We start from the raw sequence: 54,608 nt of genomic DNA, 5'->3' as shown, positions 1-54,608 counted from the left end.
GCCGCTCCACGCCCTTGCCGCGCCGTTTCCACGCGAGGTCGGCGATGGTGCGGCCCAGCCGTACGGCGGCCGGTTCGGGGAGCTTCTTCACGGTGCTCCAGCCGAGGCCGTAGAGGGCGTCGGTGAGGCGCTCCTGGGCCCTCACGTCGCCGCTCCGCTCCCCTGGCTCTCCTGCCCGGCGGCCTGGGCCTCGGCCTCCGCGGACTCGCGGCGGACGGTGACGACACGCTGGATCAGCGTGACGAGGCTGCCGGCGGCGACGATCCACAGGGCGATCGGAAGCAGGTACTGGATGCCGGGCACACCGAACTTGTGCAGGCCGGCGAACCCGGCCGCGACCAGGGAGATCACCAGGCGCTCGGCGCGCTCGACCAGCCCGTTGACCGCGACCGGCAGGCCGATCGACTCGCCGCGCGCCTTGGTGTACGAGACGACCTGGCCGCTGGCCAGACAGAAGATCGACACGGCGCACAGTACGTTGTCGTCGCCCTGCCCGGCGTACCAGAGGGCGAAGCCGCCGAAGATGGCGCCGTCGGCCACCCGGTCGAGGGTGGAGTCCAGGAAGGCGCCCCAGCGGCTGGAGCGGCCGAGCTGGCGGGCCATGTTGCCGTCGACGAGGTCGGAGAAGACGAACAGCGTGATCACGACCGTGCCCCAGAAGAACTCGCCCCGGGGGTAGAAGACCAGCGCGCCCGCGACCACTCCGGCGGTGCCGAGGAGCGTGACCGTGTCGGGGCTCACGCCCCGGCGGATGAGAAACGCGGCGAACGGTGTGAGGACACGCGTGAAGAATGCACGCGCGTACTTGTTCAGCATGGCCTTCCCGACGGTCGGTGTGGCCGGGCGGCCCCTGGTGGCCCCCGGCTGGCCCATCGTAGCCACGCGCGCGGGTGCGTGACGCCCGGGCACCGGGCCCCGGTGCTCCCGGGCCCCTCCGGGGGCTCCGGGGACGGCGGCGCCCGCCGTACGCGATCACCCCGCGGTGAACGCGTACGGGGCCTGCGGGGTCCTTCGTATGGACGCGGCATGACGGGAGTGGAAAGCTCGAAGGACCGCGGGCGTCGCAGGAGCCGCCAGTGCACGCGGTGCCGCGTGTCCGCGCCCACAGTGACCTCACCGTCAACGGGAGGCAGGATCATGGGCGACAAGGCGCACACACACCCCGGAGCCGCCGGCAGGGCAATGGCGGCCGACCGACCCGCGTCCATACGGAATGTGGTGCTGGTCGGCCACTCCGGATCGGGCAAGACGACATTGGTGGAGGCTCTCGCGCTGACGGCGGGAGCGGTGAACCGGGCGGGCCGCGTCGAGGACGGCGGCTGCGTCTCGGACTACGACGAGATCGAGCACCGCCAGCAGCGCTCGGTGCAGCTGTCCCTGGTGCCCGTCGAGTGGGAGGGCGTCAAGATCAATGTGCTGGACACCCCCGGCTACGCGGACTTCGTCGGGGAGCTCAGGGCCGGTCTGCGGGCGGCGGACGCGGCCCTGTTCGTCGTCTCGGCCTCCGACGGCGTGGACGGCTCGACCCGCATGGTGTGGGAGGAGTGCGCGGCCGTCGGCATGCCGCGGGCCATCGTGATCACGCACCTGGAGTCGGCGCGCGCGGACTTCGAGGAGATGACGCGGGTGTGCGCCGAGGCGTTCGGCGCGGACGACCCGGACGCCGTGCTGCCGCTGTACCTGCCGCTGCGCGGACCCGAGGGCCCCGACGGGCACGCGCCCGTGACCGGCCTGGTGGGGCTGCTGACCCGCAAGCTGTTCGACTACTCGACCGGCGAGCGCAAGGAGTCCGAGCCGGGCGCGGACCAGCTGCCGGAGATGGAGGAGGCCCGCGACCGGCTCATCGAGGGGATCATCGCCGAGAGCGAGGACGAGACCCTCATGGACCGCTACCTCGCCGGTGAGCAGGTCGACCTCGACACGCTCGTCGGGGACCTGGAGCGGGCCGTCGCGCGCGGCTCCTTCTTCCCGGTGCTGGCCGCCGCGCCGGCGGCCGAGGGCGCGAAGCAGGGCATCGGCACCGTGGAGCTGCTCGACCTGGTCGTACGCGGCTTCCCGACACCGCTGGAGCGGGAGGCGCCCGGGGTCACCGCGGTCGACGGCGCACCGCGCGAGCTGAAGCCGTGCGATCCGGACGGACCGCTGGTCGCCGAGGTCGTGAAGACCTCTTCCGACCCCTACGTAGGCCGGGTCTCCCTGGTCCGCGTCTTCTCCGGCACCCTGCGTCCCGACGAGACGGTGCACGTCTCCGGGCACGGGCTCGCCGACCGGGGCCACGAGGACCACGACGTCGACGAGCGTGTCGGCGCGCTGTCGACGCCGTTCGGCAAGCAGCAGCGTCCCGTGAGCCACGCCGTCGCCGGCGACCTGGTCTCGGTGGCCAAGCTGTCCCGCGCCGAGACCGGCGACACGCTCTCCGCCAAGGACGACCCGCTGCTGATGGAGCCGTGGCGGATGCCCGACCCGCTGCTGCCGCTGGCCGTCCAGGCACACAGCAAGGCGGACGAGGACAAGCTGTCCCAGGGGCTGGCCCGGCTGGTCGCCGAGGATCCGACGATGCGCCTGGAGCACAACCAGGACACCCACCAGGTGGTGCTGTGGTGTCTGGGCGAGGCCCACGCCGACGTCGTCCTGGAGCGGCTGCGCAGCCGCTACGGCGTCCAGGTCGACGTGGTGCCGCACCGGGTCCGTCTGCGGGAGACGTTCGCCGGCCGGTCCGCCGGGCGCGGCCGGCACGTCAAGCAGTCGGGCGGGCACGGGCAGTACGCCATCTGCGAGATCGAGGTGGAGCCGCTGCCGGGCGGCTCCGGCATCGAGTTCGTCGACAAGGTGGTCGGCGGCGCGGTGCCCCGGCAGTTCATCCCCTCGGTGGAGAAGGGCGTACGGGCGCAGGCCGCCAAGGGGGTCGCCGCCGGGCATCCGCTGATCGACGTGCGGATCACGCTGCTCGACGGCAAGGCGCACTCGGTGGACTCCTCCGACGCCGCGTTCCAGACGGCGGGCGCCCTCGCGCTGCGGGAGGCCGCGGCCGAGGCGAGGATCCATCTGCTGGAGCCGGTGGCCGAGGTGGGCGTCCTGGTCGGCGACGACTACGTGGGCGCCGTGATGAGCGATCTGTCCGGGCGGCGCGGCCGGGTGCTGGGCACCGAGCAGGTGGCCGGCGGACGCACGCTGGTGCGCGCCGAGGTGCCCGAGATCGAGATCGGCCGGTACGCGGTCGACCTGCGGTCCCTCTCGCACGGCACGGCCCGCTTCGACCGCCGCTACGTGCGGCACGAGCCGATGCCGCCGCAGGTCGCCGAGCGGATCCGTCAACAGGAGCGCGAAGCCTCCTAGTCGACGCGCCCGGCGCACGACCGGGCGTCCGCGCAAGGGCACGGAACGCTTCGCTGCGAAAAGGTGGGCGGCTTCGGCCGTCCACCTCCGCGCGCACGCGGGTGCGGATACGCTGATGACCTGATCAACAGGTGTGCGGGGCAGGGAAGTCGGGAAGGCCGCAGGAGCAGACTCGGCGGCAGTGGGGGCGGCAGTGACGGACGGATTCGATTTCAGTCCCGGGGCGCAGGTGCCCCTCTCGGGCACGGCGGGGCAGACGGCGGCGACCTACGCCCTGGCCTCGGCGGCCTACCGGGACGACGAGCTGGTCAAGATCAAGGACGCCGACAACGAGTGGCACCAGTCCACGGTCACGCCTCCCCGCCCCTGGGCGAAGATCCTCCGTCCCAAGTTCGGCGAGGCGTTCTCGCGCGCGGTGATCGACCGCATGCTGGGCGCCGGACGCAAGCCGCTCATCCAGTCCTTCGGCATCGAACCGCAGGTGGTGGTCGAGCATTGCCTGGCGGCGCACCGCATCCGGCGGGAGCGCGACAACTGGCTGTCCGCCGTGACCGTGCTGTGCGGGGTCCTCTTCCTGCCCGGGTTCCTGGTGTGGCTGCTGGTGTTCACCCTGCGCACCACCGTCAGCCGGCGCGAGGACAAGCGGGCCGGCGCGATGGGCACGGCGCTGCTGACGGCCATGGGGGCGCTCGCGGTGCTGTTCCTGGTCAAGATGCCCTTCCACGGGTTCTGGGCCTGGTACGCGCGGGCGGCGGTCGTCATGCCGGTCATCGGCTGGTTCTGGGCCAAGCAGATCTGTGAGCGCACCGCGCGCGACCTCAGGGACCGCTGGTCGGCCCTGCTGACCGGTGGCGGCGTCGGGGCGAAGATCCCCGAGGCGGTCCCCGGCAGCCCCGGGGACGCGGCCGAGCAGGTGCGCAAGGAACTGGCCCGGCTCGGCGCCGAGCAGCGCTCCAACTCGGTCTTCTACGCCGGCCCCAAGGGCATACTCGGCATGGGCACCCGGTGGGGCAGCTGGCAGCTGGCCGAGGACCTGGTCTCCGCCGAGCCGGGCAAGGACTTCCACCCGTTCCGCAGCTGGGACGTGATCACCGCCATCCAGGGCGGTCTGGGGATGCTGGAGCGCACGCCCATCAACACCGGCGGCTTCACCAAGCCGTCGATCACGCACTGGATCGTCACACCGATCGGGGAGAACGCCAAGGAGGTCTCCCGGCCCAGCGGCACCGACGTGGACGCGTACACCGTCCGCACCCACGCCGTGCAGGACATCTGCAACAAGCAGCAGTTCGGCGGCGGCGACCGGCACTACCTCGGGGTGCAGTGGACGCTGTGGGACGGCCACCTGGTGATCACCATGCTCATCACCGTGACGGTGCTGCACGAGACCCTGCGCATCGAGGTCACCGGCCACGCCCTGGGCCCGGTCAACCCCCTGTTCAACGAGAAGCCCGCGGCCAAGGAGAAGGAGGTGCAGAAGGCGTTCCGGTTCTGGGAGACGCGCAAGGTGAAGCTGCCCCTGATCGAGACCGACGAGGTGGTACGGCTGGCCGCCCGCGCCCCCCTGACCTGGTACCCGCCGCTGCTGAACTGGCTCGGCGGCAGCCTCACCCTGCCCGAGCCGTTCGGTCTGCGGCACGCCTGGGCCGACCAGCCCTGGCGGCACCGCTTCATGGCCGACGACGCGCTGCGCGCCGCCACTCCGGTGCTGCGAGTGGTGCACGCGGCGGCGCTCAAGACGCTTCGGGACAACGGCGTGGACGTGGAGAAGTTCGGCAGCCGTTCGTCGGTCCTCAGCGGAGCCGTCCAGGACGCGTCGCCCAAGAAGGCCGACCTGTACGACGCGTAGGGTCCCGGGCTACGCCGGCCAGGCCTCGGCGAGCATCTTGCGGGTGTCGGCGAGCAGTTGGGGCAGCACCCGGGTGTGTCCGACCACCGGCATGAAGTTCGTGTCGCCGCCCCAGCGGGGCACGATGTGCTGGTGGAGGTGGGCGGCGATGCCGGCGCCGGCGACGGAGCCCTGGTTCATGCCGATGTTGAAGCCTTGCGCACCGGAGGCGGCGCGCAGGGCCCGCATCGCCTGCTTGGTCAGCTCCCCGAGCTCGGCGGTCTCGGCCGCGGTGAGGTCGGTGTAGTCGGCGACGTGCCGGTAGGGCACGGTCATCAGGTGGCCGCCGTTGTACGGGTAGAGGTTGAGCACCGCGTACACCTGCTCGCCGCGCTTGACGATCAGTCCGTCCTCGTCGGACTTGGCCGGGATGGCGCAGAAGGGGCAGCCGTCGCCGGACCCCGGGCCGGTCGGCTTGTTCTCGCCCTGGATGTAGGCCATCCGGTGGGGCGTCCACAGGCGCTGGAACGCGTCCTGCGTCCCCACTCCGATCTGCTGCTCCGGCTCACTCGTCATGCCAGTCAGCATATGGCTTCGGACCGGGGCGCAGGGCAAGGCCCCCGGTGAGAGGTGCTTCACCGGGGGCCGCCCGCTGCCGTCGTGCCCGTCGCTCAGACCTGGGCGCGCTCCTCGACGACCTTCGCGATCTTGGCGATGGCGTCGTCGAAGGGGATGCCGTTCTCCTGGGAGCCGTCGCGGTAGCGGAAGGAGACGGCGTTGTTGGCCATGTCCTCGTCGCCGGCGATGACCATGAAGGGCACCTTCTGCTTCTGGGCGTTCCTGATCTTCTTCTGCATGCGGTCCGAGGAGGAGTCGACCTCGACGCGCAGCCCCTTCTTGCGGGCCGCCGCCGTGAACTTCTCCAGGTACTCCACGTGCGCGTCGCCGATCGGGATGCCGATCGCCTGCACCGGCGCCAGCCACGCCGGGAACGCGCCCGCGTAGTGCTCCAGGAGCACCGCGAAGAACCGCTCGATGGAGCCGAACAGCGCGCGGTGGATCATGACCGGCCGCTGCTTGGAGCCGTCGGCCGCGGTGTACTCCAGGTTGAACCGCTCGGGCAGGTTGAAGTCGAGCTGGACGGTCGACATCTGCCAGGTGCGCCCGATCGCGTCCTTGACCTGGACGGAGATCTTCGGGCCGTAGAACGCGGCGCCGCCCGGGTCGGGGACCAGTTCGAGTCCCTGCTTCTCGCCGACCTGGCGCAGGGTCTCGGTGGCCTCCTCCCACACCTCGTCGGAGCCGACGAACTTCTCCGGGTCCTTGGTGGACAGCTCCAGGTAGAAGTCGGTCAGACCGTAGTCGCGCAGCAGGTTCAGCACGAAGGTGAGCGTCTTGTCGAGCTCCTCGGCCATCTGCTCACGGGTGCAGTAGATGTGCGCGTCGTCCTGGGTGAAGCCGCGCGAGCGGGTCAGGCCGTGCACGACGCCCGACTTCTCGTACCGGTACACGGTGCCGAACTCGAACAGGCGCAGCGGCAGTTCGCGGTAGGAGCGACCGCGCGCGTCGAAGATCAGGTTGTGCATCGGGCAGTTCATGGGCTTGAGGTAGTAGTCCACGCCCTCGTCGAGCTGCATGGGCGGGTACATGCCGTCGGCGTACCAGTCCAGGTGGCCCGAGGTCTCGAAGAGCTTCCCCTTCGTCGCGTGCGGGGTGTAGACGAACTCGTAGCCCTCCTCCTCGTGGCGGCGGCGCGAGTAGTCCTCCATGACGCGGCGGATCGTGCCGCCCTTGGGGTGGAAGACGGCGAGGCCGGAGCCGATCTGGTCGGAGATGGAGAACAGGTCCAGCTCGTTGCCCAGCTTGCGGTGGTCGCGCTTCTCGGCCTCGGCGAGGAAGTCGAGGTACTGCTTCAGCTCGTCCTTGGACGGCCAGGCGGTGCCGTAGATGCGCTGGAGCATCGGGTTCTTCTCGCTGCCGCGCCAGTAGGCGGCCGCGTTGCGCATCAGCTTGAACGCCGGGATGAGGCGGGTGGAGGGCAGGTGGGGACCGCGGCAGAGGTCCTTCCAGCACAGCTCGCCGGTCTTGGCGTCCAGGTTGTCGTAGATGGTCAGCTCGCCGGCGCCGACCTCGACGTCCGCGCCGTCGTCGTGGGAGGCGCTTCCCTTGAGGCCGATCAGCTCCAGCTTGTAGGGCTCGTCGGCCAGCTCGGCGCGGGCCTCGTCGTCGGTGACGACGCGGCGGGAGAACTTCTGCCCGCGCTTCTGGATCTCCTGCATCTTCTTCTCGACGGCCTTGAGATCCTCGGGCGTGAACGGCTTCTCGACGTCGAAGTCGTAGTAGAAGCCGTCGCGGACCGGCGGGCCGATGCCCAGCTTGGCCTCGGGGAAGATCTCCTGCACGGCCTGCGCCATGACGTGCGCGGTGGAGTGGCGCAGGATGCCCAGACCGTCCTCGGAGGAGATCTCGACGCCCTCGACGGTCTCGCCGTCCCGCGGCTCGTACGCCAGGTCCCTCAGCTCGCCGTCGACGCGGGCGGCGACGATCGAGCGCTCGCCGGCGAAGAGGTCGGCGGCCGTGGTGCCCGTCGTCACCGTGCGCTCTTCCCGCTCGGAATCGCGTTGGATGATCACACGGACGTCTGACACCGGTCTCTCCTGACTGCAGGTGGAATGCGGCGCCATACCGGGAGCGCGCGCATGACGGGATCGTACCGACCCGGGCCCGTCGATCGCGAAACGGTTACCGTCAGTCCCCGGGCGGGCACGCCCCGCCGAAGAAGTCCGGGTCCGCCGATTCCTCCCGCAGCCACTTCATCAGCCGCTCTCGTTCCTCCTCGTCCACCGGCACGGGCGCGACCTCGCAGGCGCCGGTGAGCCGGCGGAATCCGCCGCGGCTCTCCAGCCGCCCGAGAACCCGCACCGGCAGGCCGACCAGGTGAGCGTGCCCGGCGGTGCGGTAGTCCTCCTCGTCCAGGGCGACACGGACGTACGGCACCTCCGCGCCGGAGATCACCCGCAGCCGTACCGTGCCCTCGCCGTGCGGCTGCGGCCTTCGCATACGGACCACCGCGCCGGTGATCCGCGCGGGCACGGACGGTTCGGCGCGCAGATAGCGGGCGCCGGCCTCGCGCAGCACGGGCAGGTCGCCGGGCGAGAACTCGACCGCCCCGGCGGCGCAGTCCGCGGGGACGCCGGCGGCGGGCGCCCAGTCCACCGAGACGCGGGCGCCCTCGGTGCCGCGCACCAACGCGACCAGGGCCTCGGTGAGCTCTCGGCTGGCGCCCGCCCGGACGGCGCCGTCGAAGGCGTCCATGGCGCCGGTGGCCCGCCGGTAGTCGACGGCCTCCCGCACGGCGTAGAGGGCCTGGTGGAGGCGTACGGCGAGGGCGCGGCCGGGGGTGACGGGCACGAAGGCGGTCAGGCCGCTGCCGTCGGTGGCGGAGCCGACGAGGACGTGTTCCAGGGCCGCGGCGGCCGAGCGGCGGTGCCGGGCGCCGTGGTAGCCGGCCCGGGCGCGGGTGGCGAGCGCGGCGGCGAGCAGTGTCTGGCGGGCGGCGGAACGCAGCCGTTCCTGGACCGTCCAGGGCGCGGCGCCGGCCGGTCCGCCCGGCACGTCGCGCCACCAGTGGATCTCGTCGCTGGGCACGGTCAGCGCGACCAGCACCTCCCGGGCGGCGGGCGTGTGACTGCGGGCGAGGGCGTCGAGCGCCTCGCCGAGCAGGTCGTCGCTGTCGGGGAAGGCGCGGCTCTCGGGCACCAGCAGGCTGGTCGCGGCGGCGCCGGGGCCGGGCGGGGTCCAGCGGCCGTAGCGTCCGGCGGCGCCGCCGCGCCGCTGCCAGCCGTGCCGGCGCAGCAGCGCGCCGAGCACGGCCGGGTCGACGTCGGCGGGGAGCGGCGAGCGGTTCCAGGGCTGGTCGGCGGGGTGCGGCCGTGCGGGCCGCTGCGGGTCGCCGACGGACCGGTGCGCGCCTTCGCCCGGGGGACGGTGCGCCGGGTCGCCGAGGGGGCGGTGCGTCATGGTCTGCCTCCCGTCCCGACCCGCGTCATGATCTCGCACAGGGCCCGGTCGTCGAAGATGCGCGAGGTCGGTATCCGCACGGTGGTGCGGGTCCGGCCGGTGATCGGGTGGCCGGCGAGGTTGACCCAGTAGCAGCAGTGCCGGAGGTCGAGCCGGTCGTGCCCGGCCCGCAGCCACTGGTCCTGGGAGCGGGGCACGATCATCACGACGAGGATCTTGTGCACCGAGACCGGGGTGCGGGCGAGCTTCGCCAGGTGGGCGTTGTCCAGGGTGAAGGAGAAGAACCGGCCCGGGGGGTTCGGCGGCAGCTGGTAGGTGCATTTGAGCTGCACCTTGATGGTCACCTCGTCGTCGACGGTGTGTCCGGGGGCGCTGTGGCTGACGTGCCAGTCGATGCCGTTGTCCGGGAAGGGCTGGGACAGCGAGCAGCCGGCCGCCGCGGCGACCGCGTGCAGATAGCCCACCTGCAGGGTCTCCATGCAGGCGGTGGTGGCGAGTGTGCCGCGCAGGGTGCCCGCACGCTCGGGCAGCAGCCCGCCCCGCTCGGGCTGCGCTATCGCCATGGCCGACAGCCTTCCTGACCGGATGAGTGGAAAGAGTCAGTGGGGGACGTCCCCGCGGCGGGTCCGTGAACTGCAAAGACCCGTACTCCTGTTGTCTCCTTCCGGCGTACGGCGCAAACAGGGCGGGTATCACCGAACGGGCGGAAGACGGCGCGTCAGCTGCCCGAGGTGAGCGAGGAGTTGTGGTCGACATGACGTGCTGCTGGTACGAGGGGCCGCTGGCCGCCTTCGACACCGAGACCACGGGCGTCGACGTCGAGACCGACCGCATCGTGTCGGCCTCCGTCGTCGTCCAGGACGCCCCGGGTTCACGGCCGCGGGTGTCCCGCTGGCTGGTGAACCCGGGGGTTCCGGTGCCGCGGGAGGCGACGGCCGTGCACGGGCTGACGGAGGACCAGTTGCAGCGCAACGGGCGCTGGCCGGCCCCCGTGATGTACGAGATAGCCGAGGAGCTGGCGGAGCACGCGGCGCGGGGCCGCCCGCTGGTGGTGATGAACGCGCCGTTCGATCTGACGCTGCTGGACCGGGAGTTGCGCCGCCACCGGGCGTCCTCGCTGGAGCGCTGGTTCGAGGCGACGCCGCTGCGGGTGCTGGACCCGCGGGTCCTGGACAAGCACCTGGACCGCTACCGCAAGGGCCGGCGGACCCTGACCGATCTGTGCGCGCACTACGAGGTGACGCTGGCGGACGCGCACGACGCGGCGGCGGACGCGCTGGCCGCGCTGGAGGTCGTGCGCGCGCTCGGCCGGCGTTTCTCGACCCGGCTGGAGCGTCTGTCGCCCGCGGAGCTGCACACCCTGCAGACGGGGTGGCACGCGGCGCAGGCCCGCGGTCTGCAGGCGTGGTTCGCGCGCAGCGGCACGGAGGAGGTCGTGGATCCGTCCTGGCCGTTGCGGCCGGAGCTCCCGGCAGCGGCGTGAGCCGCCGCTCCGGTGGCGACCGGGCCCGGTGTGGGGCCCGGCGGCCCCGGCCGGTGGGGAGCGGGCGACAGAGCCCCCGCCGCACGCGGCGCGCGGGACATGACGAGAGCGGCGTGGTCCGCACTCCGTGCTGACCACGCCGCTCTCGCGGTGGTGGGCGATACTGGGATCGAACCAGTGACCTCTTCGGTGTGAACGAAGCGCTCTCCCGCTGAGCTAATCGCCCGGGAACGCACTGAACAATACAGGTCCCGGCGGCCTTCCTTCAAACCGCTTCGAGGTGGGCCGCCAGGCCCCGCCGTCCGGACCGCATCATCAGCCGGTGGTTCAGCCGGAAGACGGGCCGGCCGGGCACGGCGAACCGTCTGAGCAGCGGCTTGTCCACGTCGACGACCTGGTCGTAGCGGGCCAGCGTGCCCGCGTCGTGCGCGGTGAGCGTCCAGCGGGCCCAGCCCTCGATGTCACCGGAGACCACCGCCTCCAGGACGCCGGCCGCCGGGTCCCGGCGCGTCTCGCGCACGGTGAGGACCAGGTCGTACGGCAGCAGGGAGCGGATCCGCAGGGCCGCGCCGCTCTCGCCGGTGCGCCGCACCTCGCGCACCTGTCGCCACCATCTCGGGTAGTCCTCGACCCGTTCCAGCGCGCCGTACACGGTCGCGGGCGGCGCGCTCAGGTGCCACAGGCTGCGGAAGCGGTAGTGGGTCCAATCCATGGCGGTCCAGTGTGCCCGGTCGTGCGCGGCGATCGCGGATTCTTCTCGCCGCCTGCTCCGCAAGGAAAGTGACGGCCTTTCGGAAAACGCCCCCGGATTTTCGGCGGGAGCCGCTCCGGGAGTTCCCCCGGAGAGACCGATACGTCTGAAAGTCCGCCTTCACCTTGATCTGCTCGGTCGGTGAGAAGTTCTTCTCGGAAGGCGCAATGGTCTGATTGATCCTTCGGTCGGCGGCCGACGGTCCGCCGTGGGTGACGGTTCGTCATCACGGCACGCCGGAGGCCGTCCCGCCCGTCGCGGCCGGACGCGACGGCGGCCGCGGACACGACCACGGCCCGTCCGCTTGATCGCGGACGGGCCGTGGTTTCCGGGTGGGCGATACTGGGTTCGAACCAGTGACCTCTTCGGTGTGAACGAAGCGCTCTCCCACTGAGCTAATCGCCCGGGCACAGGAAGAACATTACCGCATGTCAGCCGGTGCTCGGGACCAGGGGCCCCGTGAGGCCCCCAGCCGCCCCCTGCCCCCGCCGGGGACAGGTCACTGGTTCCGGATGTTCCAGGGCAGGACCAGGCCGAACTTCCACACGTAGACCCCGACCAGCACCCCGACGATCACCAGGCCGGTCGCCGTCAGGATGATGTTGCGGCGACGCACCTTGGGGTCGAGGGCCTTATGCGCCGCCTCGGTGACCTTGCGCTTGGTCCAGCGCAGCACCAGCTGGGCCCAGACGAACTCCGTCGCCCAGATCGCCATGCCGCCGAAGATCACCACCCAGCCCGGTCCGGGCAGCGGCAGCATGACCACACCGGCGGCGACGACCGCGAGGCCCACGACGAAGACACCGACCTGCCAGCTCAGGTGCAGCGCCCGCCGGGACCGGACGAACTCCGGCGCCCGCGAACCCAGCCCGCGGCGGTCGCCGTCCTCGTCCGCGTCCTTCGCCTGCCCCTCCATCGTCACTCCGTCCGACGCCGCGGCAACCTCACCCGGCTCGTCACTCCCCGTATTCATATGCCGAAACCCTACCGGAGAGAAACAAGTCACCGGAATGGCCGTACCGCCCGAACCGGTTCTCGGCCGGAAGAGTTACGTAAAGCCAGGCAAAACACTCAGAGGGGTTTACAACGGCACCGTAGGTGGCATGTCGATTTCGCCGACGTGCGAATCCCCGAGCGCACACTGAGCGAAAGGCCCTGGCGCTTATGAACACCACGGTCAGCTGCGAGCTGCACCTGCGCCTCGTTGTGTCGAGCGAGTCATCCCTGCCTGTCCCCGCAGGCCTGCGGTACGACACGGCCGACCCCTACGCCGTGCACGCCACCTTCCACACCGGAGCCGAGGAGACCGTCGAGTGGGTGTTCGCCCGCGACCTCCTCGCCGAGGGGCTTCACCGTCCCACTGGAACCGGCGACGTCCGTGTCTGGCCGTCGCGCAGTCATGGTCAGGGCGTCGTGTGCATCGCCCTGAGCTCTCCGGAGGGCGAGGCCCTTCTCGAGGCCCCGGCGCGGGCCCTGGAGTCCTTCCTGAAGCGAACCGACGCCGCCGTGCCTCCCGGCACGGAACACCGGCACTTCGATCTCGATCAGGAGCTCTCGCACATCCTCGCGGAGAGTTAGCGGCAGCCCCTTCGAGCTGCCCGTCGCCGTCCACTCGGGGAGACGGCTCGGGCCAGGACAACCGCATAGGGAAGCACTGGTACCGGTTCCCCGCGGGGGACCGGTTCCGGCGCGCCCGCGCACGCCACCGGCCACGGTGACGCACGGTGACCGCCGGCCGCCTCGGGGGCGGCCGGAGCAGCCGCGCGACGCCGTGGCCGGGTGCGCGCGCCGTCGGCGCCGCTCGGGTGACGGCGGAGCCACTACCATCGGCCTGCATCGGCGGGCGTCTGCCCGATCCCCAGGCCAGGGAGCGAAACGTGCTGATCACCCACGACACCCGGTGCGCGCTGGACACCGTGGTGGATCTGGTGAACACCGCACCGGAGGACGACGCGGCGCCGGACGGGCTGGCGGACGTCACGGCACTCGCGGATTTCGTGCGAAGCCACAAGATGAGCGACGTCGGGGTGCTCTCGGAGTTCGACCTCTCGGCGGTGCGCCGGATCCGCGGCCGGTTCGCGCAGATCTTCGCCGCCCCGGACTCCCGTACGGCCGCCCAGCTGATCAACGAGCTGGTGGCCGCGGCCGGCACCACGCCGCGGCTGACCGACCACGACGGCTACGACTGGCACGTCCACTACTTCGCCCCCGGCGCCTCCGTGGCCGATCACCTGGCGGCGGACTGCGGCATGGCGCTCGCCTTCTTCGTGGTCGCCGGGGAGCAGGAGCGGCTGCGGCGCTGCGAGGCCCCCGACTGCCGGCGTGCCTTCGTCGATCTCTCCCGCAACCGGTCGCGGCGGTACTGCGACAGCCGGACCTGCGGGAACCGGCTGCACGTGGCGGCGTACCGGGCGCGCCGCAAGGAGGCCACGGGCTGACGGATCCGGTACCGCGCCGACGGGCCGCGGCGTCGTGCCGATGAGCGCCGCGCCGGTGGGGTGCCGTGCCGGTCGTGTGCCGTGCCGGTGACGGGCACGTGCCGTCGGTGGTGTCGTGGCCCTCGGCGGGTGACGCCGAGGGCCACGGGTACGGCTCACAGCAACAGCAGGTCGTGCAGGGCAGCCATGAGCAGCAGACTCCCGATCACCGCAAGGAAGATCATCAGCGGTGGCTGGGATAGGGCGAAGAGGCAGCCGCGCGGCTTGTCCTTCGGCGGCGCGGCCTCGCTCTGTGTCGTGTCCACCATCTCGCGGCGATGATGACGCAGGCGGCGACACCGACGCGATCAACACGCACGGAATGTCCGGGAGTTCGCCGATTTCCGTGATCTTCGTTTCGAATCGGCCCAGGTACTGATCACTTCCGTGGCCGCCCTCGACATCGTGCGTTTGACCAGGACCGTCCTCCGGGCCGGTCGGCTGTGGCCGGCCCGGACGGTCGTGCCCGGCCGGACCTCCGTCCCGCGCCGCGCTCCTTCAGTCGCGCTTCCTCATATGCCGTGCTTCTTGAGAATGGCCTCGATGTCGCTGAAGTCGTCCTCGCCGCGGGGCTTCGCCTTCGCCTCCGGACGGGCGGCGGGCCGGGCGGCCGGGCGGGCGGCGGGGCCCAGGGACGGCGCGGACGCGGCCGGGGCCACCGCGTCCTGGGCCTCGGCGCGGGCCGCCGCCCTGCGCTCCTTGCGGGTGCCGCCGCGGCGGCGCTCCACCGCGCGGGTCGTCGCGAAGAGCACCCAGGCGCAGCCCAGCAGGCCGAAGCCGGCCCAGGCCGTGGGACTGAAGGCCGTGTCGGCCAGCCAGCCGACGATCCCGGTCATCACCAGGGCGACCGGCACGAGGGAGTAGGCGGCGATGCGGGTCGCCGCGAGGAAGCGCCTGCGGTAGGCGGTGACCGCGGCGATGCCCAGGCCTGCCGCGGAGACGGCGGAGCAGACGGTCTCGGCAATCATCCGGTCCTCCAGGCGGAGCTGAGCGGTCGGGCGGTTCGTCCCTTCCATCCTGCACCGACCGATCCCCCCGGGGCCACGTTCCCGCCGCACATCAGGGACATCTCCGGGTCGTCTCCTCCGCAGGTGCCGGTCGCGGTCCCGGCACGCGCCGAGCCGCACGGGACCGTACGCGGTCGTGCGGGGGCGTGCGGGGCCGAGCGGCATCGCCCGGGGAGCGCGCGGAGCCGTGCGGTCCGGATTGGGTCCGGTGCCCCGGGCCTGGAAGACTGGGCGCATGAGCGACTCCTCCCCCGCACCCGCCGTCCCGGTTCTCGAGGTCTGGTGCGAGCTGCAGTGCCCCGACTGCCGCACCGCCCTGGACGACCTGCGCGCCCTGCGCGCCCGTTACGGCGACCGGCTGGAGCTGCGGCTGCGGCACTTCCCGCTGGAGAAGCACAAGCACTCCTTCGCCGCCGCCCAGGCCGCCGAGGAGGCCGCCGAGCAGGGCCGGCTGTGGCCGTACGTCGAGGCGGTGCTCGACCGGGTCGAGGAGCTGGACCGTCGGGGCGAGTCCTTCCTGATCGACACGGCCCGGGAACTGGGCCTGGACGCGGAGGAGTTCGACACCGCGCTCATCGACGGCCGGCACATCCTGATCGTCGACGCCGACCAGGCCGAGGGCAAGGCGATCGGCGTGACCGGCACCCCGACGTACGTGGTCGGCGGTGAGCGCCTGGACGGCGGCAAGAGCCAGGAGGGGCTGCGCGAGCGCGTCGAGGAGATCGTGGACCGGCTGCTGGCCGAGGCCGGGCAGACCGACTGAACGTCCGAACCGGCCGGCCGTCCGGACCGGTCGACCGGTCCGGCGACTCCTGATCCCCGGCGCCCCGCGCCGCGTCCGCACCGGGGTTCCCGCGTCCCGGCCCGCCGATCTCCCCCGGCGCTCGTCCGCCCCGTGCGCGTCCGGACCGTGCGCGGTCGGCACCGTCCGGACCCGTTCCGGCACCGTCCGGACGAGGGGGGCGCTCCTACAGCAGCGGCTTGTACATGGCGTACATCGTCGGTTCGTAGCCGAGGGACTCGTAGAGCCGCTCGGCCGGGGTGTTGCCCGCGAAGACGTTCAGAGCGATGACGGTCTTCCCGGCGGCCACGGCGTGCCGCTCGGCCAGGAGCATCAGCGAACGGCCGTGGCCCCGGCCGCGGAAGCGTTCGTCGGCCTCGACGTCGTAGACGTAGGCGCGGTCCTCCTCGATGGCCACCCACAGGGTGCCGACCGGTGTGCCCTCGTGCTCCAGGACGCTGAGCCGCACGCCGGGGGTGGCGGCGCCCTGCGGCAGCAGCCGGGCGTGGTCGCTCTCCGACTTCGCCCGGGCCTGCTCGGCGGGAACGCCTCGGTCGATCCAGCTCTGGGCGTAGCCGGCTCTGCCCTCGTCGAGCCACGGCCCGTACTCGGCCTCCGTCAGGTCCCTGCCGCGGGTGCCCGCGGGCAGTTCCGGCGGGACGGCGCCGAGCTGCTTGCTCAGGCCGCGGTTGCGCTGGACGTAGCCGAGCGCGGTGGCGAGCCGGACGGCGGCCGGCACGTCGGCGGGCACGGTGGCCTCGATCCGCTCGCAGCCCCATCCGCGCACCACCTCCTCGGCGGCCAGCGCGGCGACCGTGGCCCGGCCCCGCCGGCGGTCCGGCTCGTCGATGCGCAGATCGAGGACGCGGGCGACGGTCGGCCCGAAGACGGGGTGCGTCGCGAGGTGTACCGCGCCGACGGGACGGCTGTTCACGCACACCTGGTAGCGGCGTGAACGGGTGCCGTCGGCGTGCTGCTGGAGCGGCTCGGCGGGCCGCAGGGTCGTGGTCATCAGAGGTGTTCTACCCCCTGTCGGGCTCCGGGTCAGCCCAATTAGGGGTCTGCCCGGCGTCTGCCGCCCGATCCGCCGGACGGGCCCGGCCCGTCGTCACGGGTCGAGGTCGTCGCCCGAGCGCTCGTCGAAGATCCGCATCGCCTTGGCGGTCACCGGGCCCGCCGTGCCGGGCAGTTGGCGGTCGTCGACGCGGTGGACGGCCTGGACGTCGCGCAGGGTGGAGGTGAGGAAGACCTCCTCGGCCCGGTCGAGCACGTCCAGCGGCAGGTCGGTCTCCTTGGCGCCCGTCCACTCGACGGCGAGCGCGCGGGTGACGCCGGCGAGGCAGCCGGAGGCGAGCGGCGGGGTGTGGATCTCTCCGTCCAGGACGACGAAGACGTTGGACCCGGTGCCCTCGCAGAGCTGTCCGACCGTGTTGCCGAACAGGGCCTCGGAGGCGCCGTGCCGGTGGGCGTGGGCGAGGGCGACGACGTTCTCGGCGTACGAGGTGGTCTTCAGGCCGGTGAGCGCGCCGCGTTCGTTGCGGGTCCAGGGGACCGTGACGGCGGCGGTGGAGTCGGGGCGGCGGCTGGTCGCGCCGAGGGCCACCACCAGGGTGGCGCCCTGGTCGCCGCGGTCGGAGCCGAGCGGGCCGTGGCCCCCGGTGTAGGTGACGCGCAGCCGGCCGAGCGGCATGGGGTTGGCCTCCAGGACGGCGGCGCAGGCGCGGCGGACCTCGTCCTGATCGGGGTCGGGCAGGCCGAGGCCGCGCGCCGAGCGGGTCAGCCGGTCCAGGTGGCGGGTGAGCGCGAAGGGCTTCCCGTCGACCGCCTTGACCGTCTCGAAGATGCCGTCGCCCACGGTCAGTCCGTGGTCGAGGACGGAGACGCGCGCGGACTCGATGTCCCGCAGCCCGCCGTCGAGCCAGATCCTCACTGTTTCCCTACCTCACAAGTCCGTGCCGGGTGTGTCGCGGCGGCCGCCCGCCCGCCCGTGCCGTCCGACCGGCCGGGTGCGCCGCCGCCGGTGTCACAGTCCGGTCTCCGCGTACGTCCCCGACGCTACCGCGAGCAGCCGGGCGGCCTTCAGCTCGGTCTCCCGCCACTCCCCCTCGGGGTCGGAGTCCCAGGTGATGCCGGCGCCGGCGCCGAACCGCAGCACGGCCGCGCCGCCGGGGCCGCGGTCGATCCAGAAGGTGCGGATCCCCACGGCCAGCTCGCCGGTGCCGCGGTCGGCGTCGACCCAGCCGATGCCGCCGCAGTACGGGCCGCGGGGCGCGGTCTCCAGGGCGTCGATGATCCGCAGGGAGCTCGACTTGGGGGCGCCGGTGATCGAGCCGGCCGGGAAGGCGGCGGTCAGCAGCTCGGGCCAGCCGGCGCCGGACCGCAGCTCGCCGCGGACCGTGGAGACGAGGTGGACCAGGCCGGGATGCTTCTCCACGGCGCACAGGTCGGGGACGGTGACGCTGCCGGTGACGCAGACGCGCCCGAGGTCGTTGCGGACCAGGTCCACGATCATCACGTTCTCGGCGTGGTCCTTGTCCAGGAGTTCCGCCTCGGTGGGGGCGGTGCCCTTGATCGGTCCGGACTCCACGACACGCCCGGCGCGGCGCAGGAACAGTTCCGGGGAGGCGGTGGCGATCTCCACGCCGTGCCCCGGCAGGCGAATCGTTCCGGCGTACGGCGCCGGGTTGCCGCGGGCCAGCACGGCGGTCAGGGCGTCCACGTCGGCGCCGGTCGCGACGGGCGCGGACAGCACCCGGCAGAGGTTCACCTGATAGACCTCGCCGGCCGCGATGTGCTCGCGGATCCGCCGTACGCCCGCCGTGTACGCGGCGCGGTCCAGGGACGACGTCCAGTCGCCGGCGGCCGGGCCGCGCCAGCGCCCCGGCGCGGGGGCGGGCACGGCCTCCTCCCGCACGTCGCGGAAGCGGGCGCAGGTCAGCCGGCCCTCGTAGTCGGCGGCGACGGCCCAGAAGCCGCTGGAGTCCAGGGCCGCGGGGTCGCTGGTGACGTCGGCCAGGCCGGTGGCGAGACGGTCGCCGAAGCGGGCGAGGGGAGGCAGGTCGGACACGCGGTCGAGTCTATGGCGGGTGTCGGGCGGGTGACCCGGGCGTGACCTGCGGGGGCCCGGCCGGGGGGCGTGACGGGGTGCTCGCCGGCAGGCACCGGCGCACGCTGCGCAAACGCGTTTTTGTGCTGGCCCGGGAATCCGCTAGAGTTCAACACGTCGCCGGGACGCGGAAGCGGACCGAACCGACAGGCGGACGTAGCTCAGTTGGTAGAGCGCAACCTTGCCAAGGTTGAGGTCGCGAGTTCGAGCCTCGTCGTCCGCTCGTAGGAAGAAGGGGACTCCCGGTCCCCTGCACTCCTGGTGGAGTGGCCGAGAGGCGAGGCAACGGCCTGCAAAGCCGTCTACACGGGTTCAAATCCCGTCTCCACCTCCAAGGACGATTAGCTCAGCGGGAGAGCGCTTCCCTGACACGGAAGAGGTCACTGGTTCAATCCCAGTATCGTCCACTGAAGCCTCAGGGCTTCCACCCGCGCGATTAGCTCAGCGGGAGAGCGCTTCCCTGACACGGAAGAGGTCACTGGTTCAATCCCAGTATCGCGCACGCAGTGCCCGTGTTCGTCGGCGTACGATCACGGTCCAGAGGACGATTAGCTCAGCGGGAGAGCGCTTCCCTGACACGGAAGAGGTCACTGGTTCAATCCCAGTATCGTCCACACATCGCGAAGCCCCCGGCCGTCTCGTACGGCCGGGGGCTTCGTCGTCGGTCAGCTGGAGAACAGCATGCGGCCGAAGCTCTTCTTGTGGTGGTGGCCGTGGCCGTAGTGGCCGCCGCCGTGCGGCGCGCCCCAGGCGGGAGCGGGCGCGGCCGGGTAGGCCTGCGGGGCGGGCGGGGGAGGCATGGGCTGGGTCCACTGGGACTCCAGGCGGGTCAGCGCCTCCAGCTCGCCGTAGTCGAGGAAGATGCCGCGGCAGCCGCTGCACTGCTCGATCTGGACGCCGTTGCGGTTGTAGGTGTGCATCGGCGCATGGCACTTCGGACACTGCATGCTCGGCTCAACTCCTCGCCGGTGGGTTCTGCTTCGGGTACCGCCAGGACAGACTCCGTCCGACCGCGGTCGGTTGCACCCTACTTCCGCGGACCGCCGGCCAACTGGGCCGGGATGCGGCTCATTCGGTCGCAGGCGTCCACCACGGTCCGCTCGACCTCGTCCACCGGGCGCCCCGCCTCGGTCGCCTTGGCGACGGCCAGCGCGGCGGTCTGCACGGTCAGGGCGCGGGCCGCGGTGTCCAGCGCGGCCCAGGGATCGCCGGCCGCCGGGACGGCCGGTCCGCCCGCGGCGCGGTAGGCGCCGAGGAAACGCGTCCAGGCCTCGGGCGGCAGCAGCCCGCAGGCGAACCAGGCCGCGGGCCGCCCCAGGTCCCAGGCCGGCACGCCGGTTCCGAGGTCGTCGACGTCGATCAGCAGCCAGGGGCCGTCCGGCGCGGGGTGACGCACGAGCTGGCCGAGGTGGAGGTCGCCGTGGCAGAGGCGGCCGGGGCCCGGCATGGGCTCCTCGGCGCGGGCCCAGGCGGGGAGCGTGGCCCAGGCGCGCAGGACGGGAGGTGTCGCCGGGTGGCCGGGGGCGGCGGCGCGGAGCCGGGCGACGGCCTGCGCGGCCTTGGCGGGGCCGCGCATCGGCGCCAGCCCCGGCGGGGCGGGGCTGCGGTGGAGCCGGGCCAGGAGCGTGGCGGCGGCTTCCCAGGGGGCGGCGTCCGGGTCGTCGGGGTCCACGGGCGTGCCGTAGGGCCACAGGGTGACGAGGCGGTCGTGGAGCGGGAGGGGCCGCGGGGCGAGCGGCGGCAGCAGGACGCCGGGCAGGCCCGCGGCGGTGGTGAGGAGGCGGGCGAGCCGCTCGGGATCGGTGCCGGGGGCGTGGGCCTTGGCGACGGCGCCGGCGTGCCGGACGACGGTGGCGTCGGGGCGGACGGCGAGGACGCCCGCTTCGCAGGGGCAGCCGGTGGCCTCGCGGTGGGCGGCCCTGGCGGCCTGCGCGGTCAGCTCGGGCAGCAGGGCGTCGGCGGTCACGGGGCTCCCTCGGGTAAGGCGGCGACCGTGAGCTTACGGGGCGGGCCACGGGAGCGTGGAGGGAGCGGCCCGCGGGCGGCCGGGAGTGCGAGGGGACCCGGAGGCAGCGGTTGACGGGGGTGGAGAGGGAGCCGGAGGGGGTGGTCCGCGGGCGGCGGGAGTGGACAGTGCCTCAGGGAGTCGCGGGGTGGGGAGGGTCCTGGAGCAGGGCCGCCGTGGAGGGGCGGTGCGTGTCGCGGCGGCGTCCGCCGCGGCCGGCGTTCCGGAAAAGGTCAATGCCGGCGCAGCTCCCCAGCTGCGCCGGCATTCTGCCGTCCGCCGCACCCCCGTCCCCACGGGGTTTCATGGGTGGATGTCCCCGCCCGGACCGCTCATCCGGGCCTGGGGTCGCCGCTCAGCGCCCCAGCATCACTCCCACGGACGACGCCTGTGTGGCCACCGTCTCCCAGCCGTCGAAGACGAGCAGGAGCAGGGCCGCCAGGGGAAGGGCCATCACCGTCGCCACCAAGGGGTGGCGACGGCCCGTACGACGCGGGCGCGTGCGGCGTCCCTGACCGTGGAACAGTGTCCGCGGTGCCGTGTGGGCCATGGTCCCTCTCCTGACCGTCTCAGTTGTCGCTGGCAGCGGCGGGTGCCTGACCTCGGGGGACGAGTGCTGCACCCGCCGCTTGTCCTCAAATCTAGGCGCGGGGCGGCGGCCGGGCGTCATGCCCTCGTACCCCTTGCCGGGCCTCCGGGAGGATGAGCCGTGGCGCGGCGCGTACTCCCCTGGGTGGAGACGTGGTCGCGGGTCTCGGGGTCTTCCCTGAGGCGGCACCCGAAGTGTCCGACTTCCACCGCTTCACCCCGTGACTTCGCTCACTCCCGTCAAGTCCGGGTGGACCGGCGTCCGTGCCGGCCGGTCCGCCGCGTCCGTCGCGCTCCCGTACCCGCCCGCCGTATCCGCGGCCCTCGCCCCCAGGACGCCCCTCGGTCGGCCAACGCCCCTACCGCGTCCGGTGGTTGGGGGTGGCCGTGGCGCCCGGGCGGCGGGGGCTCCGGTTCGCTGACCGCCCCTCAAGTGGCCCGTGGGGCAATGACAATCGATCGGGTAGAGAGGGCGCGGCCTCTGCGCGGGAACGGCCCCGGAAACGTAAGCTGTGGCTCGTCACAGGGACCGGGCAGCGGGGATGAACATGGCGATGATGCGCCTGAGGCGCGAGGACCCGCGCGTCGTCGGCTCGTTCAGGCTTCACCGACGGCTCGGCGCGGGCGGGATGGGCGTGGTCTACCTCGGCTCCGACCGCAAGGGCCAGCGGGTCGCGCTGAAGGTCATCCGGCCGGATCTCGCGGAGGACCAGGAGTTCCGCTCCCGGTTCGCGCGCGAGGTCTCCGCGGCCCGGCGGATCCGGGGCGGGTGCACGGCACGGCTGGTGGCGGCGGACCTGGAGGCGGACCGGCCGTGGTTCGCCACGCAGTACGTGCCCGGCCCCTCCCTGCACGACAAGGTGGCCGACGAGGGCGCGCTGGGCGCCGCGGAGGCGGCGTCGATCGGGGCCGCGCTGTCCGAGGGACTGGTCGCCGTCCATGAGGCCGGGGTGGTGCACCGCGACCTCAAGCCCTCCAACATCCTGCTGTCCCCCAAGGGGCCGCGGATCATCGACTTCGGCATCGCCTGGGCGACCGGCGCCTCGACGCTCACGCACGTCGGCACCGCGGTCGGCTCCCCCGGCTTCCTCGCCCCCGAGCAGGTGCGCGGCGCCGCCGTCACCCCGGCCACCGACGTGTTCTCGCTGGGGGCCACCCTGGCGTACGCGTCGACGGGCGACTCGCCGTTCGGCCACGGCAGTTCCGAGGTGATGCTGTACCGGGTGGTGCACGAGGAGCCCCAACTGCACGGCGTGCCCGACGCGCTGGCCCCGCTGGTGCGGGCCTGCCTGGCGAAGGACCCCGAGGAACGGCCCAGCACACTGCAGTTGTCGCTGCGGCTGAAGGAGATCGCGGCCCGCGAGGCACAGGGGCTGGGCGATCTGCGCCCGCCCGCGCCTCGTGCCGCCGAGGCCGACCGGCCGACCGGCCGGCTCGCCGACACCTATCCCGACCAGCAGCGCGCCACCTACCCCGAGCAGCAGCGGGTCGGCCGTCCCGAGCAACCGCGCCCCGGCCACGCCGAGCAGCAGCGGGGCCGGCGGCGGCCGCAGGGCTCCTCCTCCGCGACCGCCCCCCCGCGCGGTTCGGTGCCCCCCTCGCGCGGCGGCTCGCCGCGCACGGGCGGCTCGCCCCGGGGCGGCGGCGTGCCGCGCGGCACCGGCGGGTCCTCCCGTGCCGGGGGCGGGCGGCCGATCCCGGCCTCCCGCGGCGGTTCGCGTCCGGCGGGCGGCGGCCGTCCCGCTCCGCGCGGCGGCGCCGCCCGGCCGCGTCCGCGCAACACCTCGACCGGCAGGCGGCCCGCCAATCCCCGGCTGCTGCGGCAGCGGCTGTTCGTGTTCGTGGTCGTGACGCTCCTGGTGGCGCTCGGCATCGCGGCGGCGCAGGGCTGCCAGGGCCCCTCACGCGGCCTGGGCGGCGACGGCGGGGCGGGGCGCGGGCACGTGGCGGCGGCCCCGGCCGGCCGGCCGTACGCACCGGACCAGGGCGCTCCCGCCGGGCGGTAGCGCCCGCCGACGCGAGGGCCGGACCGGTTACGCCGTTGGACGGCCGGTGGCGACGGCGTAGAAGGCGACCGCCGCGGCCGCGCCGACGTTGAGGGAGTCGACGCCGTGGGACATGGGGATGCGGACCCACTCGTCGGCGGCGGACAGCGCCCGGCGGGACAGGCCGGTCCCTTCGGCGCCGAGCATCAGGGCGACCCGGTCCATCGTGTGCGGGGCGACCTCGTCGAGGGTCTTCGCCTTCTCGTGCGGGGTGAGGGCGAGGAGGGCGAAGCCGGCCTCGCGGACCGGCTCCAGGTCGCCCGGCCAACTGTCGAGGCGGGCGTAGGGCACGGAGAAGACGGCGCCCATGGAGACCTTGACGCTGCGCCGGTACAGCGGGTCGGCGCAGTCCGGGGAGAGCAGGACGGCGTCCATGCCGAGGGCCGCGGCCGACCGGAAGACGGCGCCGATGTTGGTGTGGTCGTTGACCGACTCCATGACCACGACCCGGCGGGCGGTGCGCAGCACCTCGGTGGCCGTGGGCAGCGGTCTGCGCTGCATGGCGGCGAGCGCGCCGCGGTGCACGTGATAGCCGGTGACCTGTTCGGCCACCTCGGGCGCGGCGACGTAGACCGGGGCGGTGAGTTCGTCGATGACGTCGCGCATGGTGTCGACCCACTTGGCTGACAGCAGCATGGAGCGCGTCGCGTAACCGGCGTCGCGGGCGCGGCGGATGACCTTCTCGCCCTCGGCGATGAACAGGCCCTCGGCGGGTTCGCGGCGGCGGCGCAGCTCGACGTCGGTCAGGTTCGTGTAGTCGTGCAGACGCGGATCGGCGGGGTCGTCCACGGTGATGAGATCGGCCACGGGGGTGGTACTGCCTTGTCCTCGGAACGGTGCGATGGCTCGGTCGGCGCGGGTCACCCGGCGGCGGGCGGGCCCACCGCGACGACGGGGCCGACGACGATGACGGCGGGCGGCTTCACGTCCTGGGCGCGCACGGTCTCGGCGACGGTCGCGAGGGTGGCGTCGACGCGGCGCTGGGCGGCCGTCGTGCCCTCCTGGACCAGGGCGACGGGGGTGTCCGGGGACTTGCCGTGGGCCACGAGCGTCTCGGCGATCCTGCCTATCTTGTCGACGCCCATGAGGATCACGAGGGTGCCGGTGAGCTTGGCGAGGCTCGGCCAGTCGACCAGGGAGCGCTCGTCGTCCGGGGCCACGTGCCCGCTGACCACGGTGAACTCGTGCGCCACCCCACGGTGGGTGACCGGGATGCCGGCCGCGCCCGGCACCGAGATGGAGCTGGAGATGCCGGGGACGACGGTGCACGGGATGCCGGCCTCGGCGAGCGCCTGGAGCTCCTCCATGCCGCGGCCGAAGACATAGGGGTCGCCGCCCTTGAGCCGGACCACCGACCTGCCCTGCTTGGCGTGCTCGATGAGCGCGTTGTTGATGGCCTCCTGGGCCATGTACCGGCCGTAGGGGATCTTCGCCGCGTCGATCACCTCGACGTGCGGCGGGAGTTCGGCGAGCAGGTCGCGCGGGCCGAGCCGGTCGGCGATGACGACGTCGGCCTCGGCGAGCAGCCGCCGCCCGCGCACCGTGATCAGGTCCGGGTCGCCGGGGCCGCCGCCGACCAGGGCGACGCCGGGGGTGCGGGTGCGGTGGTGCGGGGCGACGAGGGTGCCGTCGCGCAGGCCCTCGACGACCGCGTCCCGGACGGCGGCGGTGTGCCGGGGGTCGCGGCCGCGCGCGTCGGTGGTGAGCACGGCGACCGTGACGCCCTCGCTGTGGCCGGTGGCCGGGGTCCAGGCGGTCGCCGCGTCGGCGTCGTCGGAGCGCACGCACCACACGCGGTGGGCCTCCGCCTCGGCGGAGGCACGGGTGTTCGCGTCGTGGTCGCTGGTGGCGATCAGCGCGTACCAGGCATGGGCGAGGTCGCCCTCCCGGTACGGGCGCCGCTGCCAGGCGATCTCGCCCGTGTCCGCCATGGCCTCGACGGACGGGGTCGCCTCCGGTGACACCAGCACGATGTCCGCGCCGGCCGCGATGAGCGCCGGCAGGCGGCGCTGGGCGACCTGGCCGCCGCCGAGGACGACCACACGACGGCCGGTCAGACGGAGGCCTACGGGATAGGCGGGGTGTACGGCCATGGGGGTGCGACTCCTCGTCCGGGCGGTCGCGGCGGCGCGACGCCGTGGCAGCGGTCGAAGCGGTGGGGACGGGCGCTACGGCTCCGGAGCGGCCCTGACGTGCGGATTCTAGACGTGGCTTCAGCGTACGGCCGGGCCGGGGGTGCGCGCAGGAGCGCGTTCCCCCGGTCCGGGCGGCGGCTCGGCTACTTCTCGGTGACGCCCGCCGAGTCGAACGTCGCCACCTCGTGCATGGCCCGCGCCGTGCTCTGCACCAGCGGCAGGGCGAGCAGCGCGCCGGTGCCCTCGCCCAGGCGCAGGTCGAGGTCGACCAGGGGGCGCAGGCCGAGCTTGTTGAGGGCGGCGACGTGCCCGGGTTCGGCGCTGCGGTGGCCGGCGATGCAGGCGGCCAGGACCTCGGGGGCGATCGCGCGGGCGACCAGCGCGGCGGCGCCGGCGCTGACGCCGTCCAGGATCACCGGCGTACGCAGCGAGGCGCCGCCGAGGAGCAGGCCGACCATGGCGGCGTGCTCGAAGCCGCCGACCGCGGCGAGGACGCCGATGGGGTCGGCCGGGTCCGGCTGGTGCAGTTCGAGGGCGCGGCGGACCACCTCGGTCTTGCGGGCCAGCGTCTCGTCGTTGATGCCGGTGCCACGGCCGGTGACCTCGGCGGGGTCGGCGCCGGTGTAGACGGAGATGAGGGCGGCGGACGCGGTGGTGTTGGCGATGCCCATCTCGCCGGTGAGCAGCGCCTTGTTGCCGGCGGCCACCAGGTCGCGGGCGGTCTCGATGCCGACCTCGATGGCCTTCTTGGCCTCCTCGCGGGTCATCGCGGGGCCTGCGGTCATGTCGGAGGTGCCGCCGCGGATCTTGCGGGGCAGCAGACCAGGGCTGGCCGGCAGGTCGGCGATGACGCCCACGTCGACGACGCAGACCTCGGCGCCGACCTGGGTGGCGAAGGCGTTGCAGACCGCTCCCCCGCCGAGGAAGTTGGCCACCATCTGCGCGGTGACCTCCTGCGGCCACGGGGTGACGCCCTGGGCGTGCACGCCGTGGTCGCCGGCGAAGATCGCGACGGCCGCGGGTTCCGGGATCGGCGGCGGGCACTGCCGGGACAGCCCGGACAGCTGGGCGGAGATGATCTCCAGCATGCCGAGCGCGCCGGCCGGCTTGGTCATCCGCTTCTGCCGCTCCCAGGCCTCGCCGAGCGCCTTGGCGTCCAGCGGCCGGATCCCGGCGACGGTCTCGGCGAGCAGGTCGTGCGGGTCCTCGCCGGGCAGGGCGCGACGGCCGTACGTCTCCTCGTGCACGACCCAGGACAGCGGGCGCCGCTTGGACCAGCCGGCCCGCATCAGCTCGGGCTCGTCCGGGAACTCGTCGACGTAGCCGACGCACAGGTAGGCGATGACCTCCAGGTGCTCGGGCAGGCCGAGGGCGCGGACCATCTCGCGCTCGTCGAAGAAGCTGACCCAGCCGACGCCGAGACCCTCGGCGCGGGCGGCGAGCCACAGGTTCTCGACGGCGAGGGCGGCGGAGTACGGCGCCATCTGCGGCTGGGTGTGGCGGCCGAGGGTGTGCCGGCCGCCGCGAGTCGGGTCGGCGGTGACGACGATGTTCACCGGGGTCTCGAGGATGGCCTCGATCTTCAGCGCCTTGAACTGCTTGGCACGGCCCTTGGGCAGCGACCGGGCGTAGGCGTCGCGCTGCCGCATGGCCAGCTCGTGCATGGTGCGGCGGGTCTCGGCGGAGCGGATGACGACGAAGTCCCACGGCTGGGAGTGGCCCACGGACGGCGCGGTGTGGGCGGCCTCCAGGACGCGCAGCAGCACCTCGTGCGGGATCGGGTCGTCGCGGAAGCCGTTGCGGATGTCACGGCGCTCGCGCATCACCTTGAGCACGGCCTCGCGCTCGGCCTCGTCGTAGCCGGGCGCGGCCGGACCGGTGGACTGTCGTGCTTCTGCCACTGCGGCCGTGCTCTCTTCCTGGTGCTCTTCCTGGTCGGCGGCCCGGGTGTCCGGGGCGTCCGGGTGCCGGACCGCCCGGGGTCCGTGCTCCTCGCCGGGGGCGGCGGGCACGCTGTCGCCGTCGCGGGGCGCGGGAACGACGACGAGGGGCTCCGGCTCCTCCTGCGCCGCGGGACCCGGCTGCCGCTGGACCTCCGGGTGCGCCTGCCCGGCGGGCTGCTCCGCCGACGGGACGGACGGCTGCTGCTGCGGGACCGGGGCCTGGTGCGGGGTGATCGGCGCGGAGCCCTCGACCGGCACGAAGTGCCCAACGATCAGGTCGGGGCGGTGGTGCGCCGGGACGTCGACGGGCGCGGCCTCGCCCCGCTCGTCCTGGACGCCGTCCACGGCGGGGGCGGGCTGCTCCTGGGGCTGCGGCGTTCCGGCCGCGGCCTGCGAGGCGGTCGGCTCCTGGGCGGCGTCGCCCGGCCGGGGCGCCTGGGCCGGCTGCTCCGCACCGGCGGCGGGGGCTGCCTCGGGCGTCTCGGGGACGGTGTCCGCGGGAGCGGCGGCGGTGGGGACGCCAGCGGTCTCGGGCGTCGCGGCGGCCTGGGGGGCGGTCTGCGGATCGACCGGCTGCGGGGCGGCGGGATCCGCGGGGGTGGCCACCGGAGGCTGCGGGTCGGCTTCCGCGGCCTGCGTCGGCGCGGGCGCCGCCGGGTGGACCTGCCCGGATGCCTCGGCGGGGGCGACGGGGCCGGTGGCCGTCGCCTCCGGTGCGGGGGTGGCCTCGGGCTGCGGTGCGGCGTCGACGGCCTCGGGGCGCGGGGTGAGGGCGGCCTCGGGGTCCGCGGCGGGGGCGGCCTCGGGTGCCGTGGCGGCCGACGCCTCCTGCTCGGCGGCTTCGACGGCGGGCGCGGGAGCCTCTTCGAGCGGCTGCGGGGTCTCGGTGGTCTGCGAGGCCTCGGTGATCCGCGGGGCAGCGCCGGCCTGCTGGGGCAGGGCGGCCGCCTCGGGGGCGGGGTCCTCCTCGGGCGCGGGGACCTGGCCGGCTGCGGGGGCCCGCTCGGCGGGGGCGCTCTGCGCCTGGGCGGGGGTCTCGTCAGGCTGGGCGACCTGGTCCGCGGCAGGGGCGGGGGCGGGAACGGGCGCCGCGACGGCTGCGGCCGCCTGTCCGGCCTCGGGAGCCCCGGCCGTGTCGACCGCGGACGGATCCTCCGGGGCCTCGACACCCACGGCGGTCTGGACGCCCTCCGCGGCCTGGGCGTCGCCCGCGGCCTGAACGTCCTCCGTGGGCTGGGTCTCGGCCGCGGTCCGCACGCCGTCCGTGGCCTGAACGTCTTCGGCGGCCGCCGCCTCCGGAACCTGGGCCTCCCGCGCGACCTCGGCGGCGGCCTGGGGCGCCTGGACGTCCTCCGGCCCCTGGGCGGTGCCCGGGGCGGGCGCGGCCTGCGGACCGTGGGCGGCCTCGGCGGTGGCCGTCTCCGGGGCCTGGACGGCCTCGGGCGCGGCCTCCGGGACCGGTGCTGCCTCCGGGGCGGCGAGGCCCGCCGCTTCCGCGGCCTCGGGTGCGGGCGCCGCGGCGGGCGCGGTCTCGGCGGGGTCACCGGCGGGCTGGGCCTCGGGCACGAGCGCCGCCTCGGGCACGAGCGCCGCCTCGGGCGCCCGGCCGGCGGGGGCGGCGGGGGCGGTCTGCGGTGCCGGGCCGGTCACGGGGGCGTCCGCGCCCTCGGGCGCGGAGCCGCCCTCGGGCGTCTCGTCCGCGAGCGGCTGCCGAGCGGCTTCCGGCTGGTGGTCGGCCGGTGCGTCGGCCTGCTCGTCGGTCTGCTCGTACGGAGCCGGGGCGGCGGCCTCCTGGGCGTACGCGACGGCGGGGGCGGGGGCGCCCGCCTGGGCGGTGAGGCGGGCCACGGCGGCCTGGGCCGCGTCCACGGGCTCCGCGCCGGCCGGGGCGGCCGTCTCCGCGGCGGCCACCGGAGCCGTCACGTCCGGCTGCGCGGCCTGCGGGCCCCAGGGGGCGGCGGCCTGCGGGGCCGCCTCGCGCGCCTGCGCGGCGTCGAGGTACTCGGGGCCGCCGGCCGGCGGCCCCGAGGGCCTGACCGGCGCGTCCGCGGGGCCGCGGTCGGCCAGGGAGCGCACCGGGCTCGCGGAGGCGTCGGGGATCGGCGGGCCGAGGTGCAGCGGACGGCGCGGGGAGGCCGCCGCCGGCGCGACGGGGCCGCCCATCGGATCGGGGTGCAGGACGCCGCTCACGTCGACGGAGCCGCTGTCGCGGCCCGACAGCTCGTGCGGGCCGGGCTGGTGGACGGCCTCGACGACCGGCTCCGGGGCGGGCGGGGGCACTTCGTTGCCCCATGCGCCGTGGGAGCCCGGGAGCAGCAGGTCTTGGTCCTCTGCGGGAGACTCGGAGAGGTAGGTGTACACGCCGTGCGCGGGGACGCCCGGCTGCTCCACCATGCCTGCGCTCTCCGGCAGCCCCTCGCCCGGGATCTGGCCGGTGTCGGTCATGCGTACCCCTCGCCCATCGGTTAGTGCTCCTACGACCAGCTCACCGGGAGCGGCGCACCGACCGTCCCGCAGTGAAGAACGAGCGTCCGTGCCCAGCGGCACGAACGACGCGCCCAAAAAAGGCGACAAAGCCATTGAGTGGCATTGTCGCGGTCGTTCGGCCGCCGCGACAGCGTGATCTGCCACGGCCCGCTGTGGACTGCGCCACGTTGCGCGTCCTCCGGTTCTGCCGTACCACACCCACCGCAAAACGGGCGGGTTTTCCGGACATTGACGAACGAAGCTCCGGGCCACCCAGTGCGGTACAACGATCGGCCAGCCTACCGCGCGCGGTACGACAAACCGATCACGGGGCGGGGTCCGGCGGCCCTCCCCGCGGCCGGTCAGCGAGCGGCTTCGCCGCGCGGGAGTTCCCCGGTGAGCAGGAACGCGACGCTCCGCTCCGTCTCCGTCCAGGCGCGGGTGTCGAGTTCGACGGACTGCACCAGGGCGCACTCGACGCGGTAGCCGTGCTCGGTGAGTTCACGGCCGACGAGTTCGGCCGCGTCGCGGGTGGCGGCGTGCGTGACGATGCGCTGCGGACGCCGGTCGGCGACCGCGTCGACCACGGCCGCTCCCCCGCCGCCGACGCGGACGACGTCCGGTTCCGGCAGGTTCTCCAGGACGTGCGGGGCGGCGCCGTGCACCACGTGAGCCTGCACGCCGAAGCGGCGTACGGCGCTCTCCGTGCGGGCGCAGGCCCGCGGGTCGCGGTCGACGGCGATGACGGCGGCTCCGGCGCGGGCGGCCTCGGCGGTGAACGCGCCGCTGCCGCAGCCGATGTCCCACACGAGGTCGCCGACGCGCGGGCCCAGGCGGGCGAGTTGGGCGGCACGGAGCAGGTCCGTCTCCCCCTCGCCGAGTCCGCCGCCGTAGGCCTCGGCGGGCTGGGTCCAGCCGCGCGGTCCGGCGGCCGGGTCGCGTCCGGCGATCCAGCCGCCGTCCTCGGCGGCGCCGGGCCTGCCGCCGACGACGATGACGACGTTGGGGTCGCGCCAGGTGTGGTCGGCGGCCTTGTCGGAGGTGACGACGGTGACCTGTTCGCGGTCGGTGCCGAGTTCCTCGCAGATGACGAAGGTGCGGTGGACGCCGTCGAGGAGCAGTCCCAGTTCGGCCGGTCCGGCGCCGGGCGCGGTCAGTACGGCGACCTTGGTGTGGGCGCGGCACACGTTCACGGCGCGGCGCAGGGTGCGTTTGTGCGCGACGACCACCTGGGCGTCGTCCCAGGGCATGCCGGCGCGGGCGAAGGCGGCGGCCACCGAGGAGACCGCGGGGACGACCTCGACCTCCAGGCCGAACTCGGGTGCGCGCAGGGTGCGTACGACGCCGAAGAAGCCGGGGTCGCCGTCGGCGAGCACCACGGCGGTGCCCCGGTGGCCGGCGATGCGGCGGGCGGCGAGGGCGACGCTGCCGAGGCGGATGCGCTCGGCGGTGGGGGGCACCTCGGGCAGCGCCAGGTGGTGGGCCGCGCCCGCGACGAGGGTGGCGGCGCCCAGTGCGCCGCGCGCCGCGTCGGTCAGCGGCGAACCGTCCCAGCCGATCACCGTGACCCGGTCGGCCATCGTCGTCAGTCTCCAGGGATGTAGCAGGTCGTCAGGGTGGCGGGCGCCCACTGCCGGGCTCCGTGAGATTACCCGGTGCGGGCGCGGGACGCGCGGCGGGGCCCGGCCGCCGGACGGTCCGTGCCGTCAGTTCCAGTCGGCGAAGGAGGTGAATCCGTTCGCGTCGGCGAGTTCCTCGGCGGCGCCGTCGAGGTCCTCGGGCAGCAGGCTCCACACGATGAAGTCGGTGCGCACGTCGGTCCAGGCGCCGTCCTCCGCCCGCACATGGGCTATGCAGGCGTTGCGCAGGACGCCCTCGCTGATGCAGCCGATCTTCTGCGCGACCTGCTGGGAGGCGGTGTTGCCGGCGGCGGTGCGCAGTTCGATCCGCTCGAACCTCTGGTCGCCGAAGAGCCATTGAGCGGTGGCCAGGGCGGCCTCGGAGGCGTAGCCCTCGCCGCGGGCCCAGGGGGCTATGACGTACGACAGCTCGGTCGACCGTATGTGCCAGTCGGTCCGGGTGAGCTGGACGATGCCGACCAGGCGCTGGGTGAGGAACTCGGTGACCGCGAGGCCGAGGCCGCGGCCCGCCGCGCGTTCGGCCGGGGCGTACTCGGTGATCCAGGTGCGGGCGCCCTCCTCGGTGAAGGGCTGGGGGACGTCGGTCCAGGCCGCGACCTGTTCGTCGTTCATCATCTCGGTCAGGGCCGCGACGTCGTCCTCGTCGAGGGGACGCAGCACCAACCGCTCCGTGCTGATGGAGATGTTGGGGAAGGTGCTCGTCATGCGCCGCTCCGTAACCTTCGGAAATACCGTCAGGGCTGCTGAACTGTCCAGCATGCAGTATCGCGGCGGCCGGACGCACCACGGGGTCCTCCCCCGCCGGTCGGACGGCATGGGAGGACCCCGGGCGTGGTGCCGCGTGGGCGCGCGTCAGCGGGCGCGGCGGCGCGGGCGGATCAGAACGCGGGCACGACCGCGCCGTCGTACTTGTCCTCGATGAACTTCTTCACCTCGGGCGAGGTGAGCAGCTTGGCGAGCTTCACGACGCGCGGGTCCTTCTCGTTGCCCTTCTTCACGGCGAGGAAGTTGGCGTACGGGTTGCCCTGGGCGGACTCGGCGGCCAGGGCGTCCTTGGCCGGGCTGAGCTTGGCCTCCAGGGCGTAGTTGCCGTTGATCACCGCGGCGTCGACGTCACCGAGCGAGCGGGGCAGCTGGGCCGCCTCCAGCTCCTTGAACTTGAGGTCCTTGGGGTTGCCGGTGACGTCCTTGGGGGTGGCGTCGTAACCGGCGCCCGACTTCAGCTCGATGACGCCGTTGGCCTCCAGCAGCTTCAGCGCGCGGGCCTCGTTGGTGGTGTCGTTGGGCAGGGCGACGGTGTCGCCCTTCTTGAGGTCCGTGAGCTTCTTGAGGCTCTTGGAGTAGACGCCGAGCGGCTCCAGGTGCACGGTGCCGCCGGGCACCGGCACGATGTCCGTGCCGTTCTTCTTGTTGAAGTCGTCGAGGTACGGCTTGTGCTGGAAGTAGTTGGCGTCGACCTGGCCCTGCTGGACGGCCGTGTTGGGGGTCACGTAGTCGGTGAACTCCTTGACCTCCAGCTTGAGGCCGGCCTTCTTGGCCAGGTGGTCCTTCACGTAGGTGAGGATCTCGCCCTGCGGGGTGGGCGTGGCGGCGACCGTCAGCGTGGCGTTCGGGTCGGCCTTGCCGGAGTCGGAGTCGGACCCGCCGCAGGCGGAGAGCCCGAAGGTGAGGGCTCCGGCAGCCAGGACGGCGGTGGTGATCTTGGCGGTGTTACGCACGAAAAGTGCCTTTCCTAGGGGTGGTGCGGCCCCGTCTCGGGTGGACGGGGAGTCGGGGGCGTCGTGGTGTCGCGGCGGAGGGAGCCTCAGGCGACCTTGCTCGCCTCGGCCGGGGTGGCGTCCGCGGGAGTGGCGTCCGCGGAGGCGGCGCCCGCCCGGACCGCGTCGGCGGCCGCGGGCTCCTTGGCCTTGAGCAGTCGCAGCTTCGGGGCGGGGCCGCGATGGCCGCCGCGCCGGTGCAGGGCGCGGGCCGCGAAGTCGCCGGCGAACTGGATGAGGGAGATGACCACGGCGAGGATCGCCACGGTGATCCACATCAGCTGGGTCTCGAAGCGCTGGTAGCCGTAGCGGATGGCGATGTCGCCGAGGCCGCCCGCGCCGACCGTGCCGGCCATGGCGGAGTAGCCGATGAGGGCGACGATCGTGGTGGTGGTGCCGGCGATCAGCGAGGGCAGGGACTCGGGGACGAGGACCTTGCGCACGACGGTCCAGGTGTTGCCGCCCATCGCCTGCACGGCCTCGACGAGTCCGCCGTCGACCTCGCGCACGGCCGTCTCGACCAGGCGCGCGAAGAACGGGATGGCGCCGATGGCCAGCGGCACGATGGCGGCGTCCCGGCCGATCGTGGTGCCCGTCACCCAGCGGGTGAAGCTCATCAGGGCGACCATCAGGATGATGAACGGCATCGAGCGGGCGATGTTCACCAGCTGCCCGAGGACCTTGTTGGCGAGGACGTTCTGCAGCAGGCCGCCGCGGTCGGTGAGGACCAGCAGGACGCCGAGCGGAAGCCCGGCGACGACCGCGACGAGGGTGGACCAGCCGACCATGTAGAGGGTGTCCCAACATGCCTGGGACAGCAGCGGCTGCATCTCGGACCAGCTCACTTGGCACCTTCCTTCACCAGCGGGGACTGGTCCGCGGGGGCGTTCACGGCGTGGTCCACGACGTCGATCTGCAGGCCCTGCTCGCGCAGGAAGCCGATGGGCACGACGTTGTCCTCGTAGCGGCCGGGCAGTTCGATGCGCATCCGGCCGACCTGGAGGCCGCCGACGGTGTCGATGGCCGCGCCGAGGATCGATATGTCGATGTTGTAGGTACGGGCCAGCTGGGAGACGACGGGCTGGGTGGCGGCGTCGCCGTGGAAGGTGACGTCGACGACCGTGCGGTCCTCGCCGGTGGCGTCGCCGCCGACCGGGAAGAGCGCGGCGGCCAGCTGGGAGCCGGGGGTGGCGAGGAGTTCGCTGACGGTGCCGGATTCCACGACGCGGCCCCTCTCCATGAGCGCCGCGGAGTCGCAGATCGACTTCACGACGTCCATCTCGTGCGTGATGAGCAGGACGGTCAGTCCGAGCTGCCGGTTGAGGTCCCGCAGCAGCTGGAGGATGGAGCGGGTGGTCTCCGGGTCGAGGGCGCTGGTGGCCTCGTCGGAGAGCAGCACCTTGGGGTCGCCGGCCAGGGCGCGGGCGATGCCGACGCGCTGCTTCTGGCCGCCGGAGAGCTGGGCGGGGTAGGCGCCGGCCTTGTCGGCCAGACCGACGAGGTCGAGCAGTTCGAGCGCCTTGCGGGAACGTTCCTTCCCCGACTTGCCGAGGATCTCCAGGGGCAGCTCGACGTTGTCCTTGACGGTGCGCGAGGACAGCAGGTTGAAGTGCTGGAAGACCATGCCGATCCGGCTGCGCGCCTGCCGCAGCTCCTTGCCGGCGCGCGGTCCGCGGCCGGCGAGCGCGGTGAGGTCCTGTCCGGCGACGGTGACCGTGCCGGAGGTGGGCCGCTCCAGCAGGTTGACGCAGCGGATGAGCGAGGACTTGCCGGCGCCGGACTGGCCGATGACGCCGTACACCTCGCCTTCGCGTACGTGCAGGTCGACGCCGTCGAGGGCGGTGACCTCGCGGCCGCGCGAGCGGTAGACCTTGGTGAGGCCCGATGTGGTGATCACGTGGGTTTCCGTCACTGTCGAGTGCACGGCGCGTCGTGGGCGCCGGGCACGGCGTTCATGGTCGGGTGCGGCCGTCGCGCGACGCGCTTCCCGTGGATGAGCCGGGGGCGGAAGGAGGAACGTGCGCGCCGGGGGCGTCCCCGCGCCGGTTCGGGCGGCGGGGTGGGCTCGGCCGCGCGCAGGCCGGGCGGACCGGACGCGGGGACGAGCGGGCTCTCGCTTCGGGGCGCGAGGCTCAGGTGGTGCGGGGGCCCTCTAGAAGGCGCACATTCGACGCGTAGGACACATACAACGAGCACCGGGCGTCATCGTCGCCTCGGTCGCAGGGATGCGGCAGCTCGTCGTGGTCATGCGGTCAGTAAACCAGACCCGGGCCGCTGACAGGACACCGCTGTCCGGATAGTGGACGCCCATGGACGCGGCCCGCCGTCGGGACGGGCGCCGGGTCCACGCGGCGGTGACCAGCACGGACGGCACACGGGGCACCCGGCCGGCGGACGGGGACGGCGACGGCGCCGGGCCGGGTGTGGCCAACACCACGGCACCGACCGGCCACCCGTCCCCGCCGCCGACCGGCCACTCGCCCCCGGTCGGCCGGACCGACGCGTTCCGCCGCCCGCGACCCCGGTGGGCACGACCGGCCGGGAGGGGGCCCGCCGGTTCGGCCGGGGAACGCCCCACGGCGAGGCCCGGCGCGGCGGGCGGTCGGGGCCGCTCCCCGACCCCCGGGCCGGGAGCCGGGTGGGGTCCGGGCCGTAATAGGGTCGGCAGCATGCTTTCTGCCCTGACGCTGGTGACCGGTGTCGCCGCGCTGCTGCTCGCCGCCTGGTGCGGCTGGGCGGCCTACCGTGACCAGCCGACGAAGGACTGGCACTTCATCGGCATGGCCGTGGTCTCGCTGCTGGCCCTGATCCAGCTGGTGATCGGGATCGTGGCGCTGGCGCGGGGCGAGAAGCCGGACCAGGGGACGACCATCTTCGTGGCGTATCTTCTGGGCGCCTTCGCCTGCGTCCCGGCGGCCGGGTTCATGTCGCTGGGCGAGCGCACGCGCTGGGGTTCGGTGACGGTCGCGGCCGGCGGTGTCGTCCTGGCCGTTCTGGAGGTGCGGCTCTATGACATCTGGGGAGGCTGAGATGACCGCCGTCGAGGAGAAGCCCGCGGGCGACCGCAACCGGCTCATCAGCGGGCCGGGCACCCTGCTCGTGTGGCTGTACGGCGTGATGGTCGTCGGCGCGGTGTCGCGCTCGGTCTACCAGATCGCCACCGACTTCGGCCGGGCGCCGCTCGCGTACTCGCTGTCGGCGGTGGCGGGCGTGGTCTACGGCTTCATCACGTACTCGCTGGTGCGCGGCGGGGAGACGGCCCGCAAGGCGGCGCTGGTGTGCTGCGCCGCCGAACTGGTGGGCGTGCTGGGGGTCGGGACCTGGACGCTGGTCGAGCCGTCCGCGTTCGCGGACTCGACCGTGTGGTCGGACTACGGCATGGAGTACCTCTTCATCCCGGTGCTGCTGCCGCTGTCGGCGCTGTACTGGCTGCGCCGGACGCGCGAGCAGGCGCCGGCGGCCGGCTGAGCCGCCGTCACCCGCCCTCGGAGCGCCGGCCCCGTACGCCTCCGCGCCGGGCGGTCCTCCCGATGCCGCGTCAGGCGGTCGCCACGTACGTCCCGGCCGGCTTCTCCAGGATGATCTGCGGTACGCCGTCCTCGCCCTGCGAGGTGCCCACCGCCTGGTAGCCCACGCGCCGGTACAGCCGCAGGCTGCCCTCGCTGCGGTGGCCGGTGAACAGGCGGAACCTGGTCGCGCCGCGCTCGTCGGCCAGCGCGGTCTCGGCCGCGCGCAGCAGCCGGGCGCCGATGCCGTGGCCCTGGAGACGGGGGTGGACGCAGAGCTTGCCGATGGCGGCGGCGCCGTCCTCGGTCACACGGCCCCGCACCGAGCCGACCACCTCCTCGCCGAGCCGGGCCACGAAGACGCAGTCCCCGGCGACCTCCCGGCGGACGGAGTCCAGGCTCTGCACGAGCGGATCGATGCGGTAGTTGCCGTACAGCGCGGCCTCACTCTGGAAGCAGAGGTACTGCAGCCTGAAGATCTGCTCCGCGTCCTGCTCGGTCGCCGCAGAGATGGTCACGCTCATGCCCATGTGCGCACGCCTCCCGCTCACCTGATCACCTGTCGTCCCCCACACCTATCCCCGCGCTTCGCGGGCCGCAACCTCCGGCGCCAGCAAACGCCGCAGACATCCCAGACATCTGGAGCGTTCCGGCCCGAGACTGCCCTGTGAGATACCCAACTCCCCGGCGATCTCCCGGTAGGTGAGGTCCCGCGGCGACAGCAGCGCCTCCAGCAGCCGGGGGCAGCGGCCGGGCAGCCTGCGCACCGCCTCGCGCAGGGCGCGCTCGCGGGCGCCGGCCAGGGCGAGCTGCTCGGGCCCGCGTTCGCCGTCGTCGGCGGGCTCCCGGTCGTAGGGACGTTCGATGCTGAGGGTGCGTCGGGTGCGACGGGCCTCGGAGCGGACGGCCTTGCGCAGCCAGCCCTGCGGGTCGTGCGGCGGGCCGTCCGCCTCCAGGCGCTCCAGGAGCCGCAGCCAGACGGCCTGCTCCAGATCGCCCGGCTCGGTTCCGGCGGCATGTGCCTCCGCCGAGACCTCGGCCAGGAGCAGGGGGCGCAGGGCGGTGAGCATCTCGTGCGTCATATGCGGCACGACGCGGCCGCCCCCGGCGGGGGTTGCCGCGGCGGGGGCGGTTCACCGGGACGGGGGCGGGTCGGGTCAGCGGTTGACGGACCGGTGATTCAGGACCTGTGGGTCAGGGCTCACAATTCAGGGCCGACGGTTCAGGCCCTGAAGTTCAGGCCCTCAAGTTCAGGACCAGCGGTTCAGGTCCTGTAGTTCAGGTTCCGTGCTTCAGGACCGGTGGTTCAGGAAGTCCTCACGGGCGAGCAGTCCGAGGTCGGCGGTGTCGGTGAAGAGGCCGTCGATGCCGGTCTCGAAGTAGGCCCGGTAGAGGCTGAAGACGTCTCCGTAGGCGTCCTTGGCGGCGCCCTTGCGCAGCTTCGGCGGCAGGAAGGGGTTCTCCGGGCGGACGGTGTAGGGGTGCAGGATCAGGCCTGCCGCGTGGGCGTCGCGGACCAGGGCGCTCGGCGCGGTGAGGTCGCCGCCCGCGTCCTTGGGGACGATCAGGTCGAGGGTCGGGCCGATGCCCTGGGCGTAGGAGGCGATCTCCTTGAGGCCCTCGGGGGTGATGAGGTCGGCGACGGTGCGCGGGTCTCCCGTGGCGACGAAGTCGTAGGGGCGGGAGCCGGCGTCGGACAGCAGTACGACGAGCGGGTTGTCCACGAGCCGGTTCAGCCGCTGGATGCTGGTGGGCTCGAAGGACTGCAGGATGACCGGCGAGTCCCTGCGGTCCTTGCCGTGCTCGCGCAGCAGCTTCGCGACCCGCTCCTCCAGGCCGAGCCCGAGCGCGCGGAAGTAGGTGGGGTGCTTGGTCTCGGGGTAGATCCAGACCTGCCGGCCGCGCCTGCGGGTCTGTTCGTCCTGCCACTTCAGGACCTCCTCGAAGGTGGGGATCCCCCAGCGGCCGTCGAAGAGCGTGTTGTGCGGGCGGTTGGCCGGGATGCGTTCGACCGCGCGCAGCCGTTTCAGTTCGGCGAGGGTGAAGTCCTCGGTGAACCAGCCGGTGGTGGGCACCCCGTCGAGGGTCTTGGTGGTCCTGCGGCCGGCGAACTCGGGGTGGTCGGCGACGTCCGTGGTGCCGCCGATCTCCGGCTCGTGCCGGCACACCAGGTGGCCGTCCCTGGTGGGCACCAGGTCGCCCGCCTCGACGACGTGCGCGCCGAGGTCGAGGGCCAGCTCGTAGGAGCCGAAGGTGTGCTCGGGGCGGTAGCCGCTCGCGCCCCGGTGGCCGATGACCGTGGGCGCCGGCAGGCTCGCGAGGCCGCCGCGGTGACGTCCCGCGCCGCCGCCCTGCGCCGCCGCGGCCGCGCCGGGCAGCCCGAGGACCGCTCCGCCGGCGCCGAGCACCGCCGCTCCCAGCAACGCCCGGCGTCCGGTGCCGCGCCCCGGCCCGCCGGGCCCGTGCGTCGCGCCCCGCTCGTCGGACTCCGGTGTGCCGCCCAGCTCGTCCGGCCGCAGCGTCCCCATGACCGCCTCCTGCTCTCGTGTGGTCCGTGAGCGCGATCGTAGGTGCGTACGAATGACGTGCGGGAGACCGCGTGCCGAACACGGAGGTGACACCGGATGTCGTACGGGAGAGGCCGGGTGACGGTGCGTCGGCATGAGCGGCGGCCCGGGGGGAAGCCGCGTTCAGGGGCCCGCCCCGGCCCCGTCCGGCCGGTGCCGTGCCCGGCGGGGCCCGGCGCCGGCGCCGTGAAGGGCGCGACCTGCGTCACATCGTCACCTGCCGGTCACCGGGGTGCGTCGGGCCCTTGACGCAGGTAAACGTATGTCAACAGTACGTAAGAGGTGGTGAGCCCGATGTGCATTCGGGGCCCGGCCACGAGTATCGTCCTCACCTGCACAGACTCATACAGATCCTCAGACAATCCCTTGACACCGGAGGGCCCGTTGTCCCGCTTCGCGCTCATCAAGGCAGTGCTCGGTCCGATCATGCGCCTGATGTTCCGCCCACAGGTGGAGGGCGCGGAGCGGATCCCCGGCGACGGCCCGGTCATCCTGGCGGGCAACCACCTGACGTTCATCGACTCGATGATCCTTCCGCTGGTCTGCGACCGCCAGGTCTTCTTCATCGGCAAGGACGAGTACGTCACCGGCAAGGGCTTCAAGGGCCGGCTGATGGCCTGGTTCTTCACCGGAGTCGGGATGATCCCGGTCGACCGCGACGGCGGCCGGGGCGGGGTGGCGGCGCTGATGACCGGGCGCCGGATCCTGGAGGAGAACAAGATCTTCGGCATCTACCCCGAGGGCACCCGCTCCCCCGACGGCCGCCTGTACCGCGGTCGCACCGGCATCGCCCGGCTCACCCTGATGACCGGCGCCCCCGTCGTCCCGTTCGCCATGATCGGCACCGACAAGCTCCAGCCGGGCGGCGCGGGCCTGCCCCGGCCGGGCAAGGTCACCGTGCGCTTCGGCGAGCCGATGGAGTTCTCCCGCTACGAGGGCATGGACCGCGACCGGTACGTGCTGCGGGCGGTGACGGACTCCGTGATGGCCGAGGTCATGCACCTGTCCGGTCAGGAGTACGTGGACATGTACGCCACCAAGGCGAAGGCCGCGTAGGCCTCCGGCGGTTCCGCACCCGGGCGCCGTTCGCGTTCGGGACGGCACCTGGGTGCGGGTCTCCCGTGGCTGGTCGCGCCCACGCGGCGAAGACCCATGCCGATACCGCCCCGCGCCCCTTCGGGGGCGTTCCGCACAGGGGGATTCTCACAGCCTCTGTCCCTTCAGCAGGACCCAGGCCGCTCCCGCCGCCGCCAGCAGGACCGCCGCACCCGCGCCCGAGGCCAGGTGAAGGCCGTGGACGAAGGCGTCCTGGGCCGCGGTGAGCATCTCCTCGGCCGTACGGGCCGGGAGCCCCTGGGCCGCCTGCACCGCGCCGCCCAGTGACTCGTGCGCCTGGGACGGGGTGCCGGCCGGGCCGGTGAAGCCGCGGTAGGCGGCGGTCACGATCGAGCCGAGCAGGGCGATGCCGAGGGCCGCGCCGAGCTCGTACGCCGTCTCGGAGACCGCCGAGGCCGCGCCCGCCTGCTCCTTGGGGACGCCGGCGAGGATCACGTCGGCGGTCACCGTGAACGAGAAGCCGGCGCCCACGCCGACCACCAGCAGGGCCGTGCCCAGCAGCGGATAGCCGGTCGAGGCACTGAGCGTGGTCAGCGCGGCCAGGGCGACGCCCACGGCGGCCAGACCGCCGGAGACGACGGCCCGTACCGAGAACCGGCGGGCCGCCCGGCCGGCCACCAGACCGGCCGCGACCGCGCCGACGGCGGCGGGCAGTTCGGCCAGACCCGCCTCGAACGGGTGCCTGCCCTGCACCAGTTGCAGGAACTGGGACAGGAAGAACACCAGTCCGGACATGCCGAGGACGGTCAGCAGATCGGCGAGGACCGCGCCGCTGAAGCCCCGGTCACGGAAGAGCCGGACGTCCAGCAGCGGTGCGGGCAGGGTCAGCTGGCGGTGGACGAACCGGTACAGCGCGGCGGCGCCCAGCAGCCCGGTGCCGAGGACGGCCCAGGTGAAGCCGTGCGCGGCCGCCTCCTTGATCGCGTAGACCACGCCGATCACGCCGACCAGCGAGAGCAGGACGCTCGTGAGGTCCCACGGGCCCGGGTCCGGGTCGCGGGACTCGGGCAGCAGCCGGACGCCGACCAGGACCAGCACCGCCATGACGGGCAGGTTGATGAGGAAGACCGAGCCCCACCAGAAGTGCTCCAGCAGGAATCCGCCGGCGATCGGGCCGACCGCCATGCCCGCGGAGGCGGTGGCGCCCCAGATGCCGACGGCGAGGCTGCGCTCGCGCGGGTCGTGGAAGAGGTTGCGGATCAGGGCCAGGGTGGCGGGCATCAGGGTCGCGCCGGCGACGCCGAGCAGGGCCCGGGCCGCGATCATCATCTCGGGCGTGGTCGCGTAGGCGTTGAGCACGGACAGCGCCCCGAACGCCGCGGAGCCGACGAGCAGGATGCGCTTGCGGCCGATGCGGTCGCCGAGGCTGCCCATGGAGACGAGCAGACCGGCGATGACGAACGAGTAGACGTCGCCTATCCACAGCAGTTGGGTGCCGGAAGGCTTCAGGTCCTCGCTGATGTAAGGGGTCGCGAGACCGAGGACGGTCGCGTCGACGGCCACCAGCAGCACGGCGAGGACGAGGACGCAGAGCGCGAGCCAGCGGCCCGGACGCCTCTCCGTCTCCGCCGCGTACGCCGGCCGCAGGGTGCTGGTCATGGTTCCTCTCTCCGTAGTGCGCCGCCGAGCAGCAGCTCGACGATCATGTAGGTGAAGTCCTTGGCCGCCACGCGGCCCTCGCTCACGGCCCAGGCGCCGGAGGCCATCAGGCCGTACAGCGCCTCGGTCAGCCAGGCGGGGGTGAGGTCGATGCGGAACTCGCCGCCGTGCTGTCCGCGCCGGAACAGGGCCTCGATCCGCTCGTCGATCCGCGCCCAGCCCGCGTTCTGCTCCTCGCCCTCGAACAGCTGGTTCTCGGTGTAGAGGAAGGCCAGCAGGCCGGCCGCGGGCTCGATCTCGCGGACGAGCCGGTGCACGGCGTCGCGCGCCGGTCCCTCGTGCGGCCGGGCGGCGTCCAGCGCGGCCTCGCACTCCGCGATGCCCAGCGCCTCCAGCGCCCGGACGAGCGCGTCGCGCCCGGCGAAGTGCCGGTGCAGCGTGGCCCGGCTGATCCCGGCCGCCTTGGCGACCTCGTCCATCGTCGCGGTGGACTTGCGGGTCAGCAGGGCCGCGGCGGTGCGCAGCACGTGGTCACGATCGACAGCCATGAGACAAGAGTAACCCATGTGAGACGTGAATGTCTCATCCGGAGCGTGTGCGTCTCACAGTGCGGCGCCCAGCCGGATGGGTCAGTGCCAGGGCAGCCGGCCGCGCCGCTCCCAGTAGGCGTGCGGTTCCTCGGCCAGGGCGTCGAGGCGGGCCGCCTGCTCGTCGTCGAGGTCGACCGCGGCGGCGTGCAGGTTGGAGGCGAGCTGGTCGACGGTGGCCGCGCCGGACAGGACGACGCCCGCCCAGGGGCGGCGCAGGATCAGGGCGAGGGCGACCGCGTCGCAGCCCAGACCGGTCTCCCGGGCCACGGCGCGCAGCGCCTCGGGAGCGTCCGGCCCGGCCAGCCGCCCGTTCGCCATGCCCTCCTTGACGATCACCGTGAGTCCGGCGTCGTGGGCCTCGGCGAGGGCGGGGCCGGCGGAGGTCTCCAGGGCGTTGTACGTCGACTGGACGGTGCGGAAGAGGGGGGAGCCGTCGACGGTCACGTCGAGGGCGGCGCGGACGGCGTCGGCCTGGGCGGGGCCGCTGGTGGAGAAGCCGATGGTGAGGCCGTGGGCGGCGGCATCGGCGAGCCGGGCGTGCAGGTCCTTGTCGGTGAGGGCCGCACTGTCCGGGGTGACCGAGTGGATCTGGTAGAGGTCGAGTCGGTCGCCGAGCAGTGCGGCGCTCTCGGCCCGCTGCCGTTCGTAGGTGGCGGGGCCGTGGTCCTTGACCTCGTGCCGGTCGGCGTCGGTGCGCCAGTCGGCGGTGTAGGTGTAGCCCCACTTGCTGCCGATCACCACGTCGTCGATCTCGGGTCGGGCGCGCAGCCAGTCGGCGAGGAACTCCTCGGAGCGCCCGTAGGAGCGGGCGGCGTCGAGGTAGCGGACGCCCTGGGCGTAGGCGGCGTCCAGCAGTTCGTGGGTCCGGGCGCGCAGGGCGTCCACGGTGCGGTCGGCGGGCAGGTCTCGGTCCCGGCCGAGGTTGATGTAGCCGGGGCGTCCGACCGCCGCGAGACCGAGGCCGAGGTGGCAGGTGGGGGTGGTGGCGGTGGCCAGCCTGGCGAAGGGCATCGCGGGCTCCGTTCGGTCGGTTCCTTGCGGCTGCCGACCAACGTAACCCGCGACGCCCCGCGCGGTGGGAGTGATCCGGTCCCGGACGGGGACGGCTACTTCCTGGCGTCCGCCCACTCGTGCTGCGCCGCCACGTCCGCCTTGACCTCGGCGAGCTGGACGGCGACCGCGCTCGGGGCGGTGCCGCCGCGCGCGTTGCGGGAGGCGAGGGCGCCGGGGACGTTGAGGACGGTGCGCACCTCGGGGGTGAGGTGCGCGGAGATCTTCGCGAACTGCTCGTCGCTCAGCTCGTCGAGCTCCTTGCCCTCGGCCTCGGCGGCCTTGACGCACTCGCCGGCGACCTCGTGCGCGACGCGGAACGGCACGCCCTGCTTGACCAGCCACTCGGCGATGTCGGTGGCGAGCGAGAAGCCGGCCGGGGCCAGCTCCTCCATCCGCTCGCGGTGCACGGTGAGGGTGGCCATCATGCCGGTGAAGGCGGGCAGCAGGACCTCCAGCTGGTCGATGGAGTCGAAGACCGGCTCCTTGTCCTCCTGGAGGTCGCGGTTGTAGGCGAGCGGGAGAGCCTTGAGGGTGGCCATCAGTCCGGTTAGGTTGCCGATCAGGCGGCCGGACTTGCCGCGCGCCAGTTCCGCGATGTCCGGGTTCTTCTTCTGCGGCATGATCGAGGAGCCGGTGGAGAAGGCGTCGTGCAGGGTCACGAAGGAGAACTCCTTCGTGTTCCAGATGATGACCTCCTCGGCGATCCGGGAGAGGTTGACGCCGATCATCGCGGTGATGAAGGCGAACTCGGCGACGAAGTCGCGGGAGGCCGTGCCGTCGATGGAGTTGCCGACGCTGCCGTGCTCGAAGCCGAGGTCGCGGGCGACCGCCTCGGGGTCCAGGCCGAGGGAGGAGCCGGCCAGCGCCCCGGAGCCGTACGGCGACACGGCGGTCCGCTCGTCCCACTGGCGCAGCCGCTCGGCGTCCCGGGACAGGGACTGGACGTGGGCGAGGACGTGGTGGGCGAACAGGACGGGCTGGGCGTGCTGGAGGTGGGTGCGGCCGGGCATCGCCACGTCCGGGTGGGCCTCGGCGAGGCCGGTCAGCGCGTCCTGGAGGTCGGCGATCAGGCCCCCGACGATCCGGGCGTGGTCGCGCAGGTACATGCGGAAGAGGGTGGCGATCTGGTCGTTGCGGGAGCGGCCGGCGCGCAGCTTGCCGCCCAGGTCGGGGCCGAGGCGTTCGAGCAGGCCGCGCTCCAGGGCGGTGTGCACGTCCTCGTCGGCGATGGTGCCCGTGAACTCGCCGGCGGCGACGTCGGCTTCGAGCTGGTCCAGGCCGGCGATCATCCGGGTCAGCTCGTCCTCGGTGAGCAGGCCCGCCGTGTGCAGCACACGTGCGTGGGCGCGTGAGCCGGCGATGTCGTAGGGCGCGAGCCGCCAGTCGAAGTGGACGGACGCGGACAGCTTCGCCAGGGCCTCGGCGGGGCCGTCGGCGAAGCGGCCGCCCCAGAGCCGTACGTCACCGCTGTTGCTGCTCACTTGCGTTGCTCCTCGGAGAGTTGTCTCTGTACGGCCGCCTCCCCGCCGTGCGGGGCGGGGAGGCGGCCGTCGGGCTGATGCGTGGGAGGGATCCGTACGGGTCAGGACGCGGTGCTCCTCCTCCACGGCGCGCCCCCCGACATGCATGAGTATGCATTGGACTGCATGATTCGTCAATGCACCCCGGGGAGTGCCCGGCAGGCGAGACAACCCGCAATTCCTTAGACAGTCGAAAGAACTCACCGGATAATCGTCGGACATGGGAAAGACCTATGAGCGCATTGACGGCAGGCTGCGTACGTTCATCGAGGAGCAGCCCCTCTTCTTCACCGCGACCGCTCCCCTGTCCGGCGACGGCACGGTCAACCTCTCCCCCAAGGGCCTCAAGGGCTCCTTCGCGGTGCTCGACGAGCTGACCGTGGCCTATCTCGACTTCGCCGGCTCGAACGCCGAGACCATCGCGCACCTGCGCGAGAACGGCCGGATCACCCTGATGTGGTGCGCCTTCCAGGGCCCGCCCGACATCGTGCGCGTCCACGGGCGCGGAGAGCCGGTCTTCCGCGACGACCCGCGCTTCACCGAACTCCTCGCCCGCTTCCCCGACATCGACCACACCGCGCACGGGCTGCGCGCGGTCATCGTCGTCCACGCCGAGCTGATCCGCGACACCTGCGGCTACGCGGTGCCCTTCATGACGTACGAGGAGGATCGCGACCTGCACGGCAGGCGCTTCGCGCGCGAGGACGACGCCTCGCTGAGCGACTACTTCACGAAGAAGGAGCACGTGGCCACCAGCCTGGACGGCCTCCCGGGACTGCCCCTTCCGCTGCCTCCGTCACCGGTCCGGGCACCTGCGGCCGAACCCGCCGGCCCGGCGTGACCCGGGCGGGGGCCCTACGTTCCGGCGCCCGCCCCGCCGGACGGCAGCCGTACCGTGAACGTCGTGGCGCCCGGACGGCTGTCCAGCTCCACGCCTCCGCCGTGCGCCTGCGTCACCGCCGCCACGATCGACAGGCCCAGCCCGGCGCCGGCGCCGCCCGAGGGGTCGGCGCGGCGGCGGTCGGCGCGGGTGAAGCGCTCGAAGACGCCCGGCTGGATCTCCGCCGGGACACCGGGGCCGTCGTCGTGGACCCGCAGGACGGTCGTGGCGCCGTCGGCGGCCGAGGCCTCGGCCAGGGACACCGTCACCGCGGTGCCCGCCGGGGTGTGCAGACGGGCGTTGGCCAGCAGGTTGGCCAGCACCTGGTGCAGCCGGTGGGCGTCGCCGGTCACCGTCACCGGTTCCTCGGGCAGGTCCATCGCCCACCGGTGCCCGGGTCCGGCGGCCCGGGCGTCCGTCACCGCGTCCAGGACCAGGCGGGTGAGATCGACGGGACGGCGCTCCAGCGGGCGGCCGGCGTCCAGGCGGGCCAGGAGCAGCATCTCGTCGACCATCTCGCCCATCCGGGCGGACTCGGCGGCGATCCGTTCCAGGGCCCGCGTCACCTCGGGCGGCACCGGCCCCGGGTGCAGCAGCGCCAGCTCCGCGTGGCCGCGCACCGTGGCCACCGGGGTGCGCAGCTCGTGGCTGGCGTCGGCGGCGAAGCCGCGCAGCCGTTCCTCGCCGGCGTGCCGCTTCGTCAGCGCGTCCTCGACGTGGTGGAGCATCCGGTCGAAGGCGGCGGCGAGCCGGCCCACCTCACTGCGCGGGTCGGCCTCGCCCGTGCGGGGCGGCAGCGCCACCTCGCCGCTGGCCAGCGGCAGCTCGCTGACCCTGGCGGCGGTCGCGGCGACCCGGCTCAGCGGGCGCAGCGACCAGCGCACCCACAGGGCCCCGGCGACCCCGGCGGCGGCCGACGCGAGGCCGAAGACGCAGCCGGCGACCAGTTCCAGCCGGTGGACCGCGGCCCGTACGGGCTCCGTCGGCAGCCCGGTGACCAGGACGTCGCCGTCCCGGCCCGACCACGCCGCGAGCCGGTAGCCGCCCAGTTCCGACAGGCACACGGTGTGCCCGGCGCCGTCCGTCGGGAGCGCCGCTAGAGCGGTGCGGTCGGCGGCGCTGAGGGTGACGGCGAAGCCGGGGTGGGAGCGGGAGGGCACCACCGCCGCGTTGGTGATCCGGCCTCCCACCAGCCGGGCGCCGAAGGTCGCCGCGGCCTGGCGGCGGGTGTCGCCGTGCTCGTCGCCGTCGTGGTCGGACGGCTTGGTCTTCTCCACGCGCCCGGCGGTGCCGTGTTCGAGGCTCTGCGGGAAGCCGGTGCCCGTCTGCCGCAACTGCTCGTCGAGCCGGCCGGTGAGGAAGCCGTTCAGCTCGACGACCGCTGCCACCCCGACGGCCGCGCAGCTCAGCGCGAGCAGCACGAGCAGGCCGGTGGTCAGCCGGGCGCGCAGGGTGCGCGGCCACGGCAGCCGCCCGGCCCACCGCCGAGGGGTGCGCGCGGGCGCCGTCACGGCAGGGCCGGCTTCAGGACGTACCCGGCCCCGCGCACCGTGTGGATCATGGGCTCGCGGCCCGAGTCCACCTTCTTGCGCAGGTAGGAGATGTACAGCTCGACCACGTGCGCCTGCCCGCCGAAGTCGTAGGACCAGACGCGGTCCAGGATCTGCGCCTTGCTGAGCACCCGGCGCGGGTTGCGCATCAGGAAGCGCAGCAGCTCGTACTCGGTCGGCGACAGCTCGATCAGCTCGCCGGCCCGGGTGACCTCGCGGGCGTCCTCGTCCATGACCAGGTCGCCCACGGTCAGCCGCGGGCCGTCCGCCGGCTGCCGGGCCATCCCGGCACGGCGCAGCAGCCCGCGCAGCCGGGCGACGACCTCCTCCAGGCTGAACGGCTTGGTGACGTAGTCGTCGCCGCCCGCGGTGATGCCCGCGATGCGGTCCTCCACCGCGTCCCGCGCGGTGAGGAAGAGCACACAGACGTCCGGCCGCACGGAGTGCAGTCGCCGCAGCACGGCGAAGCCGTCGGTGTCCGGGAGCATCACGTCGAGGACGACGGCGTCGGGCCGGAGAGCACGGGCCTCGGCGACCGCGGTGGCGCCGTCCCCGGCGGTGCGGACCTCCCAGCCCTGGTAACGCAGGGCGCCGGAGAGGACCTCGGCGAGGTCCGGGTCGTCGTCGACGACGAGGACCCGGACGGGTGTGCCGTCGGGGCGGGTCAGCGCGGGCGGGCCGGAGCGACCCGGGCGGAGTGTGTTCATGGCCCCTCCAGCATCGCCGGTCGCCGGCCGGGGCGGGGACCGGGGGGTGCTCTGAGTTCCCTGTGAGTGTGCCGCCCGGCCACCGGTTTCAGAGCGCTCTCAGAGGTTCGCCCCGCACAGTGGCGTCCTGGACCGGCGAGAGGACGTGGAAGACATGACCGCGGTGTACGAGCGACAAACGGCGCCGGCCGTGCCGCGGGCGCCCCGGCGCTCCCCGGCGCCGGGCGTGCTCGCCCTGGTGTGGGCCGGCGCCGCTGCGGTGGTGGCGCTGTGGTGGGACGGCACGGCCACGGTCGTCGGGACGGCGGGCTGGCTGACCGGCGCCGGGCGGATAGCGGGGCTGCTGTGCGGCTACTCCTGCGCGGTGCTCGTCGGCCTGATGGCCCGGGTGCCGCTGCTGGAGCGGCGGGTGGGCTCGGACCGGGTGGCCCGCTGGCACGCGATGGCCGGCCGCTACACGGTGTGCCTGCTCGTCGCGCACGTCGTGCTGGTCCTCGCCGGCTACGCCGCGCAGGACCACGCCTCCCTCGTGCACGAGGCGGTCACGGTGGTCCTGGACTACCCGGACATGCTGAAGGCGACCGCCGGCACCCTGCTCCTCCTCGCCGTCGGCGTCACCTCGGCGCGTGCGGTGCGCCGCCGCACCAGCCACGAGTTCTGGTACTACACGCACCTGCTCACCTACGCCGCCGTGTTCCTCGCCTTCTTCCACCAGATCACGCTGGGCAACGAGTTCCACGGCCGGAGCGCGGCCACCGCCGCCTGGTACGCGCTGTACCTGGGGGTCGCGGCGCTGGTGCTGTGGTTCCGGATCCTCGCGCCGGTACGGCTCAACCGGCGGCACCGGATGCGGGTGGAGTCGGTGCACCAGGAGGCGCCCGGGGTGTACTCGGTCGTCGTACGAGGCCACCGGCTGGACGAACTGGGCGCACAGCCGGGGCAGTTCTTCCGCTGGCGGTTCCTCGCCCAGGGCATGGGCCGGACCTCGACGCCGTACTCGCTGTCCGCGCCGCCCCGTCCGGACCGGCTGCGGATCACGGTGAAGGCGCTCGGCGACCACAGCGCGGCCGTGCCGCTGCTGCGGCCGGGCACCCGGGTGTGGGCGGAGGGGCCCTACGGGTCGATGACCGCCGACCGGCGCGCCTCGCACCGGTCGCTGCTGATCGCGGCCGGGGTCGGCGTCACCCCGCTGCGGGCGCTGTTCGAGACGCTGCCCGGTGAGGTCACCCTCCTGTACCGGGCGCGCACGGCGGAGGACCTCGCCCTGGGCGGTGAGCTGGAGGCCATAGCCCGCTGGCGCGGAGCGCGGGTGCTGTACGCGCTCAACGGACCGCACGGCGAACGTCCCGCCCTCACCGTCGAGTCGCTGCGCGCGGCGGTCACCGACCTCGCGGGGCACGACGTGTACCTCTGCGGGCCGCACGCCTTCGCCCAGGACCTCTACGCGGTGCTGCGGGCCGCCGGGGTGCCGGACCGGCGCATCCACCACGAGTCGTTCCAGTGGTGAGGACCATGTCCGTGAAGGGAGTCGAGGAAGAGATGAGGCCGTCGTGCACGCGCTGAGGAAGAACCGTCCGCTGCGCCGGGTCGTGCTGGCGAGCGCCGCCACCGTGTCCGGGCTGGTGATGCTGCTGGCGCTGAAGCCGCACACCCCGCCCACCATCGCCGCCGCGCCCGCCCCGGCCGCGTCGAGCGGCGCGAGCGCCTCCGGCGGCGCCACGGGGGCCGGCGGCACGAGCGGCTCCACCGGCACGAGGACCGTCACCGGGGAGAGCGTGCAGACGCGTTGGGGACCCGTCCAGGTGCGGATCACGCTGGAGGGCGGCCGGATCACCGAGGTGACCGCGGTCGTCTACCCCACCGAGAACCCGCGCGACCAGGAGATCAACAGCTACGCCCTGCCCCAGCTCAGGAGGGAGGTGCTGGCCGCGCAGAGCGCGGACGTCGACTCCGTGTCGGGGGCCACGTACACCAGTGAGGGCTACCGCAGCTCGCTGCAGTCCGCCCTGGACTCGGCGGGCCGCTGAACACCGGGCGGGCGGGCCGCGTATCTGTGGGCCAAGGGTCGAATCGCCACGGAGGAACCGTGACCACCACGCTCGCAGGCGGCCGTGCCGCCCGGCGCCAGACGATGCGCCGCATCCGGCCCCGCCGCTCCCCCGCCGCCCTGCTGCTGCTCGCCGTCTGGGCGGGCGCGGCGGGCGTCATCTGGCTGTGGTGGACGAACACCCCGTCCGTCGCCGGGGACGGCGGCAGTATCCTCAACGCGGGCCGGATCACCGGACTGCTCGCCGGGTACCTGATGGCGCTCGTCGTGCTGCAGATGGCCCGGGTGCCGGCCCTGGAGCGGCGGGTGGGCTCGGACCGGGTGGCCCGCTGGCACGCCATGAGCGGCCGGTACACGCTCTGCCTGGTCCTCGCGCACGTGTTCCTCACCATGTGGGGGTACGCGCTGCAGGCGGGCCGGTCGCTCGGGGACGTCGTCCGGCAGACGGTCGACTCCGTCGAGCAGCTGCCGGACATGGGCAAGGCGGCGATCGGCACGGGCCTGTTCGTGCTCATCGGACTGTCGTCGGTCGGCGGGATCCGCCGCCGGCTGCCCTACGACACCTGGTACCACGTCCATCTGCTCACCTACGCGGCGGTGTTCCTTACGTTCTGGCACCAGATCACCACGGGGAACGACTTCGCCGTCCAGCCGGCCGCCAAGACCTTCTGGTACGGCCTGTACGGCGTGGTGACCGCGCTGGTGGTCTGGTACCGGATCCTCACCCCGGTCCGGCTGAACCTGAAGCACCGGATGCGCGTCGAGGCCGTCATCGAGGAGACCCCGGGGATCGTGTCGGTGCTGATCGCCGGCCGGAAACTGCACCGGATGGGCGCGGAGGCCGGGCAGTTCTTCCGCTGGCGGTTCCTGGCCCCCGGCATGCGGTTCAGCTCGCACCCGTACTCGCTGTCGGCGGCGCCCCGCCCGGGCCTGCTGCGCATCACCGTCAAGGCGATCGGCGACCACAGCGCGCGGCTGCGCGAGCTGGAGCCGGGCACCCGGGTGTGGGCGGAAGGCCCGTACGGGGCGCTGACCGCCGCCCGGCGCAGCCGCGGCAAGGTGCTGCTGGTGGCCGGCGGGGTCGGGATCACGCCGATGCGGGCGCTGTTCGAGACGCTGCCCGGCGCGGCCGGGGACATCACGCTGCTCTACCGGGCCAACAGCACCCAGGACCTGGCGCTGTGGGGCGAGCTGGCGAAGATCGCCGACGAGCGCGGCGCGCGGCTGATGTACGCGGTCAACAGCCCGGACGGCGAGCGGCCCGACATCTCCGCAGAGTCGCTGCGCCGCAAGATCGCCGACATCGACCGCCACGACGTCTTCATGTGCGGCCCGCCCGGTTTCGCGCAGTCGGTGTACGAGGCGCTGCGCGGCGCGGGGGTCCCCGCCCGCCGTATCCATCACGAGTCGTTCGAGATGTGAGCGACGGGACGTCAGGAGATCTCCAAGCGATGAGGAAGAGCCACCCCGTCCGGCGCGCGGTACTCGCCGGCGCCGCCACCGTGTCCGGCATCGTGCTGCTGCTGTCGCTCAAGCCGGCCGCCGACCCGGCCTCGGCGTCGGCGGCCGGCGCGGCGCCGCAGCGGACCTCGGCGGCGCAGGAGTCGCCGCAGGGCGGCGCCGGAGCCCGGCAGAGCGGCACGACGACCGTCACCGGCGACGCAGCGCCGACGCAGTACGGGGACGTACAGGTCCGGCTGACCGTGAGCGGCGGGAAGGTCGTCGAGGCGGCGGCGGTACGGGCGCCCGAGGGCGGCCTCAGCGACCAGAAGACCGCCATGGCCGTCCCCACACTCAACCAGGAGGCCGTCGCCGCGCAGAGCGCGGACATCGACGCGGTGTCCGGGGCCACGTACACCAGCGGCGGCTACCGCAAGTCCCTCCAGTCGGCGCTGGACAAGGTGAAGGCGGCGGGCGCGGGGTCCGCCGGAACCGCTCCGGCCTCCGGTGCGGGCGGCGCCTTCGGGGCGGGTGCGGCCCGTACGGTCACGGGGAAGGCCGCCCGGACCCAGTACGGGCCGGTGCAGGTGCGGATCACGGTCAAGGACGGGAAGGTCGTCGAGGCGGCGGCGGTACGGGCGCCCGAGGGCGGCCTCAGCGGGCAGAAGACCGCCATGGCCGTCCCCAAGCTCAACCAGGAGGCGGTCGCCGCGCAGAGCGCGGACATCGACGCGGTGTCCGGGGCCACGTACACCAGCGGCGGCTACCGGACGTCGCTGCAGTCGGCCCTCGACCAGGCCCGTGGCTGAGGCCGTGGCCGGGTCGGCGGAGGCTCCCGCCGCGGTGCGTCACGCGGAGGAGGTCATGGGGACGGTCTTCTCCTTCGACGTCCGCGGCGGGGAACCCGGCGCGGTGCGGGCGGCGCTGCACGAGGCGGTGGCCGGGCTGCACCGGGTCGACGAGCGGTTCAGCACCTACCGGGCCGACAGCGAGGTGTCCCGCCTGGCGCGCGGTGAGCTCACGGTGGCGCAGTGCGATCCGGAGGTCGCCGAGGTGCTCGCGCTGGGCGCCGAGGCCGAGCGGGTGAGCGAGGGCTGGTTCAGCCTGCGTTACCAGGGGAGGCTGGATCCCACCGGCGTCGTCAAGGGCTGGGCGGCCGAGCGGGCGGCCCGCCTGGTCGCGGCGGCGGGCGCGAGCGGGGTCAGCGTGAACGGCGGCGGCGACGTGCAGCTGCTGGGGGCGCCCGGGGCGGACCGGCCGTGGCGGGTCGGGGTGTCGGATCCGCTGCGGCCGGGCGCCCTGGCGGCGGTGGTCTCGGCGGCGGGGACGGCGGAGCTGGCGGTCGCCACCTCCGGGACGGCGGAGCGCGGCGCGCACATCGTCGATCCGCGCACGGGCCGGGCGGCGGTGACCGATCTGGTGGCGGTCACGGTGGTCGCGCCGCGGCTGGTCTGGGCGGACTGCTGGGCCACGGCCGCGTTCGCGATGGGGTCGCGGGAGGGGCTGGCCTGGCTGGAGTCGTTGCCGGACGTGGAGGCGCTGCTGATCACCGCGGGGGACGAGGTGCGGTGTACCGCCGGGCTGGGCGGTCGGCTGGGGTGAGGGGCGCCTGCGGCGGCGGTGCGGCGGCGGTGCTGCCTGGGCGAGGGCGTCTGCGGCGGCGGTGCTGCCGGGGGGAAGGGGTGCGCGGCGGTGGGGCCGGGCGGGGGTGGGGGCGCTCATCCCGCTCGGGGGGTGCCGCTGCGCCCACCCGTGCCGCCCTGCGGCACGACTGCCCGCAGCTGGGCGGCACGACTGCCCGCAGCTGGGCGGCGCGGCTGCCCGCGGCTGGGCGGCGCGGCTGCCCGCGGCTGGCTGGCACGGCTGCCCGCGGCTGGGTGGCTTGACCGCGCGCGGCTGCCCGCGGCTGGCTGGCACGGCTGTCCGCGGCTGGGTGGCTCGACTACGCGCGGCTGGGTGGCTCGAGGCGCGGTGTCCGGGCTGGGCGGGAGGCCGGGGCCGCCTCAGCCTCCGTTCTGGGCCAGGCGGAGGAGGTGGTCCGCCAGGGCCTGGCCGCCGGTCGGATGCCGGCTGATCAGCAGGAGCGTGTCGTCGCCGGCGATCGTGCCGAGGATGTCGTGCAGCTCCGCCTGGTCGATGGCCGAGGCGAGGAACTGCGCGGCGCCCGGCGGGGTGCGAAGGACCACGAGGTTGGCGGACGCCTCCGCGGAGATCAGCAGCTCCTGGGAGAGCCGCCGCATCCGCTCCTCCTTGACCGATCCGCCCAGCGGCGCGCGCGGCGTGCGGAAGCCGCCCTCGCTCGGCACCGCGTAGATCAGGTCGCCGTCGGCGTTGCGGATCTTCACCGCGTTCAGCTCGTCCAGGTCGCGGGAGAGCGTCGCCTGGGTGACGCTCAGCCCGTCGTCGGCCAGGAGCTTCGCCAACTGGCTCTGCGAGCGCACCGGTTGCCGGTTCAGGATGTCCACGATCCGGCGGTGGCGTGCCGTGCGGGTCTGCGGCAGCGCCGGTCCGGCGGCCCCCGCATCGGCATCGGTCTGCCCGTGGTCTGGCGCCTGGCTCATCGTCGTCTCATTCTCCGGATCGTCCGTCCCCGTCGGCCGCGTCCAGGATGCCGGGCAGCGCCCCGAGGAACGCGTCCACGTCGTCGTCGCCCAGGTTCAGCGGC

General features: G+C 73.8%; 51 protein-coding genes and 7 tRNA genes (2 of these 58 only partly in view). 21 read left to right on the top strand and 37 right to left on the bottom strand.

Annotated elements, in window-relative coordinates:
• Positions 1 to 145, bottom strand: partial view of a phosphatidylinositol mannoside acyltransferase gene (locus ACH5A8_RS22080; protein ID WP_399004412.1) — the 5' portion only. It extends 764 nt beyond the left edge of the window; 145 of the gene's 909 nt are visible here — the first part of the coding sequence; it begins with the start codon at positions 143 to 145; the stop codon falls past the left edge of the window.
• On the bottom strand, positions 142 to 873 hold the full coding sequence (pgsA, locus tag ACH5A8_RS22075; RefSeq protein ID WP_399004630.1) for a phosphatidylinositol phosphate synthase: 732 nt from the start codon (positions 871 to 873) through the stop codon (positions 142 to 144). Before pgsA ends, ACH5A8_RS22080 begins: the two co-directional genes overlap by 4 nt.
• A 264-nt stretch (positions 874 to 1,137) precedes the next feature.
• Between pgsA and ACH5A8_RS22070 the strand changes: the two genes are divergently transcribed.
• Positions 1,138 to 3,336 (top strand): elongation factor G-like protein EF-G2, encoded by a 2,199-nt coding sequence (locus ACH5A8_RS22070; protein WP_399004410.1) that lies wholly within the window; start codon positions 1,138 to 1,140, stop codon positions 3,334 to 3,336.
• A gap of 193 nt (positions 3,337 to 3,529) precedes the next feature.
• Positions 3,530 to 5,185 carry a hypothetical protein gene (locus ACH5A8_RS22065; protein WP_399004409.1) on the top strand — a complete coding sequence of 552 codons (1,656 nt, stop codon included), beginning with the start codon at positions 3,530 to 3,532 and terminating at the stop codon, positions 5,183 to 5,185.
• A gap of 9 nt (positions 5,186 to 5,194) precedes the next feature.
• Here ACH5A8_RS22065 and ACH5A8_RS22060 read toward each other — a convergent pair whose 3' ends face one another.
• The 4 genes from ACH5A8_RS22060 to ACH5A8_RS22045 all read right to left on the bottom strand — a co-directional run bounded on the left by ACH5A8_RS22060 (position 5,195) and on the right by ACH5A8_RS22045 (position 9,747).
• Complete coding sequence (locus tag ACH5A8_RS22060) at positions 5,195 to 5,752, bottom strand: HIT family protein (protein WP_399004407.1); 558 nt, start codon at positions 5,750 to 5,752, stop codon at positions 5,195 to 5,197.
• A gap of 83 nt (positions 5,753 to 5,835) precedes the next feature.
• A complete protein-coding gene (gene thrS / locus ACH5A8_RS22055) occupies positions 5,836 to 7,812 on the bottom strand; it encodes a threonine--tRNA ligase (RefSeq protein ID WP_399004405.1) in 1,977 nt (658 codons plus the stop codon).
• Positions 7,813 to 7,912: 100 nt separating this feature from the next.
• Entirely contained in the window at positions 7,913 to 9,184 is a 1,272-nt protein-coding gene (locus tag ACH5A8_RS22050; protein ID WP_399004403.1) for a hypothetical protein, read from the bottom strand.
• Positions 9,181 to 9,747, bottom strand: a complete 567-nt coding sequence (locus ACH5A8_RS22045) for a DUF4365 domain-containing protein (RefSeq protein WP_399004401.1) — start codon at positions 9,745 to 9,747, stop codon at positions 9,181 to 9,183. Before ACH5A8_RS22045 ends, ACH5A8_RS22050 begins: the two co-directional genes overlap by 4 nt.
• A 191-nt stretch (positions 9,748 to 9,938) precedes the next feature.
• On the opposite strand from ACH5A8_RS22045, the gene ACH5A8_RS22040 reads away from it, so the two are divergent.
• Entirely contained in the window at positions 9,939 to 10,667 is a 729-nt protein-coding gene (locus ACH5A8_RS22040; protein ID WP_399004628.1) for a 3'-5' exonuclease, read from the top strand.
• A gap of 151 nt (positions 10,668 to 10,818) precedes the next feature.
• Here the strand turns inward: ACH5A8_RS22040 and ACH5A8_RS22035 are convergent.
• The 4 genes from ACH5A8_RS22035 to ACH5A8_RS22020 form a co-directional block, all read right to left on the bottom strand.
• Positions 10,819 to 10,893: transfer RNA gene (locus tag ACH5A8_RS22035), tRNA-Val, on the bottom strand.
• A 39-nt stretch (positions 10,894 to 10,932) separates the two neighbouring features.
• Positions 10,933 to 11,379 carry an SRPBCC family protein gene (locus ACH5A8_RS22030; protein WP_399004399.1) on the bottom strand — a complete coding sequence of 149 codons (447 nt, stop codon included), beginning with the start codon at positions 11,377 to 11,379 and terminating at the stop codon, positions 10,933 to 10,935.
• Between the two features lie 372 nt (positions 11,380 to 11,751).
• Positions 11,752 to 11,823, bottom strand: a tRNA-Val gene (locus tag ACH5A8_RS22025).
• A gap of 94 nt (positions 11,824 to 11,917) precedes the next feature.
• On the bottom strand, positions 11,918 to 12,391 hold the full coding sequence (locus tag ACH5A8_RS22020; protein WP_399004397.1) for a TIGR02611 family protein: 474 nt from the start codon (positions 12,389 to 12,391) through the stop codon (positions 11,918 to 11,920).
• A gap of 191 nt (positions 12,392 to 12,582) precedes the next feature.
• Between ACH5A8_RS22020 and ACH5A8_RS22015 the strand changes: the two genes are divergently transcribed.
• Both ACH5A8_RS22015 and ACH5A8_RS22010 read left to right on the top strand, forming a co-directional pair.
• The gene (locus ACH5A8_RS22015) at positions 12,583 to 12,996 is read left to right on the top strand and encodes an SsgA family sporulation/cell division regulator (protein WP_004002642.1); all 414 of its coding nucleotides are present in this window, start codon (positions 12,583 to 12,585) and stop codon (positions 12,994 to 12,996) included.
• A gap of 299 nt (positions 12,997 to 13,295) precedes the next feature.
• Positions 13,296 to 13,856 carry a CGNR zinc finger domain-containing protein gene (locus ACH5A8_RS22010; protein WP_399004395.1) on the top strand — a complete coding sequence of 187 codons (561 nt, stop codon included), beginning with the start codon at positions 13,296 to 13,298 and terminating at the stop codon, positions 13,854 to 13,856.
• A 155-nt stretch (positions 13,857 to 14,011) separates the two neighbouring features.
• Here the strand turns inward: ACH5A8_RS22010 and ACH5A8_RS22005 are convergent, their stop codons facing one another.
• Together ACH5A8_RS22005 and ACH5A8_RS22000 are read right to left on the bottom strand one after the other, a co-directional pair.
• Entirely contained in the window at positions 14,012 to 14,164 is a 153-nt protein-coding gene (locus ACH5A8_RS22005) for a hypothetical protein (RefSeq protein WP_399004393.1), read from the bottom strand.
• Positions 14,165 to 14,407: 243 nt separating this feature from the next.
• Positions 14,408 to 14,863, bottom strand: coding sequence for a hypothetical protein (locus ACH5A8_RS22000; protein ID WP_399004392.1), 456 nt, complete (start codon positions 14,861 to 14,863; stop codon positions 14,408 to 14,410).
• A gap of 274 nt (positions 14,864 to 15,137) precedes the next feature.
• On the opposite strand from ACH5A8_RS22000, the gene ACH5A8_RS21995 reads away from it, so the two are divergent.
• The gene (locus ACH5A8_RS21995) at positions 15,138 to 15,665 is read left to right on the top strand and encodes a DsbA family protein (protein WP_399004390.1); all 528 of its coding nucleotides are present in this window, start codon (positions 15,138 to 15,140) and stop codon (positions 15,663 to 15,665) included.
• 205 nt (positions 15,666 to 15,870) lie between these two features.
• Here ACH5A8_RS21995 and ACH5A8_RS21990 read toward each other — a convergent pair whose 3' ends face one another.
• From ACH5A8_RS21990 to ACH5A8_RS21980, 3 genes are all read right to left on the bottom strand, one after another.
• Positions 15,871 to 16,695 (bottom strand): GNAT family N-acetyltransferase, encoded by an 825-nt coding sequence (locus ACH5A8_RS21990; RefSeq protein WP_399004388.1) that lies wholly within the window; start codon positions 16,693 to 16,695, stop codon positions 15,871 to 15,873.
• A 96-nt stretch (positions 16,696 to 16,791) separates the two neighbouring features.
• Complete coding sequence (locus tag ACH5A8_RS21985) at positions 16,792 to 17,613, bottom strand: aminotransferase class IV (protein ID WP_399004386.1); 822 nt, start codon at positions 17,611 to 17,613, stop codon at positions 16,792 to 16,794.
• 93 nt (positions 17,614 to 17,706) lie between these two features.
• Complete coding sequence (locus ACH5A8_RS21980) at positions 17,707 to 18,750, bottom strand: chorismate-binding protein (RefSeq protein ID WP_399004384.1); 1,044 nt, start codon at positions 18,748 to 18,750, stop codon at positions 17,707 to 17,709.
• A gap of 189 nt (positions 18,751 to 18,939) precedes the next feature.
• Here ACH5A8_RS21980 and ACH5A8_RS21975 point away from each other — a divergent pair.
• The 5 genes from ACH5A8_RS21975 to ACH5A8_RS21955 all read left to right on the top strand — a co-directional run bounded on the left by ACH5A8_RS21975 (position 18,940) and on the right by ACH5A8_RS21955 (position 19,403).
• Positions 18,940 to 19,012: transfer RNA gene (locus tag ACH5A8_RS21975), tRNA-Gly, on the top strand.
• A 37-nt stretch (positions 19,013 to 19,049) separates the two neighbouring features.
• A tRNA-Cys gene (locus tag ACH5A8_RS21970) sits at positions 19,050 to 19,123 on the top strand.
• 1 nt (position 19,124) lies between these two features.
• A tRNA-Val gene (locus ACH5A8_RS21965) sits at positions 19,125 to 19,196 on the top strand.
• Positions 19,197 to 19,219: 23 nt separating this feature from the next.
• Positions 19,220 to 19,291: transfer RNA gene (locus ACH5A8_RS21960), tRNA-Val, on the top strand.
• Positions 19,292 to 19,331: 40 nt separating this feature from the next.
• Positions 19,332 to 19,403 (top strand) — tRNA-Val (locus ACH5A8_RS21955).
• A 51-nt stretch (positions 19,404 to 19,454) separates the two neighbouring features.
• Here the strand turns inward: ACH5A8_RS21955 and ACH5A8_RS21950 are convergent.
• The 3 genes from ACH5A8_RS21950 to ACH5A8_RS21940 all read right to left on the bottom strand — a co-directional run bounded on the left by ACH5A8_RS21950 (position 19,455) and on the right by ACH5A8_RS21940 (position 21,344).
• Positions 19,455 to 19,736 (bottom strand): zf-TFIIB domain-containing protein, encoded by a 282-nt coding sequence (locus ACH5A8_RS21950; RefSeq protein WP_399004382.1) that lies wholly within the window; start codon positions 19,734 to 19,736, stop codon positions 19,455 to 19,457.
• An 80-nt stretch (positions 19,737 to 19,816) separates the two neighbouring features.
• Positions 19,817 to 20,755 carry a phosphotransferase family protein gene (locus ACH5A8_RS21945; protein WP_399004381.1) on the bottom strand — a complete coding sequence of 313 codons (939 nt, stop codon included), beginning with the start codon at positions 20,753 to 20,755 and terminating at the stop codon, positions 19,817 to 19,819.
• Between the two features lie 394 nt (positions 20,756 to 21,149).
• Positions 21,150 to 21,344, bottom strand: coding sequence for a hypothetical protein (locus ACH5A8_RS21940; RefSeq protein ID WP_399004379.1), 195 nt, complete (start codon positions 21,342 to 21,344; stop codon positions 21,150 to 21,152).
• Between the two features lie 580 nt (positions 21,345 to 21,924).
• Between ACH5A8_RS21940 and ACH5A8_RS21935 the strand changes: the two genes are divergently transcribed.
• Positions 21,925 to 23,388: a serine/threonine-protein kinase gene (locus ACH5A8_RS21935; protein WP_399004377.1), complete on the top strand. Its 1,464-nt coding sequence runs from the start codon at positions 21,925 to 21,927 to the stop codon at positions 23,386 to 23,388.
• A gap of 27 nt (positions 23,389 to 23,415) precedes the next feature.
• Here the strand turns inward: ACH5A8_RS21935 and ACH5A8_RS21930 are convergent, their stop codons facing one another.
• The 8 genes from ACH5A8_RS21930 to ACH5A8_RS21895 all read right to left on the bottom strand — a co-directional run bounded on the left by ACH5A8_RS21930 (position 23,416) and on the right by ACH5A8_RS21895 (position 35,265).
• Complete coding sequence (locus ACH5A8_RS21930) at positions 23,416 to 24,234, bottom strand: TrmH family RNA methyltransferase (RefSeq protein WP_399004374.1); 819 nt, start codon at positions 24,232 to 24,234, stop codon at positions 23,416 to 23,418.
• A gap of 53 nt (positions 24,235 to 24,287) precedes the next feature.
• Positions 24,288 to 25,520 carry a uroporphyrinogen-III C-methyltransferase gene (gene cobA / locus ACH5A8_RS21925; protein WP_399004373.1) on the bottom strand — a complete coding sequence of 411 codons (1,233 nt, stop codon included), beginning with the start codon at positions 25,518 to 25,520 and terminating at the stop codon, positions 24,288 to 24,290.
• 185 nt (positions 25,521 to 25,705) lie between these two features.
• The gene (gene cobT, locus ACH5A8_RS21920; protein WP_399004371.1) at positions 25,706 to 29,950 is read right to left on the bottom strand and encodes a nicotinate-nucleotide--dimethylbenzimidazole phosphoribosyltransferase; all 4,245 of its coding nucleotides are present in this window, start codon (positions 29,948 to 29,950) and stop codon (positions 25,706 to 25,708) included.
• A 383-nt stretch (positions 29,951 to 30,333) separates the two neighbouring features.
• Positions 30,334 to 31,551, bottom strand: coding sequence for a precorrin-6y C5,15-methyltransferase (decarboxylating) subunit CbiE (cbiE, locus tag ACH5A8_RS21915; protein ID WP_399004369.1), 1,218 nt, complete (start codon positions 31,549 to 31,551; stop codon positions 30,334 to 30,336).
• Positions 31,552 to 31,677: 126 nt separating this feature from the next.
• Positions 31,678 to 32,316: a GNAT family N-acetyltransferase gene (locus tag ACH5A8_RS21910; RefSeq protein WP_399004367.1), complete on the bottom strand. Its 639-nt coding sequence runs from the start codon at positions 32,314 to 32,316 to the stop codon at positions 31,678 to 31,680.
• A gap of 173 nt (positions 32,317 to 32,489) precedes the next feature.
• Positions 32,490 to 33,329, bottom strand: a complete 840-nt coding sequence (locus ACH5A8_RS21905; protein WP_399004365.1) for a MetQ/NlpA family ABC transporter substrate-binding protein — start codon at positions 33,327 to 33,329, stop codon at positions 32,490 to 32,492.
• An 86-nt stretch (positions 33,330 to 33,415) separates the two neighbouring features.
• A complete protein-coding gene (locus ACH5A8_RS21900; protein WP_399004363.1) occupies positions 33,416 to 34,213 on the bottom strand; it encodes a methionine ABC transporter permease in 798 nt (265 codons plus the stop codon).
• Complete coding sequence (locus ACH5A8_RS21895) at positions 34,210 to 35,265, bottom strand: methionine ABC transporter ATP-binding protein (protein ID WP_399004361.1); 1,056 nt, start codon at positions 35,263 to 35,265, stop codon at positions 34,210 to 34,212. The genes ACH5A8_RS21900 and ACH5A8_RS21895 overlap by 4 nt, the downstream gene beginning before the upstream one ends.
• Positions 35,266 to 36,037: 772 nt before the next feature.
• On the opposite strand from ACH5A8_RS21895, the gene ACH5A8_RS21890 reads away from it, so the two are divergent.
• Positions 36,038 to 36,397: a hypothetical protein gene (locus tag ACH5A8_RS21890; RefSeq protein ID WP_399004359.1), complete on the top strand. Its 360-nt coding sequence runs from the start codon at positions 36,038 to 36,040 to the stop codon at positions 36,395 to 36,397.
• Between the two features lies 1 nt (position 36,398).
• Positions 36,399 to 36,836, top strand: coding sequence for a hypothetical protein (locus ACH5A8_RS21885; RefSeq protein WP_399004357.1), 438 nt, complete (start codon positions 36,399 to 36,401; stop codon positions 36,834 to 36,836).
• Between the two features lie 70 nt (positions 36,837 to 36,906).
• On the opposite strand, the gene ACH5A8_RS21880 is transcribed toward ACH5A8_RS21885, so the two are convergent.
• The 3 genes from ACH5A8_RS21880 to ACH5A8_RS21870 form a co-directional block, all read right to left on the bottom strand.
• Entirely contained in the window at positions 36,907 to 37,404 is a 498-nt protein-coding gene (locus tag ACH5A8_RS21880; RefSeq protein ID WP_399004626.1) for a GNAT family N-acetyltransferase, read from the bottom strand.
• A 45-nt stretch (positions 37,405 to 37,449) separates the two neighbouring features.
• Positions 37,450 to 37,956, bottom strand: a complete 507-nt coding sequence (locus tag ACH5A8_RS21875) for an RNA polymerase sigma factor (RefSeq protein WP_399004355.1) — start codon at positions 37,954 to 37,956, stop codon at positions 37,450 to 37,452.
• A 210-nt stretch (positions 37,957 to 38,166) separates the two neighbouring features.
• Positions 38,167 to 39,402: a glycerophosphodiester phosphodiesterase gene (locus tag ACH5A8_RS21870; RefSeq protein WP_399004353.1), complete on the bottom strand. Its 1,236-nt coding sequence runs from the start codon at positions 39,400 to 39,402 to the stop codon at positions 38,167 to 38,169.
• A gap of 333 nt (positions 39,403 to 39,735) precedes the next feature.
• On the opposite strand from ACH5A8_RS21870, the gene ACH5A8_RS21865 reads away from it, so the two are divergent.
• Positions 39,736 to 40,497 (top strand): lysophospholipid acyltransferase family protein, encoded by a 762-nt coding sequence (locus ACH5A8_RS21865; protein WP_399004351.1) that lies wholly within the window; start codon positions 39,736 to 39,738, stop codon positions 40,495 to 40,497.
• Positions 40,498 to 40,644: 147 nt separating this feature from the next.
• Here the strand turns inward: ACH5A8_RS21865 and ACH5A8_RS21860 are convergent, their stop codons facing one another.
• From ACH5A8_RS21860 to argH, 4 genes are all read right to left on the bottom strand, one after another.
• Positions 40,645 to 42,156: an MFS transporter gene (locus ACH5A8_RS21860; RefSeq protein WP_399004349.1), complete on the bottom strand. Its 1,512-nt coding sequence runs from the start codon at positions 42,154 to 42,156 to the stop codon at positions 40,645 to 40,647.
• The gene (locus tag ACH5A8_RS21855) at positions 42,153 to 42,704 is read right to left on the bottom strand and encodes a TetR/AcrR family transcriptional regulator (protein ID WP_399004347.1); all 552 of its coding nucleotides are present in this window, start codon (positions 42,702 to 42,704) and stop codon (positions 42,153 to 42,155) included. Before ACH5A8_RS21855 ends, ACH5A8_RS21860 begins: the two co-directional genes overlap by 4 nt.
• 81 nt (positions 42,705 to 42,785) lie before the next feature.
• Positions 42,786 to 43,757 carry an aldo/keto reductase gene (locus ACH5A8_RS21850; protein WP_399004345.1) on the bottom strand — a complete coding sequence of 324 codons (972 nt, stop codon included), beginning with the start codon at positions 43,755 to 43,757 and terminating at the stop codon, positions 42,786 to 42,788.
• Positions 43,758 to 43,852: 95 nt separating this feature from the next.
• Entirely contained in the window at positions 43,853 to 45,280 is a 1,428-nt protein-coding gene (argH, locus tag ACH5A8_RS21845; protein ID WP_399004343.1) for an argininosuccinate lyase, read from the bottom strand.
• Between the two features lie 259 nt (positions 45,281 to 45,539).
• Here argH and ACH5A8_RS21840 point away from each other — a divergent pair, with 259 nt between their 5' ends.
• Complete coding sequence (locus ACH5A8_RS21840) at positions 45,540 to 46,160, top strand: pyridoxamine 5'-phosphate oxidase family protein (RefSeq protein WP_399004341.1); 621 nt, start codon at positions 45,540 to 45,542, stop codon at positions 46,158 to 46,160.
• Positions 46,161 to 46,174: 14 nt separating this feature from the next.
• Here the strand turns inward: ACH5A8_RS21840 and ACH5A8_RS21835 are convergent, their stop codons facing one another.
• Together ACH5A8_RS21835 and ACH5A8_RS21830 are read right to left on the bottom strand one after the other, a co-directional pair.
• Positions 46,175 to 47,710, bottom strand: coding sequence for an ATP-binding protein (locus tag ACH5A8_RS21835; RefSeq protein WP_399004339.1), 1,536 nt, complete (start codon positions 47,708 to 47,710; stop codon positions 46,175 to 46,177).
• A complete protein-coding gene (locus ACH5A8_RS21830) occupies positions 47,707 to 48,456 on the bottom strand; it encodes a response regulator transcription factor (RefSeq protein ID WP_399004337.1) in 750 nt (249 codons plus the stop codon). The genes ACH5A8_RS21835 and ACH5A8_RS21830 overlap by 4 nt, the downstream gene beginning before the upstream one ends.
• Positions 48,457 to 48,610: 154 nt before the next feature.
• Here ACH5A8_RS21830 and ACH5A8_RS21825 point away from each other — a divergent pair, with 154 nt between their 5' ends.
• From ACH5A8_RS21825 to ACH5A8_RS21805, 5 genes are read left to right on the top strand one after another with little or no spacing between them, the layout of a single operon-like run.
• Complete coding sequence (locus tag ACH5A8_RS21825) at positions 48,611 to 49,963, top strand: ferric reductase-like transmembrane domain-containing protein (RefSeq protein ID WP_399004335.1); 1,353 nt, start codon at positions 48,611 to 48,613, stop codon at positions 49,961 to 49,963.
• 43 nt (positions 49,964 to 50,006) lie between these two features.
• Positions 50,007 to 50,483, top strand: coding sequence for an FMN-binding protein (locus ACH5A8_RS21820; protein WP_399004333.1), 477 nt, complete (start codon positions 50,007 to 50,009; stop codon positions 50,481 to 50,483).
• Between the two features lie 59 nt (positions 50,484 to 50,542).
• Positions 50,543 to 51,925 carry a ferric reductase-like transmembrane domain-containing protein gene (locus tag ACH5A8_RS21815; protein WP_399004331.1) on the top strand — a complete coding sequence of 461 codons (1,383 nt, stop codon included), beginning with the start codon at positions 50,543 to 50,545 and terminating at the stop codon, positions 51,923 to 51,925.
• A gap of 29 nt (positions 51,926 to 51,954) precedes the next feature.
• Positions 51,955 to 52,752 carry an FMN-binding protein gene (locus ACH5A8_RS21810; protein WP_399004329.1) on the top strand — a complete coding sequence of 266 codons (798 nt, stop codon included), beginning with the start codon at positions 51,955 to 51,957 and terminating at the stop codon, positions 52,750 to 52,752.
• A gap of 55 nt (positions 52,753 to 52,807) precedes the next feature.
• Positions 52,808 to 53,545 carry an FAD:protein FMN transferase gene (locus ACH5A8_RS21805; RefSeq protein WP_399004327.1) on the top strand — a complete coding sequence of 246 codons (738 nt, stop codon included), beginning with the start codon at positions 52,808 to 52,810 and terminating at the stop codon, positions 53,543 to 53,545.
• Positions 53,546 to 53,946: 401 nt separating this feature from the next.
• Here the strand turns inward: ACH5A8_RS21805 and ACH5A8_RS21800 are convergent, their stop codons facing one another.
• On the bottom strand, positions 53,947 to 54,504 hold the full coding sequence (locus tag ACH5A8_RS21800) for an arginine repressor (protein WP_399004326.1): 558 nt from the start codon (positions 54,502 to 54,504) through the stop codon (positions 53,947 to 53,949).
• A 7-nt stretch (positions 54,505 to 54,511) separates the two neighbouring features.
• A protein-coding gene (locus tag ACH5A8_RS21795) for an acetylornithine transaminase (protein WP_399004324.1) crosses the window boundary here: on the bottom strand, positions 54,512 to 54,608 show its 3' portion. The gene runs 1,100 nt beyond the window's last position; 97 of the gene's 1,197 nt are visible here — the last part of the coding sequence; the start codon falls outside the window, past its right edge; the stop codon is at positions 54,512 to 54,514.

The organism is Streptomyces sp. NPDC018610, from assembly GCF_044391765.1.
GTDB lineage: Bacteria > Actinomycetota > Actinomycetes > Streptomycetales > Streptomycetaceae > Streptomyces.
This window is presented reverse-complemented; position numbering and strand designations above follow the sequence as displayed.

Excerpts from the sequence above, each read along its gene's own strand:
- cobT (WP_399004371.1), bottom strand. The coding sequence starts at position 29,950 with ATGACCGACACCGGCCAGATCCCGGGCGAGGGGCTGCCGGAGAGCGCA.
- pgsA (WP_399004630.1), bottom strand. The coding sequence starts at position 873 with ATGGGCCAGCCGGGGGCCACCAGGGGCCGCCCGGCCACACCGACCGTC.
- ACH5A8_RS22070 (WP_399004410.1), top strand. The coding sequence starts at position 1,138 with ATGGGCGACAAGGCGCACACACACCCCGGAGCCGCCGGCAGGGCAATG.
- ACH5A8_RS22020 (WP_399004397.1), bottom strand. The coding sequence starts at position 12,391 with ATGAATACGGGGAGTGACGAGCCGGGTGAGGTTGCCGCGGCGTCGGAC.
- ACH5A8_RS22060 (WP_399004407.1), bottom strand. The coding sequence starts at position 5,752 with ATGCTGACTGGCATGACGAGTGAGCCGGAGCAGCAGATCGGAGTGGGG.
- ACH5A8_RS22000 (WP_399004392.1), bottom strand. The coding sequence starts at position 14,863 with ATGATTGCCGAGACCGTCTGCTCCGCCGTCTCCGCGGCAGGCCTGGGC.
- ACH5A8_RS21875 (WP_399004355.1), bottom strand. The coding sequence starts at position 37,956 with ATGACGCACGAGATGCTCACCGCCCTGCGCCCCCTGCTCCTGGCCGAG.
- ACH5A8_RS21850 (WP_399004345.1), bottom strand. The coding sequence starts at position 43,757 with ATGCCCTTCGCCAGGCTGGCCACCGCCACCACCCCCACCTGCCACCTC.
- ACH5A8_RS21990 (WP_399004388.1), bottom strand. The coding sequence starts at position 16,695 with ATGACCACGACCCTGCGGCCCGCCGAGCCGCTCCAGCAGCACGCCGAC.
- ACH5A8_RS21995 (WP_399004390.1), top strand. The coding sequence starts at position 15,138 with ATGAGCGACTCCTCCCCCGCACCCGCCGTCCCGGTTCTCGAGGTCTGG.
- ACH5A8_RS21830 (WP_399004337.1), bottom strand. The coding sequence starts at position 48,456 with ATGAACACACTCCGCCCGGGTCGCTCCGGCCCGCCCGCGCTGACCCGC.
- ACH5A8_RS22015 (WP_004002642.1), top strand. The coding sequence starts at position 12,583 with ATGAACACCACGGTCAGCTGCGAGCTGCACCTGCGCCTCGTTGTGTCG.
- ACH5A8_RS21865 (WP_399004351.1), top strand. The coding sequence starts at position 39,736 with ATGTGCATTCGGGGCCCGGCCACGAGTATCGTCCTCACCTGCACAGAC.
- ACH5A8_RS21870 (WP_399004353.1), bottom strand. The coding sequence starts at position 39,402 with ATGGGGACGCTGCGGCCGGACGAGCTGGGCGGCACACCGGAGTCCGAC.
- ACH5A8_RS21805 (WP_399004327.1), top strand. The coding sequence starts at position 52,808 with ATGGGGACGGTCTTCTCCTTCGACGTCCGCGGCGGGGAACCCGGCGCG.
- ACH5A8_RS22050 (WP_399004403.1), bottom strand. The coding sequence starts at position 9,184 with ATGACGCACCGCCCCCTCGGCGACCCGGCGCACCGTCCCCCGGGCGAA.
- ACH5A8_RS21840 (WP_399004341.1), top strand. The coding sequence starts at position 45,540 with ATGGGAAAGACCTATGAGCGCATTGACGGCAGGCTGCGTACGTTCATC.
- ACH5A8_RS21855 (WP_399004347.1), bottom strand. The coding sequence starts at position 42,704 with ATGGCTGTCGATCGTGACCACGTGCTGCGCACCGCCGCGGCCCTGCTG.
- ACH5A8_RS21910 (WP_399004367.1), bottom strand. The coding sequence starts at position 32,316 with ATGACGAGCACCTTCCCCAACATCTCCATCAGCACGGAGCGGTTGGTG.
- ACH5A8_RS22040 (WP_399004628.1), top strand. The coding sequence starts at position 9,939 with ATGACGTGCTGCTGGTACGAGGGGCCGCTGGCCGCCTTCGACACCGAG.
- cbiE (WP_399004369.1), bottom strand. The coding sequence starts at position 31,551 with ATGGCCGACCGGGTCACGGTGATCGGCTGGGACGGTTCGCCGCTGACC.
- ACH5A8_RS21880 (WP_399004626.1), bottom strand. The coding sequence starts at position 37,404 with ATGGGCATGAGCGTGACCATCTCTGCGGCGACCGAGCAGGACGCGGAG.
- cobA (WP_399004373.1), bottom strand. The coding sequence starts at position 25,520 with ATGGCCGTACACCCCGCCTATCCCGTAGGCCTCCGTCTGACCGGCCGT.
- ACH5A8_RS21950 (WP_399004382.1), bottom strand. The coding sequence starts at position 19,736 with ATGCAGTGTCCGAAGTGCCATGCGCCGATGCACACCTACAACCGCAAC.
- ACH5A8_RS22030 (WP_399004399.1), bottom strand. The coding sequence starts at position 11,379 with ATGGATTGGACCCACTACCGCTTCCGCAGCCTGTGGCACCTGAGCGCG.
- ACH5A8_RS22005 (WP_399004393.1), bottom strand. The coding sequence starts at position 14,164 with ATGGTGGACACGACACAGAGCGAGGCCGCGCCGCCGAAGGACAAGCCG.
- ACH5A8_RS21810 (WP_399004329.1), top strand. The coding sequence starts at position 51,955 with ATGAGGAAGAGCCACCCCGTCCGGCGCGCGGTACTCGCCGGCGCCGCC.
- ACH5A8_RS22045 (WP_399004401.1), bottom strand. The coding sequence starts at position 9,747 with ATGGCGATAGCGCAGCCCGAGCGGGGCGGGCTGCTGCCCGAGCGTGCG.
- ACH5A8_RS21890 (WP_399004359.1), top strand. The coding sequence starts at position 36,038 with ATGCTTTCTGCCCTGACGCTGGTGACCGGTGTCGCCGCGCTGCTGCTC.
- ACH5A8_RS21800 (WP_399004326.1), bottom strand. The coding sequence starts at position 54,504 with ATGAGCCAGGCGCCAGACCACGGGCAGACCGATGCCGATGCGGGGGCC.
- ACH5A8_RS21935 (WP_399004377.1), top strand. The coding sequence starts at position 21,925 with ATGAACATGGCGATGATGCGCCTGAGGCGCGAGGACCCGCGCGTCGTC.
- ACH5A8_RS21940 (WP_399004379.1), bottom strand. The coding sequence starts at position 21,344 with ATGGCCCACACGGCACCGCGGACACTGTTCCACGGTCAGGGACGCCGC.
- ACH5A8_RS21885 (WP_399004357.1), top strand. The coding sequence starts at position 36,399 with ATGACCGCCGTCGAGGAGAAGCCCGCGGGCGACCGCAACCGGCTCATC.
- ACH5A8_RS21825 (WP_399004335.1), top strand. The coding sequence starts at position 48,611 with ATGACCGCGGTGTACGAGCGACAAACGGCGCCGGCCGTGCCGCGGGCG.
- ACH5A8_RS21860 (WP_399004349.1), bottom strand. The coding sequence starts at position 42,156 with ATGACCAGCACCCTGCGGCCGGCGTACGCGGCGGAGACGGAGAGGCGT.